The sequence below is a fragment of the Pseudomonas sp. BB438 genome, from assembly GCF_057180225.1.
In genome coordinates this window covers 5947031-6003650 of the sequence record NZ_CM170001.1, presented here as the reverse complement: position 1 = coordinate 6003650, position 56620 = coordinate 5947031, and the positions used below count along the sequence as shown (strand labels likewise).

The window sequence follows — 56620 nt, the reverse complement described above, 5'->3', positions numbered from 1 at the left end:
CTTGCGGCGCAGGCCCATCAGTGCCGGCATTTCGGACTCGGCGATGATCAGCTCGCGGCGGCCCCAGGCGGCCAGGGAAATGTCGGCGACCTTGTAGTCGGTGAAACCGGCAGGCGTCAAGACAGCGCTCATGCTGTAACTCTCCATTCGTTGTCTGCGAATGGGCGCCGTTGATGCGTTTGGCGATCGGCGATGCCGACCGTGACGCGCCCCATCCGAGCCTGACAAGCCGAAGCGAATCGACCTGCTGCAGCGCCCCTCGGACGGGTGGCGGGAACGACCGGACAACGCCGGCCGTTAGTGAAGCCTGCGGATTATAGCCATGGCGCATGACAAGCCAAAGGCTTTTGGTCGCGTTCGCGCACTAGATTGCGACCGGGATCCCCGTCGCGCCCGCGCCAGGGGCCGTGAAAACCCTGGCGCGGGCGTCGTTGCGGGGATCGTTGGGCACCCGCAGGGCGCGGGTGCCGGTTGTCAGGAGGCTTAGATGACGCCGTCGTCGCGCAGTTTGCCGATCGCGGCCTGGTCCAGGCCGAGCACGCCTTCGAGGATTTCCTGGGTGTGCTGGCCGAGGGTAGGCGGGGCGTTGCGGTATTCCACGGGCGTCTCGGACAGGCGGATCGGGCTGGCCACCTGCGGCACGCTGCCGCCCAGCGGATGCGGCAGGTCCACGCGCAGGCCGCGGGCGATCACCTGCGGATCGGCGAAGACCTGCGCCAGGTCGTTGATCGGGCCGCAGGGCACGCTGGCCTGCTCCAGCACGGCGATCCACTCGGCGGTGGTGCGCATCACGGTGGACTGGCGGATCAGCGGTATCAGCACGTCGCGGTGCGCCACGCGCGCCTTGTTGGTGGCGAAGCGTTCGTCGGTGGCCCATTCCGGGTGGCCCGCCAGTTCGGCGAACTTGCGGAACTGGCCGTCGTTGCCGACGGTGAGAATGAAGTCGCCATCGGCAGTCGGGAAGTCCTGGTACGGCACGATGTTCGGGTGCGCGTTGCCCAGGCGACGCGGCGGGTTGCCGGTGGTCAGGTAGTTCAGGGTCTGGTTGGCGAGGCAGGCGACCTGCACGTCCAGCAGCGCCATGTCGATGTGCTGGCCGATGCCGCTGACGTCACGGTGGGCGAGTGCGGCAAGGATCGCGGTAGACGAATACAGGCCGGTGAGGATGTCGGTCAGTGCTACGCCGACCTTCACGGGGCCTGCGCCTTCCTCGGCGTCGGAACGCCCGGTCAGGCTCATCAGGCCGCCCAGGCCCTGGATCATGAAGTCGTAGCCGGCGCGCTTGGCGTAGGGACCGAACTGGCCGAAGCCGGTGATCGAGCAATAGATCAGCTTCGGATTCAGCGCTTTCAGCGACTCGTAGTCCAGGCCGTAGGCCTTGAGCCCGCCGACCTTGAAATTCTCCAGCACGATGTCGGCCTTGGCGGCGAGTTCGCGTACCAGGCGCTGGCCCTCGGGCTGGGTGAAGTCGATGGTCAGGGATTTCTTGTTGCGGTTCGCCGACAGGTAATACGCCGCTTCGCTGGTGTCGCGGCCGTCTGCATCCTTCAGGAACGGCGGGCCCCAGGCGCGGGTGTCGTCGCCGCTGCCGGGACGCTCGATCTTGATCACTTCCGCGCCGAGGTCGGCGAGGATCTGCCCGGCCCAGGGGCCGGCGAGAACGCGGGAGAGGTCGAGGACACGGATGTGCGAAAGGGCGCCGGACATGCAATCACCTGCAGCTTGAATAGGGGCGGGGAGGGCGCAGTGCGGGGACTCCACGGTCCTCCCCGGGGCCTCTCGGGCGAGAGGTAAATCGGGCGCCAGTCCGGCTCCAGGCAGGAGCCGGTTGGCGCGAGGCGCTTAGAAGAACGCCTGGATGCCGGTCTGGGCGCGGCCGAGGATCAGCGCGTGGACGTCGTGGGTACCTTCGTAGGTGTTCACCACTTCCAGGTTGACCAGATGGCGGGCAACGCCGAACTCGTCGGAGATGCCGTTGCCGCCGAGCATGTCGCGGGCCAGGCGGGCGATGTCCAGGGCCTTGCCGCAGCTGTTGCGCTTCATGATCGAGGTGATTTCGACGGCGGCGGTGCCTTCGTCCTTCATCCGGCCCAGGCGCAGGCAGCCTTGCAGGGCGAGGGTGATGTCGGTCTGCATGTCGGCCAGTTTCTTCTGGATCAGCTGGTTGGCGGCCAGCGGGCGGCCGAACTGCTTGCGGTCCAGGGTGTACTGGCGAGCGGTGTGCCAGCAGGCTTCGGCGGCACCCAGGGCGCCCCAGGAGATGCCGTAGCGGGCGGAGTTCAGGCACGTGAACGGGCCGCGCAGGCCGCGCACGTCCGGGAAGGCGTTCTCTTCCGGGCAGAACACGTTGTTCATCACGATCTCGCCGGTGATCGAGGCGCGCAGGCCGACCTTGCCGTGGATCGCCGGGGCGGACAGGCCTTCCCAGCCTTTTTCCAGGACGAAGCCGCGGATCTGGCCTTCGTCATCCTTGGCCCAGACCACGAAGACGTCGGCGATCGGGCTGTTGGTGATCCACATCTTGGCGCCGGTCAGGCGGTAGCCACCGTCGACTTTCTTGGCGCGGGTGATCATCGAGCCCGGGTCGGAGCCGTGGTCCGGCTCGGTCAGGCCGAAGCAGCCGATGTATTCGCCGCTGGCCAGTTTCGGCAGGTACTTCTGCTTGGTGGCTTCATTGCCGAATTCGTTGATCGGCACCATCACCAGGGAGGACTGCACGCTCATCATCGAGCGGTAGCCGGAGTCGATGCGCTCGACTTCACGGGCAATCAGGCCGTAGCACACGTAGTTCAGGCCGCTGCCGCCGTACTGTTCGGGGATGGTCGCGCCGAGCAGGCCGGTTTCGCCCATCTCGCGGAAGATCGCCGGGTCGGTCTGCTCATGGCGGAAGGCTTCCAGCACGCGCGGGGCCAGCTTGTCCTGGGCGAACTGCTGGGCGCTGTCGCGCACCATGCGCTCTTCTTCGGTGAGTTGCTGATCCAGCAGCAGCGGATCTTCCCAGTTGAAGCTTGCTTTGGTCGCCATGGAGAAACCTCTAACGCAGACAGTGAAAGACCCGCTCAAGTCTAGGCGGGCTCGGTGTCGGTCATCCTAGTCAGCCGTCGGGAAGCCGGGCAACCGACTAATTCGCACGCTGTTGTGCTATTTTGTCACTCCGTAATCGCATGGTTGATGCGGAATCTTGCTGGTACTGCCTCTATCTCGGGCGTTCCTGGCGAGTTCTGCGCATCACGATATTCCGAAGAGGCATTCGATGCGACGCAAGATCCCGACCACCGCGGCGTTGGTTGCGTTCGAGTCCGCCGCCCGTCACGAGAGTTTCACCAAGGCCGCCGACGAACTGTCGCTGACCCAGAGCGCGATCTGCCGACAGATCGCCACGCTGGAAGACTTCCTTGGCGTCGAGCTGTTTCGCCGCTCTCGGCGCGGTGTGAAACTGACCGAGGCGGGGCTCAACTACAGTCGCCGTGTGGCCCAGCGCCTGGACGCGGTGGAGCGCGACACGCTGGCGGTGATGGGCCAGCAGGGCGGCGGCACGCTGGAGCTGGCAGTAGTACCGACCTTCGCCACCCAGTGGCTGCTGCCGCGGCTGAAAGACTTCAAGCGCCTGCATCCGGAAGTGACGGTCAACCTGACCAACCGCACACGGCCTTTCCTCTTCGCCGACACCGAGTTCGACGCCGCGCTGTATTTCGGCGATGGCGTGTGGTCCGGTACGGTCGCCAACTTCCTCATGCACGAGAACCCGGTGCCGGTGTGCAACCCCGAGCTGTTGGGTGGGCGGAGGGAGCTCTCCGCGGCGCAGATCGCCGAGTTGCCGCTGATGCAGCAGACCACCCGGCCCTACGCCTGGCGCCAGTGGTTCGGCTCGCTGGGCATGAGCGTGGCGCACGACATGAGCGGCACGCGCTACGAGCTGTTTTCCATGCTCGCCCAGGCGGCGATGCACGGCATGGGCGTGGCGCTGATTCCGCCGATGCTGATCCAGCAGGAGCTGGCCGACGGCAGGCTGATCGTGCCGATGCAACATGCCTATTTGAGCGAAAATGCCTATTACCTGATGATTCCCGAACGCAAGGTGGAATCGGCGACGCTGGGTGCCTTCCGCGACTGGCTGGTGGATGAGGCTGCCAAGTATCGCGCCGAAGCCGGGCTCGGCTGAGTCATGGCAAGGTGCCTGGTGCCGGCCGAGTCCAGACTTGCATAGCCGGCGGGGCTTTCCCCGTCATCGCGCTCACGAGGCGCAACCTCCCAAGAAGGAGCTTCCATGAATTTCCATACCCGCAAATGGGTCAAGCCTGAAGACCTCAACCCGAACGGCACCCTGTTCGGCGGCAGTCTTCTGAAGTGGATCGACGAAGAGGCGGCGATCTACGCCATCGTCCAGCTGGGCAACCAGCGCGTGGTCACCAAGTTCATCTCCGAGATCAACTTCGTCAGTTCCGCGCGCCAGGGCGACATCATCGAGCTGGGCATCACCGCCACCGAGTTCGGCCGCACCTCGATCACCCTGACCTGCGAAGTGCGTAACAAGATCACCCGCAAGAGCATCCTCACGGTCGACAAGATGGTCTTCGTCAACATCGGCCCGGACGGCCAGCCGGCGCCGCACGGCCGCACCGAGATCCTCTACATCAAGGACCAGTTCAAGGACGACGCCATTCCCCAGCCCTGATGGCTGATTTGTGCAGGTGATTGCCAGCGTGCCCGGAGCCAAGCCGAACCGCGGCGAAAACCTTTGCATTTGCGTCGATTGAGTGTGAGCCTGTGCCCGCCCACGGCGGGCATGGGCCGACGCCAGCTCCCCGCCGATCCAGCTGCACGCATTCACTGGAGTGCGTCTGCAAAACAATGACCGGGGAGAGACCATGCACACCACCTTCGCATCCGCGCTGCGCCAACTGGCCGTGGCTACCTGCGCCAGCCTGCTGCTGGCCGGCGCCGCGCACGCCGCGCCGCTCAAGGCCGACGCCAAGCCAGAGGCCGGCACCTTCAAGATGGGCATGCAGCCCTGGCTGGGCTACGGCCAGTGGTACGTCGCCGAACAGGCCGGCGCCTTCAAGGCCAACGGCCTGGAGCAGGTCGAACTGGTCAACTTCACCGAAGACAAGGACATGAACGCCGCCCTGGCCAGCGGCCAGATCGATGGCGGCAACCTCGCCACCCACACCGCCATGGCCATGGTCGCCGCCGGCCTGCCGGTGAAGATCGTCCTGCTGCTGGACCAGAGCACCAGCGCCGATGCGCTGATCGTCGATCCGTCGATCAAGACCCTGGCCGACCTCAAGGGCAAGCAGGTCGCCTACGAAGAAGGCACCACCAGCGACATCCTCCTGCACAGCGCCCTGCGCAAGGCCGGCCTGACCATCGCCGACGTGCAGCCGGTGCCGATGCCAGCGGCCAACGCCGGCAGCGCGCTGATCGCCGGGCAAGTCCCGGCTGCCGTGACCTACGAACCCTACCTGTCCGCCGCCAAGCAGCAGAACCCCAAGGTCAACCTGCTGTACAAGGGCTCGGATGACCCGGGCATCATCAGCGACGTGTTCGTGGTGCGCGACGAGGTCCTGAAGGAGCGTCCCGGCCAGGTACTGGCGCTGATCAAAAGCTGGGAAGCCGGTCTCAAGCACTACAACGAGAAGAATGCCGAAGGCCGCGCCGCCATCGCCAAGGGCGTGGGCGCCGACGAGTCCGAGCTGGCCAGCGCGTTCGATGGCGTGCACTTCTACTCGGTGAAGGAAAACCAGGCGGAGCTGAAAGGCGCCTTCCAGAAAGGCTCCTTCGAGCACATCCAGAAGGCCGCCAGCGAAGCCGGCATCCTGCAGCAGCCGGTCACCCCGGCGCAGGCCATCGACGCGCGCTTCGTCGAGGCGCTCTGACTCTCTGATGTGATCTTTTGCGACACGGCGTGCGCCGGCCCTGAGCCGGCGCGCGTCGTTCTCCGTTCGACGAGCCCGACATGAAAGCCCGACAATCCAACCCGCTGTTCACCATCGGCAAGCCGATCGCACAGCGCCATTTCCTGCTCATCGGCGGCGCCGTGTTCGTCCTGCTGGCGCTGCTCTGGTGGCTGGCCGGCGCTAGCGGAGCGGTACCGAAGATATTCCTGCCGGCACCCGGCGACGTCTGGGCGCGCATGCTCAAGCTGGCCGCCGACGGCACCCTGTGGTCGGACCTGAAGGTCAGCGTGTACCGCATCGCCGTGGCCTTCCTGGTGTCCTCGGCGATGTCCATCGTGATCGGCGTGTTCGCCGGCTGCTACGGCTTCTGGAAAGCCGCCACCGAGCCGCTGGTGGACTTCGTGCGCTACATGCCTGTGGTGGCCTTCGTGCCGTTGACCATCCTCTGGGCCGGTACCAGCGACTTCCAGAAATTCCTCATCATCTGGATCGGCACCTTCTTCCAGCAGGTGCTGATGGTGATGGACGCCATCAAGCGCGTGCCGGCGGACTTCGTCGGCCTCGGTCGAACGCTCGGCATGCCGGACCGCCGCATTCTCCTGAAGATCGTCCTGCCCAGCGCGCTGCCGGGCATCTGGGACGCTCTGCGGATCAGCCTCGGCTGGGCCTGGACCTGGCTGGTGCTGGCCGAACTGGTGGCGGCGACCTCGGGCCTGGGCTACCGCATCACCGTATCCCAGCGCTTCTTCCAGACCGACACCATCATCGGCTACATCCTCCTGCTCGGCTTCCTCGGTCTGGTCACCGACCAGGCCATGCGCGCTGGCGAGAAGGTCCTGTTTCGCTACAACCGGAGACGCAGCTGATGGCGACCCTGGAAATCTCCGGCCTGCACAAGAGCTTTGCAGTCGGCAAGGAGCGCCGCGAGGTGCTGCGCAATATCGACCTGACACTGGCGGACAACGAGTTCGTTTCCATCGTCGGCACCTCGGGCTGCGGCAAGAGCACGCTGCTGTCGATCGCCGCCGGCCTGGAAGAGTTCGACAGCGGCAGCGTGAAGGTGGACGGCGTGCCGGTCACCGGGCCGGGCCTGGACCGTGGCGTGGTGTTCCAGTCCTACACCCTGCTGCCCTGGCTCACCGCGCGGCAGAATGTCGAGTTCGCCCTCAAGGCGGCCGGCCTGTCCCGTGCGCAATGCCGCGAGATCGCCGACGAGCACCTGGAACTGGTGAAGCTGGCGACGTTCGCCGAGGCCTATCCGAACGAGCTGTCCGGCGGCATGAAGCAGCGCGTGGCGATCGCCCGGGCGCTGTCCTACCGTCCGAAGATCCTGCTGATGGACGAGCCCTTCGGTGCGCTGGATGCGATGACCCGCCACCAGATGCAGGAGTTGCTCACGCGCATCTGGGAAACCCACCGGCTGACGGTGATGTTCGTCACCCACGATGTGGAGGAGGCGGTCTACCTGTCTGACCGCATCGTAGTGATGGGCCTGGGTCCGGGGCGGATCAAGACCACCTTCGACGTGAAACTCGGCCGCCCGCGCCACGAGGACATGGCCGCCAGCGCCGAGTTCATCGACCTGCAGCGCCAGGTGCTGCGCTCGATCCGCGAAGAAGAGCAGGGCATCGCTGCCCTCTGATCCTCAGCGCCATACCGGGTTACCAGCGGCCGGAGGCACCGCCGCCGCCGCTGGAGCCGCCGCCACCACGGAAGCCTCCGCCGCCACCGCCACCACGACCGCCGCCACCGCGGCCGATCGAGCTGATGATCATCAGCAGCAGCTGCAGCACGCCGGAGGTCAGCCACATCGGCGGCAGGAAGAAGATGTACAGCACCAGCGGGATCGAAAAGGAACCGATCACCTGCTGCTGCAGGGCGTCGGGATTGGCTTCGCTGAACAGCAGGACGAGCGACGCCACGCCGCCGACCAGGGCGCTGCACAGCAGGTAGCGGCCCATGCTGCGCTGGCGCAGCCATTGCACCGGGAATAGCAGGCACAGCAGCGGTACGCCGACCAGCAGGACGAGCAGGCCGAGCAGGCGTGCGGGCGGGATTTCCCCGGTGGTGCTGGCGTTGCGGTTGGAATAGGCGTCGCTGTAGCGCGTCACTGGCCCCGTTTGCGGCAGGAGGTCTGGTTCGCTGTCCTGCTGTGCGGCTGTGGCCGGTGGTTCGATCAGGGCGATCAGGCTGTCCACGCCAGCCTGGATGCCCGTAGCGAAATCCCCGGTCTTGAAGTGCGGGACTATGGTGTCGCGGATGATGCGCCCGGCCTGCACGTCGGTGATGGTGCCTTCCAGGCCGTAGCCGACCTCGATGCGCAGCGCGCGATCATTCTTGGCGACCACCAGCAGCACACCATCGTCCACCCCCTTGCGGCCGAGCTTCCATTGCTCGAAGGCGCGCACGGCGTAGTCCTCGATGCTGTCCTCGCCCGTAGTGGCGATCATCAGTACGGCGATTTGCGCGCCCTTGCGCTGTTCGAGGCCGGCGAGCTGGCTTTCCAGCTGCGCGCGCTGGCCGCCGTCGAGGGTCTGGGTGAGGTCGGTGACGCGGGCGCTGAGCGGCGGGATGGCGACCGGCGCCGCCTGCAGCAGAGCCGCCCAGCACAGCAGCAGGGCGGCCAGCAGCCAGCGCGGCAGGGTCATTGCGCGGGCTGCGCCGGCGCGTTGCCGAAGTCCACTTTAGGCGCGGTGGAGATAGCGGCTTCGTTCTCGACGCTGAAGTTGGCCTTGGGTTGGTAGCCGAATATCTTCGCGGTGATCACCTGCGGGAACTGACGAATCATCACGTTGTACTCCTGCACGGCCTTCACGTAGCGGCCACGGGCAACGGTGATGCGGTTTTCGGTGCCTTCGAGCTGGGTCAGAAGATCCTTGAACAGGCCATCAGCCTTGAGCTGCGGGTAGTTCTCGGTGACCACCAGCAGGCGCGAGAGCGCCGAGCTGAGCTCGCCCTGGGCTTGCTGGAAGCGCTTCACGGCAGCCTCGTCGCCGAGCTGGTCGGCATTGAGCGTGGTGCTGCCGACCTTGGCGCGGGCCTCGGTCACCTGGGTGAGCACACTGGCCTCATGGGAGGCGTAGCCCTTCACGGTGCTGACCAGGTTGGGAATCAGATCGGCGCGGCGCTGGTATTGGTTCAGCACTTCGGACCAGGCGGCCTTCACCTGTTCGTCGCCGGCCTGCATGGCGTTGTAGCCGCAGCCGGAGAGGAGAGAGACGAGGATGTAAGCGGTCAGGAATTTGAACAGGCGTTGCATGGCAGGCGCTCGTGCTGGCGAAAAGGCCCAGTCTAGGCCACTTCCCCCCTGAAGGGCGCGCGAAAATTATCCGAATCAGCCGGTGCTTGTCGGTCATGGGGTGGCTCGGGGTAGAATTGCGCTGGTCTATACCAGGAGTTCGTTTTCGTGCTCGCCACTACCCTGGTGCTGCTGGCCGCCCTGCTGCACGCCACCTGGAATACCCTCGTCAAGTTCAGCAACGACCGCCTGCTGGTGGTCGCCTGCATGGACATGGTCGGCCTGACGGCCGGACTGGCCCTGTTGCCCTGGATCGAGATCCCTCCCGCCGAGGTCTGGCCCTGGCTGCTGGCCGCCGTTTCGCTGCAGCTGGTCTACCGGGTGCTGCTGATCCAGGCCTACAAGGTCGGTGACCTGGGGCTGGTCTATCCGCTGATGCGCGGGCTGTCGCCGCTGGTGGTGCTGGCGCTGACCCTGACCTTCGGTGGCGAGCACCTGACCGACAAGCAGATCCTCGGCATCCTGCTGATCCCGGTCGGCATGCTGTTCCTGCTCAAGGGCGGCGGTGGGTCGAAGCTGCCGTGGATCGCCTATCCCACTGTGCTGCTGATGGGCGTGTGCATCGGCAGCTACACCTGGACCGACGGCAATGCGCTGAAGCTCTGGCCCAGGCCGCTGGACTACCTGGTCTGGCTGTCACTGCTGTCCGGCCTGCCGTTCCCATTGGTGGCGCTGGTGGGGCGGACTCGCGCCTTCGCCAAATTCTGGATCAACGACTGGAAGCTCGGCCTCAGCGTCGGTTTCTGCGTACTGCTCAGCTATGGGCTGGTGCTCTGGGCCATGCAACTGGGCTCTATCGCCGAGGCTGCTGCCCTGCGCGAGACCAGCGTGCTGCTGGTGGTGCTGTTCGGCATGCGCTTCCTCAAGGAGCCCTTCGGCTTGCCGCGCCTGGCCGCGTGCAGCCTGGTGCTGGCCGGTATGCTGGTGATGAAGCTCTGAGGATTGGCTCGCGCTACGAAGCGCTTCGCCAAGCCGGTCAAGGACGCGGCGCGCTGCGATCACCTAAGCTGCGCGCTTTCCCCTCGACGAGACATCTGCCATGCCCATTGCCTTCTGGTGCGTCCTGATCGCGATCTTCCTGCCCTACGTCGGCACCAGCATCGCCAAGTTCACCGGTGGCGGCTTCGGCCCCCGGCAGAACCACGACCCGCGAACCTTCCTCGCCACCCTGGAGGGCTATCGCAAGCGCGCCAACGCCTTCCAGATGAACAGCTTCGAGGTGACCCCGGCCTTTGCCGCGGCGGTGATCATCGCCTACGTCGTGAACAACGCTGAGCCCGCCACCATCGACCGCCTGGCCATTGCCTGGGTCACCAGCCGCCTGCTCTACCTGATCTTCTACATCGCTGATCTCGCGCTCCTGCGTTCGCTGGCGTGGTTCCTCGGCATGGGCCTGATCATCGCGATCTTCGTCGTTTCGGCCTGACCTGTGGGCGCCTGAACGGCCGCTGAACGAAAGGTACACGGCTGCGGCGGATGGCCGCAGCTGCTTGGGCGTGGTCTGGAACATTCGGAAATCGGGGCGGATAATCCGGCGCTTCCGTGTCTGGCCGTCCTACAAGAGTCCCCCATGAAGTTGAAGACCCTGCTCGTTCTGCTGCTCGCTGGCGCGGCGCTCGCCGGTTGCCATCGCCTGGACCCCAATTCGCCGGAGTACAAGCGCCAGGCGGTGTTCAAGGAGATGCTCAAGACCAGCGAAGACATGGGCGGCATGCTGCGCGGACGGATACCCTTCGACGCAGACAAGTTCCGCGCGAACTCGACCAAGCTCGGCGAACTGGCCGACAAGCCCTGGCAGTATTTCCCCACCACCCAGCCGCCGGCGGACAAGGTGGAAAGCGACGAAACCCGCGCCAAGGCGGATATCTGGCAGCGCCAGCTGGAGTTCCAGGCCGACGCCAAGACCTTCGAGCAGGCCGTTCGTACCCTGGGTGAGAACACCCGCAACGCCGCGCCGACGCCTGAGGGTGTGCGCAAGGACTTTGCTGCGGTAGAAGACGCCTGCGAAGCCTGCCACAAGAAATTCCGCGCGCTCTAATCACAGAGCGAAGGCGGACGCTGTCCGTGGTCCCGCCGCAGGGCGGCCCGCGGTACTATTCCTCCAGCTCGCGCTTGGCCTGCTCCAGTTCGGCGCGGGCTTCAGCCAGCTTGTCCTTGCGCTTCTCGATCTTCTGCGCGTCACCCTTGTTCATCGCCTTGCGCAGGTCCTTCTCGCGCTGGGCGACTTCCTTCTCCGCGTCCAGCACGTTCTGCTTGCGCTCCTGGCTGAGGCTGGCGTCGGTGCAGTAGGTTTTCACCTTCTCCAGCGCGGTCTGCAGGCCGGCGATGCGGTGGACGTTGCCCTGGGCCTTGGCTTGTTCGAGCTGGGTTTCGATGGCAGCGCGCTTGGCAGCGCAGCCGGTCAGCGGTTGCTGGGTCGCCTCGGCGGCAAGCAGTGGGCTGGCGCAGCCGAGAGCGAGAACGGCGGCCATCAGGGCAGAGCTTCGGAACATTTTCGGAATCCTTGGTTACCAAACACTATGACGTTGCAGTCAACGGTCGGAGTTTGCCATGGACGAAGAGGGCAGGGGCTGTCTCAGGACAAGACCGGGGCTGCCAGGGCCCGTCGCGCGGGCAAGGAGGTGCGGTATGCGGGTGGCGATGCGGATCGTTCAGGTGCTCATCGCGCTGCTGGTGCTGGTGCTGCTGGTAGGTGGCTGGTGGTACGTGCCCGGTGAGCTGCTTCAGCAGCCGGTACTCACTGGCAGCAGCGAGGACGCATCGCTGCGCCAGGGCGAGCGGCGGCGCAGCTATGTGCTCTATGTGCCACGGAAACTGGCCGAGCGCCCCGCGCTCCTGGTGGTGTTGCACAGCTCGCAGAGCAATGGCGAGCGCATGCGCCGCGACACGGGCTACCGCTTCGATGCCCTGGCGGATCGCGAGGGCTTCCTGGTGCTCTACCCCGACGGTTTCGAAGGGCACTGGAATGACTGTCGGCGCGCCGCGTCCTACAGCGCTCGGCGTCTCGACATCGACGACGTCGGCTTCCTCTCCCGGATGATCGACGGCCTGCTGCGCGAACGCGGCGTCGATCCTGCACGGGTGTTCGTCACCGGCTACTCCAATGGGGGACAGATGGCCCTGCGGCTGGCTGCCGAAGCGCCGGACAAGGTCGAGGGCGTCGCTGCCGTGGCTGCGAGCCTGCCCAGCGCCGACAACGATGCCTGTCGTCCAGCCGAACAACCCAGGGCCGCGCTGCTGATGAACGGTACGCGAGATCCTGTCAATCCCTATGCGGGCGGTCGGGTCACGCTGTTCGGCTTCGGTGATCGCGGCAACGTGCTCTCCGCCGAGGATTCGGCCCTCGCGCTGGCGCGACGCAATGGCCAGGGCGGCGAGCCGGATGTGGACAGGCTGACCCAGCCGGGCCCTGTATGGACGCAGCGGCAGCGCTGGGACAATGGTGGTGGCCCGCCTGTGGAGCTGGTGACGGTATTCGGCGGCGGGCACCTCGTTTCGCAGCCGCTCTATCGGCCGCCGCGACTGCTTGGCCAGGCCGATCCGGAGCTGGACGGGCCCGGCGAGATCTGGCGGTTCTTCAGCGAGTTGGCGCGCAACGAGCCGGCACGTTAGAGGTCGATCACCCGGCGAGGATCGAAACCGCTGTCCTCGCCCGGATAAGCGCCGGGGTTGGCGATGATGCGGGCGTTGCCGATGCGGTAGTCCAGGCACTCGTGGACATGTCCGTGGATCCACAGGTCGCAGCGCTCGGCGAGGTCTTCCAGGTTCGAGGCGAAGGCGGGCGACAGCGCATCGCCGACGTATTCGGCCGGGATGGAGCGCGCGCTGGGGGCGTGATGGGTGACGATCACCGTCCGGCCAGCGAAGGGTTGTCCCAGTTCCGCGTCCAGCCACTCGCAGGTGGCACGGCAGAATGCCTGGCTCATCTCCGGGGTGAAGGGCTGGGTGAAATGGTCGATGGTGCTGAAGTCCGGCATCAGCAGTCGGGCCTGCTCCTTCGCCAGCGCCTCAGCGCGCGTGCCGTAGAGCTGGAAGTCGGTCCAGAGGGTAGCGCCGAGGAAACGCACGCCGCCGAGGACAACCGCGTCCTTTTCGAGGAAGTGGATATCCAGCGCACGGGCCAGGTTGCGCATGGCCTGGGTCAGGTCCGGCAGGTCGGAGTGGTAGAACTCGTGATTGCCGGCGACATAGATGACCTCGCTGTCAGGAAATTCTTCGCGGGCCCAGTGCAGACCCTGCAGATGCTCGTGAATGTCCCCGGCCAGCACGACGACGTCCGCAGGGGCCGGCGGCAGTTCGCGGCGGCCAGTGGGGAAGTGCTCGTGGTGAAGGTCGGAGAGGACTCGCAGGCGCATGGGATTTAACGGAGCTGTAGGAAGGTGCCGAGCATAACGAAGGACGTTGCGTTTGACATGGGTCATGGCATTGCCGATGCCTACCTAAAGACCTTTCATTATTAAGGGATAATTCAGAAGAATCCTTCAGCTTCCGCTTGGGCTTGCTGCTTTGGCGCCCCAAGGAGGACTCATGAAACTCATCTGGATCGTACTTCTGGCCGTCGCGGCCACCTTTGGCCTGGCACTGTTCGTCGACCCGCCGGCAACGCTGGACATCTGGGTCGTGCGCAAGCAGGCCATTCTCTTTACCGGTGTCGCGTCCTTTGCGCTGATGTCGCTGATCATGCTGCTGGCAGTGCGTCCGGTATGGCTGGAAAAGCCGCTGGACGGCCTCGACCGCATGTACCGGGCGCACAAGTGGGCGGGCATCCTGGCCATCGTGCTGGGCCTGCTGCACTACCTGATGGAGCTGGGCGGCCCGTTGCTCGCCGAGTTCATCGCCAAGCCGGCCAAGGGGCCCCGAGTGGAAACCTTCCTCGACGTGTTCCGCGGCTCGGCCAAGGACCTGGGCGAGTGGTCAGCCTGGCTGCTGGCGGCAATGCTGGTCATCACGCTCTGGCAACGCTTCCCGTATCACGTGTGGCGCTACGTCCACAAAACCCTCGCAGTGGTCTATCTGGTGCTGGCATTCCACGCTGTGGTGCTGGCCCCGGCGGGTTACTGGTTGCAGCCAATCGGCTGGCTGGTGGCGCTGTGCGCTGCAGTGGGCAGCCTCTGTGCGCTCTGGTCGCTGGCCGGGCAGATCGGTCGCCGGCGTACCCACGATGGCGTCGTGGTGGCGATCGAGCGTCCCGGCGAACGCATGCTGGAAGTGACCTGCAAGCTGCAGGGGCGCTGGCAGCATCGTGCTGGCCAGTTCGCCTTCCTGACCTGTGATCGCCTGGAGGGGCAGCATCCCTTCACCCTCTCCAGCGGTGACCTGGGCAATGGCGAGGTGCGTTTCAGCATCAAGGCGCTGGGCGATTACACGCAACGCCTGCAGGACAGTCTGAGCGTCGGCGACCCGGTGAAGGTGGAGGGCCCCTACGGGCGCTTCGACTTCCGCCGCGACAAGGGCGAGCGGCAGGTGTGGATCGCCGGTGGTATCGGCATTACGCCGTTCCTGGCCTGGCTCGAGTCGCTCCAGGCGCGGCCGGATGACTGCCCGGACGTGACGCTGCTGTATTGCGTGCGTTCGCCCTCCGATGCCATCTACGCGGGCCGCCTGCGCGAGTTGTGCGCACAACTGCCGCGCATCGACTTGCGTGTGCACTACAGCGAAAGCGAAGGCTACCTGCAGGCGAGCGACCTGGGGCTGCAGCCCGGTGCGCAGGGGCGCTGGCCGAGTGTCTGGTTCTGCGGGCCGCAAGCGCTGGCCGAGTTGCTGCGTCGCGACCTGCGCCGCCAGGGGATGCCGAGCGGCCGCTTCCACCAGGAAGCCTTCCAGATGCGCTGACGCGCTTAGAAACCGGCGACGCCGATGTCGTGCAGTTGATCGCGCAACTGCACGACCTCCGGTGCCTTGAAGAAGTCTTCCAACTGCTTCGCGCGAACCTTGCCGATGCCCGGTTGCTCCAGCCATTGAGCCGCGCTGCGAGCGGCCAGGGCTGGCCATTCTTCACCGGCTGGGTGGTGGTTCGGAGAGGGGGCACCGAGTGCGCGCAACCAGGTCGCGAATGAGCGCTGGCGAGCGAGCTGGAACTGTTGGTACAGACTGCTCGCGCTGCGCTCGGCGAGGCCGGGCACCTTCCCCAGTTGCTCCGGCGTCAGTCTCATCCAGTCGAGCATGCCCGGCAGCAATCCGGCCTCATGCAGGCGCCTCCAGGTTCCTGGCCCGACGCCGGAAAGTCCCAGTCCATTCTTGCCGCCCAGCCACTCCAGGCGGGCGAGGAACTGCTCCGTGCAGCCTTCCGCCGGTTGCCAGCAGGACAGGGCGTCGTACTGTCCGTCTACGGGAGCGCTCACCTCGGGGCGAGTCGGTGAGCGCCAGACCACGCCATCCAGTCGTGGGATCGTCAGGCCGGCGAGGGCGATGGCGACCTGATCACCCGGGCGGACATCGAGGCTTCGCCAGCGTTTGAGCGAGCCGGCGCCAACGCGCTGGATGGTCCGCCCGTCCAGTTCCACTGGCGCGAGATGCAGCACGGGCGTCACTCGCCCGCTGCGCCCTACCTTGAATTCCACGCGCCGGACGTCGGCCAGCGCCTGCTGATGCGGGTACTTCCAGGCCACTGCCCAGCCCGGTGTCTGTGCGCTCCACGCTCCGCCCGGTGGGCGGCGGCCCTGGCGAATGACGATGCCGTCGCTGGCAAAAGGCAGTGGCTGGCGGTACCAGCGTGTGCGCCAGGCCTCGATCTCGGATTGGCTCGCCACCGCTTCGGTCAGGTCGGCGCTGTCACCGAATCCCAACTGGCGCAGGCGCGCCAGGCGCAGCGGCATCTCCAGCGGACCCTCGGGCAGTTCCCAGACGAACAGCCCTATCTGCGCCCCGTCCTCGCCCAGTGTCTTGCGCGCCATCAGCCCGGCGACCTTGCCGCGGGCACCGGCACCACCCTGGGTGGCCTGCACGTGGTGCGGCAGGCGCCAGTACAGCTCGCCCTGCAGCACCAGTTGGCCGCGCTCGCCGGGCAGTTGTCCGGGGATGGCCGCAATCTGCCGCGCGTTGGCGGTCCAGTCCTGACCGGCGCTGCCGTCACCGCGACTGATCGCCTGCACGAAGCGGCCGTTGTGGTAGATCAGCGTGACCGCCACGCCGTCGACCTTGGGCTGCACCCAGAGGTCGTCGCGGTGGCTCAGCCAGTGGCTTACGGCCGCGGCATCGGGAAGCTTGTCGAGACCGGTGTGGGCGAACGGATGGCGGATCTCCCCGGTGCTGCTGGCCAGTGGTGCCTCGGGTTCGGTGCGGACGTGCGGGAAGCAGGCCTGCCACTGCCGGAGGCGTTCGCGGGCCTGGTCGTAGAGCTCGTCGGCGACGGGGGACTGGCCGTCCCGGTGGTAGGCGTCGTCCCAGCGCGCGAGCTGCGTGCGCAGCGCCTCGATCTGCCGGGGCGCCTGCTCGGGCGGCCAGTCAGGGCAGGCCTGGACGAGGAGGGGAAGGCACAACAGAAACGCGAGGACTGGGCGAGGCATGGCGAGTGTCCGTGCAGCGGAAACCTGCAAGGCTAGGGACGCAAAGCGGTGGTCGATGCCCGGATGGGAGTGGATTCTTCGGATCGGGCTGTGGGAGACCGGAAACAAAAAAGCCCCGCCGAGGCGGGGCTTTTCCTGCTACCGGATCTTACAGGCCGGCGGCGTCACGCAGGGCGGCGGCCTTGTCGGTGCGCTCCCAGGTGAAGGCGGTGAAGGTGTCGTCACCGTAGGTCATTTCGAACGGGTTGCGACCGAAGTGGCCGTAGGCCGCGGTCGGCTGGTACATGGGGTGCAGCAGGTCGAGCATCTTGGTGATCGCGTACGGACGCAGGTCGAAGTGCTCGCGGACCAGCTGGATGATCTTGTCATCGCTGATCTTGCCGGTGCCGAAGGTGTTGATCGAGATGGAGGTCGGCTGGGCCACGCCGATGGCGTAGGACACCTGGATCTCGCAACGCTCGGCCAGGCCGGCGGCAACGATGTTCTTGGCCACGTAGCGGCCGGCGTAGGCAGCGGAGCGGTCGACCTTGGACGGGTCCTTGCCGGAGAACGCGCCACCACCGTGACGGGCCATGCCGCCATAGGAGTCGACGATGATCTTGCGGCCGGTCAGGCCGCAGTCGCCCACCGGGCCGCCGATCACGAAGTTGCCGGTCGGGTTGATGTGGAACTGGGTGTCCTTGTGAAGCAGTTCGGCCGGCAGCACCTGCTTGATGATCAGCTCCATCACGCCTTCACGCAGGTCCTTGTAGCTGACTTCCGGGTTGTGCTGGGTGGACAGCACGATGGCGTCGATGCCGACGACCTTGCCGTTCTCGTAGCGGCAGGTGACCTGGGACTTGGCGTCCGGGCGCAGCCACGGCAGCAGGCCGGACTTGCGAGCCTCGGCCTGGCGCTCCACCAGACGGTGGGAGAAGCAGATCGGTGCGGGCATCAGTACATCGGTTTCGTTGCTGGCGTAGCCGAACATCAGGCCCTGGTCGCCAGCGCCCTGGTCTTCCGGCTTGGCGCGGTCGACGCCCTGGTTGATGTCCACCGACTGCTTGCCGATGATGTTCAGCACGCCGCAGGTGGCGCCGTCGAAGCCGACGTCGGAGCTGTTGTAGCCGATGTCGATGATGACCTTGCGCACCAGCTCTTCCAGGTCGACCCAGGCGGAGGTGGTGACTTCACCGGCGATGATCGCGACACCGGTCTTCACCAGGGTTTCGCAGGCCACGCGGGCGTATTTGTCCTTGGCGATGATGGCGTCGAGCACCGCATCGGAAATCTGGTCCGCGATCTTGTCCGGATGGCCTTCGGAGACGGATTCGGAGGTGAAAACAGAGTATTCGCTCATCTAACGGTTCCTATCATTTACCGGTGGGTGAGGACGCTTCGCGAATCCGGTTTGGCGAAGTGCCGCACCTGGATCTGAAAGCCATTACGTAAACCGATGTACACACTTTCGCCGGACGCGAGCCCGGCGGCGTCGGCCCAGAGGGCCAGGTCTTCCTGTTCGAACCCCAGCCAGAGATCACCACAGGCCTCGCGGGCCCAGCTCTGGTCGTGGCTGCAGAGTTCGGTCACCAGCAGGCTGCCTCCGGGTTTCACCAGGTGCGCCAGCTGCTTCACGGCCTCCGCCGGCGCGGCGAAGTGGTGCAGCACCATGTTCAGCACCACGCAGTCCGCCGCGTCGTTGACGTCCTGCAAGGCGTCGCCCAGCCGCAGCCGGACATTGGTCAAACCTTCGCTGGCGCAGCGTTGCCGCGCCATCTCGAGCATGGTCTCGCTGTTGTCCAGCGCCGTGACCTGATCGAAACGCCGGGCCAGTTCGGGAAGGAATCCACCGTCGCCGGGCCCGACTTCCAGCGCCGTGGCGCTGGGGGCGAAGCTCAGTGCATCGAGCAGCGCCAGTACGCTTTCGCGGTATTGCGGCAGTCCTGCGATCAGGTCCTGGGTCGCCTGGAACTTCTCCGCGCTGCGCGCGAAGTAGTCACGGCTGACGGCGGCGCGCTGGGCGTGGACGCCGTCGATACGGGCGCTGACGTCATCGGCCAGTGCCAGTTCGTCGACCTCTTCGAGCAGTGCTCCGTGCAGCGTGCCACCCAGGCTTTCGCCCTGCGGCAGGGCGCGGCGATAGAAGATCGCGTTGCCTTCGCGGCGGGTGGCGACCAGGCCGGCCTGGGCCAGCACCTTCAGGTGGTGGCTCATGCCCGACTGGCGGACACCGAAGATATGCGCCAGCTCCAGCACGCCGAAGGAGTCGTTGGCCAGCACCCGCAGGACGTTCAGCCGTAGCGGATCGCCGCCGGCCTTGCACAGGGCAGCCAGCTGGTCGCAATCGTCGTGGCGGATTTCGGGCAGGCGCAGACTCATAGGTCGCGCAGTCTAGTCGTGGCTTTCGGGGTGGGCAAGAGCTGTATCAAAAAGTTTTGATATTGGCGGATGAGTGGTTTTTGACCAGCCGGGCTACGTCCGGGCGTGCCTTGCATCAGGCATCTGCCGATCTGTCATTGCCCCGCAGGGCCCGGCTGGGCGAAAATACCGGCCTTTTTTCATTCCCTTCGATCTTTCGAAGCAGCCCCCGCAGGAGATTAGCGATGCCCAGCCGTCGTGAGCGAGCCAACGCCATCCGCGCACTGAGCATGGATGCCGTGCAGAAAGCCAACAGCGGCCATCCCGGCGCCCCCATGGGCATGGCGGATATCGCCGAAGTCCTCTGGCGCGACTTCCTCAAGCACAATCCGAGCAACCCGCAGTGGGCTGACCGTGACCGCTTCGTGCTGTCCAACGGTCACGGTTCGATGCTGATCTACTCGCTGCTGCACCTCACCGGCTACGACGTCACCGTCGATGACCTGAAGAATTTCCGCCAGATGCATTCGCGCACCCCGGGCCACCCGGAGTACGGCTACACCGCTGGTGTCGAGACCACCACCGGCCCGCTGGGCCAGGGTATCGCCAATGCCGTGGGCATGGCGCTGGCCGAGAAGGTGCTGGCTGCACAGTTCAACCGCGACGGCCACAGCATCGTCGATCACTACACCTACGCCTTCCTGGGCGACGGCTGCATGATGGAGGGCATCTCCCATGAAGTCGCCTCGCTGGCCGGCACCCTGCGCCTGAACAAGCTGGTCGCCTTCTACGACGACAACGGCATCTCCATCGATGGCGAAGTCCACGGCTGGTTCACCGACGACACCCCAAAGCGTTTCGAAGCCTACGGCTGGCAGGTGATCCGCAACGTTGACGGCCATGACGCCGACGAAATCAGGACTGCCATCGAGACTGCCCGCAAGAGCGACGCGCCGACCCTGATCTGCTGCAAGACCATCATCGGCTTCGGCTCGCCGAACAAGCAGGGCAAGGAAGAAAGCCACGGCGCCGCCCTGGGCGTCGACGAAGTGGCCGCCACCCGCGCCGCGCTCGGCTGGAACCACGCGCCGTTCGAGGTTCCTGCCGACATCTACGCCGAGTGGAGCGCCAAGGACACCGGCGCCACCCGTGAGGCCGAGTGGAACAAGCGCTTCGCCGCCTACCAGGCCGCGCACCCGGAACTGGCCGCCGAGTTCGAGCGCCGCGTTGCCGGTGAGCTGCCAGCCGACTTCGCCGAAAAGGCCGCTGCCTATGTCGCCGACGTCGCCCTGAAAGGCGAAACCATCGCCAGCCGCAAGGCCAGTCAGAATGCCCTGAACGCCTTCGGCCCGCTGCTGCCGGAACTGCTGGGCGGCTCCGCCGACCTCGCCGGTTCCAACCTGACCCTGTGGAAGGGCTGCAAGGGTGTGAGCGCCGACGACGCCAACGGCAACTATCTGTTCTACGGTGTGCGCGAGTTCGGCATGAGCGCCATCATGAATGGCGTGGCCCTGCACGGCGGCTTCATTCCCTATGGCGCGACCTTCCTGATCTTCATGGAATACGCCCGCAACGCAGTGCGCATGTCCGCCCTGATGAAGCAGCGCGTGCTGTACGTGTTCACCCACGACTCCATCGGTCTGGGCGAAGACGGTCCGACCCACCAGCCGATCGAGCAACTCGCCAGCCTGCGTCTGACCCCGAACCTGGACACCTGGCGCCCGGCGGATGCCGTGGAGTCCGCGGTGGCCTGGAAGTACGCCATCGAGCGTGCCGACGGACCGTCCGCGCTGATCTTCAGCCGCCAGAACCTGCCGCACCAGCCGCGCGACGCCGCCCAGCTGGCCGACGTGGCCCGTGGTGCCTACGTGCTGAAGGACTGCGATGGCGAGCCGGAACTGATCCTGATCGCCACCGGCTCCGAAGTCGGCCTGGCCGTGCAGGCGTTCGACAAGCTCAGCGCCGAAGGCCGCAAGGTGCGCGTCGTGTCCATGCCGTCCACCAGTGTCTTCGACCAGCAGGACGCTGGCTACAAGCAGGCCGTACTGCCGGTTCAAGTCGGCGCGCGCATCGCCATCGAAGCTGCCCACGCTGACTACTGGTACAAATACGTCGGCCTCGAGGGGCGCGTCATTGGCATGACTACCTTCGGTGAGTCGGCCCCGGCCCCGGCGCTGTTCGAGCACTTCGGCTTCACCGTCGAGAACGTGCTGGAAGTCGCCGCCGAGCTGCTCGAAGCCTGACGAGCGCCTGAGCCTGCCGGGGCGTCTCGCGCCCCGGCAGCGATCACCAAGGGATAACAATGTCCAAGCGCCCTTACCGAGTTGCCCTCAACGGCTACGGCCGTATCGGCCGCTGCGTGTTCCGTGCCCTGCACGAACGCGGCGCCAAGGCTGATTTCTCCATCGTCGCGCTGAACGACCTGGCGGACCTGGCCAGCCTGGAATACCTGACCCGCTTCGACTCCACCCACGGCCGCTTCCCCGGCGAGGTGAGCGTGGACGACGGTTGCCTGCATGTAGGCGGCGACTGCGTGAGGGTGTTCCGTGAAGCCGAACCCGAGGCGATCGACTGGCGCGCCCTGGACATCGACCTGGTGCTGGAATGCTCCGGTGTCTACAACACCCGCGCCGACGGTCAGCGCTTCCTCGGTGCAGGTGCGCCGCGGGTGCTGTTCTCCCAGCCGATGGCCAGCGAGGCGGACATCGACGCCACCGTGGTCTTCGGCATCAACCAGCAGGGCCTCTCCGGCGCCGAGACGCTGGTGTCCAACGCCTCCTGCACCACCAACTGCAGCGTGCCGCTGCTCAAGCTGCTGAACGAGGCGGTGGGTATCGAGTACGTCTCGATCACCACCATCCACTCGGCGATGAACGACCAGCCGGTGATCGACGCGTACCACCATGAAGACCTGCGCCGCACGCGTTCGGCCTTCCAGTCGGTGATCCCGGTGTCCACGGGGCTGGCGCGCGGCATCGAGCGCCTGCTGCCGGAACTCGCTGGGCGAATCCAGGCCAAAGCCATTCGGGTGCCGACGGTGAACGTCTCGGCTCTGGACATCACCTTGCAGGTCTCTCGCGACACGTCTGCCGAAGAGATCAACCGCGTGCTGCGCCAGGCCGCCACCGAAGGCCCGCTGAAAGGCCTGCTGGCGTACACCGAGCTGCCCCACGCCAGTTGCGATTTCAACCACGACCCGCACTCGGCCATCGTCGATGGCAGCCAGACCCGCGTTTCCGGCCCCCGCCTGGTAAACGTGCTGGCCTGGTTCGACAACGAGTGGGGGTTCGCCAACCGCATGCTCGACACTGCAGGGCACTTCCTGCGTGTCGCCGCTACCGAACGTTAATCAAACAGCCCCAACAGGACTGACTGTCATGACCGTGTTGAAGATGACCGACCTCGACCTCCAAGGTAAGCGCGTACTGATCCGCGAAGACCTCAACGTTCCGGTGAAGGACGGTGTGGTCAAGAGCGACGCGCGCATCCTGGCCTCGCTGCCGACCATCAAGCTGGCCCTGGAGAAGGGCGCGGCGGTGATGGTCTGCTCGCACCTGGGCCGTCCGACCGAAGGCGAGTTCTCCGCGGAGAACAGCCTGCAGCCGGTCGCCGACTACCTGTCCAAGGCCCTGGGGCGTGCCGTGCCGCTGGTCAAGGACTACCTGGACGGTGTCGAGGTGAAGCCGGGTGAGGTCGTGCTGTTCGAGAACGTGCGCTTCAACAAGGGCGAGAAGAAGAACGCCGACGAGTTGGCTCGGCAATACGCCGCCCTGTGCGACGTGTTCGTCATGGACGCATTCGGCACCGCCCACCGCGCCGAGGGTTCGACCCACGGCGTGGCCAAGTTCGCCAAGGTCGCTGCGGCCGGCCCGCTGCTGGCCGCCGAACTGGAAGCGCTGGGCAAGGCCCTGGGCAATCCGGCCCGCCCGATGGCTGCCATCGTCGCCGGCTCCAAGGTCTCCACCAAGCTTGACGTGCTGAACAGCCTGGCGCAGATCTGCGACCAGTTGATCGTCGGCGGCGGCATCGCCAACACCTTCCTCGCCGCGGCGGGCCACAAGGTCGGCAAGTCGCTGTACGAGGCCGATCTGGTCGATACCGCCAAGGCCATTGCGGCCAAAGTCAGCGTGCCGCTGCCGGTGGACGTGGTCGTCGCCAAGGAGTTCGCCGAGACCGCCGTCGCCACCGTCAAGGACATCGCTGACGTGGCCGATGACGACATGATCCTGGACATTGGCCCGAAGACCGCTGCCCAGTTCGCCGAACTGCTGAAGACCTCCAAGACCATCCTGTGGAACGGCCCGGTCGGCGTGTTCGAGTTCGACCAGTTCGGCGAAGGCACCAGGACCCTGGCCAAGGCCATCGCCGAAGGCACCGCCTTCAGCATCGCCGGGGGTGGCGACACCCTGGCGGCCATCGACAAGTACGGCATCGGCGAGCAGATCTCCTACATTTCCACCGGTGGTGGCGCCTTCCTCGAGTTCGTTGAGGGCAAGGTCCTGCCGGCCGTGGAAGTACTGGAACAGCGCGCCAAGGCCTGATCCTGGCGGCGCGGGCGGGCGACAGTAAAGCAAACCTCTCCGGCATACTCGGGTCACAAGCCTTGTACGGATGCCAAGGAGAACGGTTATGCGAGCTGTCACCCCTCTGCTGTCGTTTTGCCTCGTGCTGGTGGGTTGTGCCGGAAGTGGCGGAACGCCCAGCACCTGTGAAGTGATGAGCCCGCCCGCGGTCATGGTGCCCTCTGACCAGAATCGCGAGCGGGTGGAGAGCCAGAGCAGCGGCGATCCAACCCCCGGCCAGAAACCGGTGAACTGCCCCTGAGGCGGCGCCCCGAGGTCGGGATCACGACCTGACAGCACCGCCTGGGCCCGAGTGCAGGCGGTGCTGGCGTTCCTGCGGCAGGACGGGCAATCTGGCGCATTGGATATCCGGCGGCGCGTCCGCCCGAAGGAGAGTCGCCCGATGCTGCGTTATATCGTCCCGGTCCTGGCGCTTTTGCTGGTGGCGGGTTGTTCCAGTCACTCGACAGGCGGCAAGTCTGCTGGGGACGGCGGCTGGAACCACTGGGTCTGCGACAGCGAGGCCGAGGTACGGTGGCGCTATGTCGATCCCAGCAAAACGGTGGTCGACCTGAAGCTGGGTGCGGACGACGTGGTCCATCATCTGGAAGAGGAACCTGGCGGCTCCGGCGCTTTCTATAGCGACGGGCTGATCGGCTTGAGCATCAAAGGCGACCAGGGCCTGGTTTACTGGGTCGAGAGCAACGACCTGATCGGCCGTGGTTGCAAGGCGCGCTGAGCGCCGATTGTCCGGCGCGCGCCGGAAGACTTGAACACGGCCTGCCCCTGCGGCAGGCTTCCAAACATGTAGTTAAGAGGCTCGTGTAACCGAGCCTGACTTCTGGAGAAGCGAAGACCATGGCACTCATCAGCATGCGCCAACTGCTGGACCACGCCGCCGAGTTCGGCTACGGCGTTCCGGCTTTCAACGTCAACAACCTCGAGCAGATGCGCGCCATCATGGAAGCGGCCGACAAGACCGACTCCCCGGTGATCGTGCAGGCCTCCGCCGGTGCCCGCAAATACGCCGGTGCGCCCTTTCTGCGCCACCTGATCCTCGCGGCCATCGAAGAATTCCCGCATATCCCGGTGTGCATGCACCAGGACCACGGCACCAGCCCTGACGTCTGCCAGCGCTCCATCCAGCTGGGCTTCTCCTCCGTCATGATGGACGGCTCGCTGAAGGAAGACGGCAAGACCCCGGCCGACTACGAGTACAACGTCCGCGTTACCCAGCAGACCGTTGCCTTCGCTCACGCTTGCGGCGTGTCCGTGGAAGGTGAGCTGGGTTGCCTGGGTTCCCTGGAAACCGGCATGGCCGGCGAAGAAGACGGCGTGGGCGCCGAAGGCGTGCTGGACCACAGCCAGCTGCTGACCGACCCGGAAGAGGCCGCCGACTTCGTCAAGAAGACACAGGTCGACGCCCTGGCCATCGCCATTGGCACCAGCCACGGCGCCTACAAGTTCACCAAGCCGCCGACCGGTGACGTGCTTTCCATCGAGCGCATCAAGGAAATCCACAAGCGCATCCCCAACACCCACCTGGTGATGCACGGTTCCTCCTCGGTGCCGCAAGAGTGGCTGAAGGTGATCAACGAGTTTGGCGGCGACATCAAGGAAACCTACGGCGTGCCGGTTGAGGAAATCGTCGAAGGCATCAAGCACGGGGTGCGCAAGGTCAACATCGACACCGACCTGCGCCTGGCGTCCACCGGTGCCATCCGCCGCATGATGGCCGAGCAGCCGAGCGAGTTCGACCCGCGCAAGTTCTTCGCCAAGACCATCGTCGCCATGCGTGATATCTGCATCGCTCGCTACGAAGCCTTCGGCACCGCCGGTCATGCCTCGAAGATCAAGCCGATCTCCCTGGAAGGCATGTTCCAGCGTTACGCCAAGGGTGAGCTGGTGTCGAAGGTCAACTGATCCCGCTCCGGCCTGCTCTGATTCAGAAGAGCTGAAGAGCCCCGCCCTGCGGGGCTCTTTCGTATCCGCCCAAAGGAAGTCGCCGATGCTGCGTGCCTTGCTTTCCATCCTGCTGCTGGCGCTGCTCGCTGGCTGCTCGCAACGCCCGGCCCAGCCAGTCGCGCCGTCGCCCCAGCCGCCGATGGACCTGCCGGTGGAGGCGCAGAACTGCCTGACCCACCAGGAGTGCACGCTGAAGACGTCACGCACCCTGCTGTTCGTCTTCGACTATGCAGAGGCGGGTGCCGCCCTGGTGGTGCACGAGAACCGCGTGCTCAGTACGCCGGAGAAGGCACCGAAAAAGGGCTGGCCGGCGATCCGCATCCAGCTCGCCGACCCGGATGGCGGCCGCTTCGAATTCGCCAGCGAATGCCGGCAGAAGCGCTGCCGTATCAAGGAATCGAGTCTGCTCAGCTGCTACCGTAGTTACCTGGATGGCAAGAGCAAACTCGACAGCAAGGCCTGCCGGTTCCTCTGAGCACTGGTGCTCGGGCTGGGCGGGCTCTGGAGGCACGATGACGGATGTACATGGCAGTGCGCAGGAAGGTTTTTCCCGTGAGGCGAAGGCCTATGCCCACGGGCGTCCGGATTATCCGGACGAGCTGCTGGGGTGGCTGGGTGAAGCGCTGGAGATCGGTGCTGGCAAGGATGTCGTCGATCTCGGTGCGGGCACCGGGAAGTTCACCTCGTTGCTGCTGCGCACCGGGGCGCAGGTCACTGCGATCGAGCCGGTCGCGGCGATGCGCGAGCAGCTCAGTGCCTCGCTTTCAGCCGTGAAAGTGCTGAGCGGCACGGCCCAGGCAATCCCGCTGGCAGCGGAAAGCGTCGACGCGCTGACCTGCGCCCAGGCGTTTCACTGGTTCGCTGACGAGCGGGCGCTGGAGGACATCCATCGCGTGCTACGACCTGGCGGCCACCTGGGGCTGGTCTGGAACGTGCGTGACGAGCGGGTCGACTGGGTTGCCCAGGTGACGCGTATCCTTGAGCGCTACGAGGGAAGCACGCCGCGCTTCCATACCGGCCTGTGGCGTCGCGCCTTTGCCGGGTCGCGTTTCGAGGACCTGCGCCTGCGCGAGTTCAGTTACCAGCACGTCGGCCCGCCGGAGCAGGTCATCGTCGCGCGTACACTCTCGGTGAGCTTCATCGCGGCACTGCCCGACGAGAAGAAGCAACGTGTCGCCGAACAATTGCATGAGCTGATTGCCACGCATCCGGCGCTGAAGGGGCGCAGCGAAGTCGCCTTCCCCTACCGTACCGAGGCCTACAGCACCCGTGCGCTGGCCTGAGCGGGGAATGCGGTAGACTGGCGGCTGTTTCCTCCACCAGTCGCTCCCTCATGCAGCCCCTTCGCTATCTCCAGGCCTATCCGCTCCAGCTCCAGGACCAGGTGCGCCAGCTTATCGAGCAGGACCGCCTTGGTCAGTACCTGGAGCGCCGCTACCCCGGTCGCCACGACGTGCAGAGCGACAAGGCGCTGTACGGCTATGCGATGGACCTCAAGCAGCAGTACATGCGCACCGCGCCGGCGGTGGACAAGGTGCTCTATGACAACAAGCTGGACGTCGTGCAGCGTGCACTGGGCCTGAACACGGCGATCTCGCGCGTGCAGGGCGGCAAGCTCAAGGCGAAGAAGGAAATTCGCGTCGCCTCACTGTTCAAGGAGGCGGCCCCCGAGTTCCTGCAGATGATCGTCGTGCACGAGCTGGCGCACCTGAAGGAGCGCGACCATAGCAAGGCCTTCTACCAGCTCTGCGAGCACATGCTGCCCGGCTATCACCAACTGGAGTTCGACCTGCGTGTCTACCTGACCTGGCGCGACCTGCCTCAGTAGTAAAGCCGTCCGAGGTAGAACAGCCCTGCAAACCAGGGGAGCAGCAGCGCCAGTCCCAGGTAGCGGAGTGACGCGTAGGGGCCGTTCTCCCGCCGATTGAACCAATTGATTCCCGTCAGCAGCAGTGCATAGATTGCCAGGCCTGCCAGCAGCCATTCGTATTGTTCGGGCGTGGGCGAAACCGGACCGAGGTGCGTGTGGGTGAGGTGCCATGCACACAACGCGATGGCGGGCGTGAGCAGCGCGAGCGCGACCAGCACCCGTCCCGCGAGATGCAGCAGGAAGGCGATCAGCAGCCCCGCCAGGCCAGCGCTGGCGATCAGCACGGCGAGCAGTTGGTCGAGATAGACGAGATCGGGAGTGAGTTCGAGCGAGCGGGGGCGTGCGAGCAGGCGCAGCAGCGGGGTGCCAAGCAGAAGGGCGATCAGGCAGAACAGCCAGCCAAGCAGGGTGCGCGGCATCGGGAGCTCCTGAGGACGTTGCTGCGGGAAGCCCCTGACGCGCCGGATGGGGTCGGTCGCCTGGGGTTGTTCACCGCTGCAAACGTCAGATTAATCAATGCTTTAGCTAATTTCCATGTTTTTGTCGGGAATCATTCCCGAAAATGAGAAGGCCCCTCCGGGGAGGGGCCTTTCTGTCAGAACAGGTCGATTGGTGCTTCTTCGTCCGCTGGCATGCCGCTGCCAGGCGCGCTGCCGGGGGCCAGTTCGTTCATCGACGGCGGCGTGTCCTCGTTCTTGAACAGTTCGAAGTACGCGCCCGGAGTGCCTGGAGGCGCTGCGCGGCCGGTGACCGGGTCGATACGCAGGCTGACCAGACCGGGTGGCTCGGGCAGCACATGCGATGGCTTGTCCTTGAGTGCCGCACCCATGTAGCGCATCCAGATCGGCAGGGCGACGTTGCCGCCGTATTCGGCGCGGCCCAGGCTTTCCGGCTGGTCGAAGCCGACCCAGACGGTGGTCATGAAGTCGGCGTTGAAGCCCGAGAACCAGGCGTCCTTCGAGTCGTTGGTGGTGCCGGTCTTGCCCGCCAGGTCATCGCGCTTGAGCGCCAGGGCGCGTCGGCCGGTCCCGCGCTTGATCACGTCCTGCAGCATGCTGGTCATGATGTACGCGGTGCGGGCGTCGATCACGCGCTCGGCGGCCGCCGGCTCGATGGTGGTCTTGGCCTTGCTTGGGTCGTCGTTGCCGAAGGCGTCAGTCGCGGTCGGTTGCGGCTGGGGCTGGGCTTGCTCCTCGTCGTGCGGAATGCTCGGCGGGTTGGCCTGGTACAGCAGTTGCCCGTCGCGGCTTTCGATGCGCTGGACGACGTAGGGCGCGACCTTGAAGCCGCCGTTGGCGAAGACGGTCCAGGCGCCGGCGATTTCCATCGGCGTCAGGGTTGCGGTGCCCAAGGCCATGGACAGGTTTGGCGGCAAGTCGTCCTTGTTCAGGCCGAACTTGCTGATGCAGTTGCGTGCGCGGTCCACGCCCAGAGCCTGCAGGATGCGGATCGACACCATGTTGCGCGACTTGTAGAGCGCTTCGCGCATGGGGATCGGGCCGAGGAAGGTGTTGGTGTCATTCTTCGGACGCCAGACCTTGTCCAGGTACTCGTCGTAGAACACCACCGGGGCGTCGTTGATCAGCGAGGCGGCGGTGAAACCGTTGTCCAGGGCGCAGCTGTAGATGAACGGCTTGAAGCTGGAGCCGGGTTGGCGGCGCGCCTGGGTGGCGCGGTTGTAGTTGCTCTGCTCGAAGGAGAACCCGCCGACCAGAGCCATGATTGCGCCATCCTGCGGGTTCAGCGACACCAGCGCGCTCTGTGCGGCCGGCACCTGGGTCAGGCGCAGCGATCCGTCATCCTTGCGCTGCACGCGGATCACATCGCCAGCCTGCACCACATCACTGGGTTGGCTGGGCATGCGGCCCATGCTGTTGTTGCTCAGGTAGGGGCGGGCCCATTTCATGCCGTCCCAGCCGAGGGCTTCTTCCTTGCCGTCGCGGGTCATGACCATGGCACCGCTCTTTTCGACCTGGGTGACGATGGCTGGCTCGAGGCCTCCCAGTGGGCGCTGCTGGGCAATTGCCTGGCGCCAGGCATCGCGGGTCTTGCCGGGCAGGCGGGTTTCGGGGCCGCGGTAGCCATGGCGCTGGTCGTATTCCTGCAGGCCTTCGCGCAGGGCGGTGTTGGCGTCTTCCTGGAGGTCGCTGCGGACCGTGGTGTAGACGCGGTAGCCCTCGGTGTAGGCATCGCCACCGAAGCGGCCGACCAGTTCGGCGCGGGCCATCTCGGCGATGTACGGGGCAGCCAGTTCCGGCGTCTGGACGTGGTAGGACGCGCCGACCGGCTCCTGGATGGCGGCCTGGTAGCGCGGCTGGTCGATGAAGCCCAGCTTGAGCATGCGCTCCAGAATCCAGTTGCGTCGCTCCAGGCTCCGCGCAGCATTGGCCAGCGGGTTGTAGCGTGACGGGGCCTTGGGCAGGCCGGCGATCATCGCCATCTGCGCCAGGCTCAGGTCCTTGATGGACTTCCCGTAATAGACCTGCGCGGCAGCTTCGACCCCATAGGCACGGTTGCCCAGGTAGATCTTGTTGACGTAAAGCTCGAGGATCTCGTCTTTGGTGAGCGAGCGCTCGATCTGCAGGGCGAGCAGTATCTCGTTGATCTTGCGGGAGAAACTGCGCTCGTTGGTGAGGAAGTAGTTCTTCGCCACCTGCATGGTGATAGTGCTGCCGCCAGTCTGGATGTGCCCGGTCTTCAATAATTGCGCGGCAGCACGCATCAGACTTTTGACGTCCACGCCATAATGGTTGGCGAAATTGTCATCTTCAGCCGATAACAGTGCGTGGGTGAAATCCGGGGGGATTTCGGCAAATCGAATCGGCGTTCGGCGCATCTCGCCAAACTCTGCTATCAATTTGTTATCAGCACTGTACACGCGCAACGGCATCTGCAACCGCACGTTGCGCAAGGCTTCCACGGACGGAAGGTTGGGGCTGAGGTACAGATAGGCGCCGCTGAAACTGAGCAGCAATCCACAAATAATGGTGACGCAAGTCCACCACAGAAACTTCAGCAGGCGCATCGGAAGGTCTTGGATTTCCAGAGAAAAGAAAGAGTTAAGCGGATGGCGCGGTAAAAAGGGAAAAGCTGATCACATTATAAGCAGTTTTTTTGCTGGCGAGCCATTTGCGAAGCTGTCAAGTCTGGTATCTAATGTGGAAAAACATAAATCGTCCGTAAGTCTCGGATGCTGATAGGAAATCAGTCGTGCTAGGGCTCTTCAATAAGAAAGCGAACACGCTGCTGGGGATAGACATCAGTTCGACTTCGGTCAAACTTCTCGAATTGAGCCGCTCTGGAGGCCGCTACAAGGTAGAGGCCTACGCTGTCGAGCCGCTCCCGCCCAATGCAGTGGTAGAAAAGAACATCGCTGAGCTGGAGGGTGTCGGCCAGGCGTTGTCACGTGTGGTCGCCAAGGCGCGGACCGCTGTGAAGACGTCTGCGGTCGCGGTTGCCGGCTCGGCGGTCATCACCAAAACCATCGAGATGGACGGCGGCCTCTCGGACGACGAGCTGGAGAATCAGCTCAAGATCGAAGCCGACCAGTACATCCCCTATCCCCTCGAAGAGGTTGCGATCGACTTCGAGGTGCAGGGCACGTCCGCGCGTAATGCGGATCGCGTCGATGTTCTTCTCGCCGCCTGTCGGAAGGAGAACGTCGAGGTGCGCGAAGCCGCGCTGGCGCTTGCGGGCCTGACGGCCAAGGTCGTCGACGTCGAAGCCTACGCGCTGGAGCGGGCGTTCAGTCTGCTCGGTGACCAGTTGGGCGGCAATGCCGACGAGCTCACAGTTGCGGTCGTCGATATCGGCGCCACCATGACGACGCTGAGCGTCCTGCACCACGGTCGCACCATCTATACGCGCGAGCAGCTCTTCGGCGGGCGTCAACTTACCGAGGAAATCCAGCGTCGTTATGGTCTGTCGGTCGAGGAAGCGGGTCTTGCCAAGAAGCAGGGCGGCCTTCCGGATGACTATGACAGCGAGGTGCTGCAGCCGTTCAAGGATGCCGTGGTTCAGCAGGTATCCCGGTCGCTGCAGTTCTTCTTCGCAGCCGGACAGTTCAACGATGTGGACTACATCCTGCTGGCGGGTGGCACTGCGTCCATCCCGGACCTGGATCGCCTGATCCAGCAGAAGATCGGTACTCCGACCCTGGTGGCCAACCCGTTCGCCGACATGGTGCTGAGCGGCAAGGTCAACGCCGGTGCGCTGGCCAGCGATGCGCCCGCGCTGATGATTGCCTGCGGTCTGGCGATGAGGAGTTTCGACTGATGGCACGCATCAACCTATTGCCGTGGCGGGAGCAGCTGCGCGAGGAGCGCAAGCAGCGCTTCCTGGTGATCCTGGGTGCTGTCCTGGTGGCCTCCGGGGCGATCGTTTTCCTGGGTGACCAGTACTTCAACTCGGCCATCGAGAACCAGACTGCGCGCAACGATTTCCTGCGCAAGGAAATCTCCGTGCTGGATGCGCGCATCAAGGAGATCAGCGAGCTGAAGACCCGTCGCCAGCAATTGCTGGAACGGATGAAGATCATTCAGGACCTGCAGGGTAACCGTCCGATCATCGGTCGAGTGTTCGACCAGTTGGTCCGCACCTTGCCTGATGGGGTGTTCTTCACCGAGTTGAAGATGACTGGTAAATCCATCGCCATCTCTGGCGCGGCCGAGTCCAACAACCGCGTCTCCAACCTCATGCGCAACCTGGATTCTTCGGATTGGCTGACCGCCCCGAACCTGACCGAGGTGAAGGCTATCACCCAGGGTGCTCTGGATCAGGCGAACGTCTTCCAGTTGACGGTGCAGCAGACCCAGCCCGGCAGTGAGGAGCAGGACAAGACGAGTACCCTGCAAGGAGCCAAGAAATGAGTCTGGCCAGTTCTCTGGAGAGCTTGCGCAAGATCGATATCAACGATCTTGATGTGAATAACCTTGGTTCCTGGCCGGCAGCCGTCAAGGTCATCGCCTGCATTCTGCTGATGGCAGTGGTTCTGGCGCTTGGTTACAACTTCCACCTGAAGGACCTGCAGGAGCAGCTCGACCGTAACCGCGAAGAAGAGCAGACCCTCAAGCAGCAGTTCGCGACCAAGGCCTTCCAGGCGGCGAACCTCGAAGCCTACAAGGTGCAGATGAAGGAGATGGAAGACTCCTTCGGCGCGCTGCTGCGTCAGTTGCCAAGCGATACTGAAGTGCCTGGTCTGCTGGAAGATATTACCCGTACCGGTCTGGGTAGCGGCCTCGAGTTCGAAGAGATCAAGCTGCTCCCGGAAGTCACTCAGCAGTTCTACATCGAGTTGCCGATCCAGATCAGTGTCGTCGGTGGTTACCACGACCTGGCGACCTTCGTCAGCGGTGTGTCCAGTCTGCCGCGGATCGTGACGCTGCATGACTTCGACATCAAGCCGGCAAGCTCTGACAGCACTTCCAAGCTGCGTATGAGCATCCTGGCGAAGACCTACCGGTACAACGACAAGGGCGTGAAGGTTACTGCCCCGGCTGCGGGAGCGAAGAAATGAGGGGGCGCCTGATCATTTGCAGTTTCCTGCTCCTGACCCTGAACGGTTGTGGTTCGGGAAGTGATTTCGCTGACTTGCAGAGCTACATGGACGAGGTCCGTGCTCGCCCGAAAGGAACGATCGAGCCGCTGCCCAAGTTCCAGGCATATGAGGCGTTCACCTACAGTGCGGCATCCTTGCGCAGCCCGTTCCAGCCGCCGGTCAAGATCGACCTGGCGGTCAAGCAGAAGGGCAACAAGGTCATCAAGCCCGACGAGACGCGGGTCAAGCAGTTCCTCGAGGGCTTCAACATCGAAACCTTCGAAATGGTCGGCACGCTGGCAAAAGACAGCCAGGTATTCGCGCTCGTCAAAGGTGCAGGAGGGGTGCACCGGGTGCGAGTGGGTGACTATCTCGGCCGCAACGACGGCAAGATTGTTGCGATCAGCGAAGCCAAGATCGACGTGATTGAAATCGTTCCTGATGGTGAGGGTGGCTGGCTGGAGCGTCCGCGCAGCCTGACTCTCAAGGAACGCTCCTAAGGGCGGGGATGAACATGGATAACAAACAGCAGTCTGCACGACGGATTCAGACGATGAATAGAAAGCTTTCCCGCCTGGGCATTTCCGTGCTCGCGGCCGTATTCGCGCCGGCCCTGCTGGCGGCGAACCTGCAGAGCGTCGACGTGGCGGCACTGCCGGGTGATCGTGTGGAGCTCAAGTTGGGCTTCGACGAGCCGGTGGCCGCGCCGCGTGGCTATACCATCGAGCAGCCGGCGCGCATCGCGCTGGACCTGCCGGGCGTGCAGAACAAGCTGGGCAGCAAGAATCGCGAGCTGGGTGTGGGTAATGCCCGTAGCCTGACCGTGGTCGAGGCGAAGGACCGTACGCGCCTGATCGTCAACCTGGCCACCCTGGTGCCCTACACCACCCGCGCGGACGGCACGAACCTGTACGTCGTGGTCGGTGGCAACGGAGCGACTTCCAGTTCCTATGCCTCCGCCTCGCCGGCTTCTGCTCCGGCTGCCAGGCCTGCGCAGCCCAAGCCTTACATTCCTGCCGGCAAGGCGATTCGCAACATCGACTTCCAGCGCGGCGAGCAGGGCGAAGGCAATGTCGTGATCGACCTGTCCGATCCGACCGTCAGCCCTGACATTCAGGAACAGGGCGGCAAGATTCGCCTGGACTTCCCGCGCACCCAACTGCCGGACAACCTGCGTGTCCGTCTGGACGTGAAGGACTTCGCCACCCCCGTACAGCTCGTCAATGCGTCCGCGGTAGGTGACAAGGCCAGTATCACCATCGAGCCGACCGGGTTGTACGACTACCTCGTCTACCAGACCGACAACCGCATGACGGTCAGCATCAAGCCGCTGAGTCAGGATGATGCCGAGAAGCGCAAGAAGGACAGCTTCGCCTACACCGGTGAAAAACTGTCGCTGAACTTCCAGGATATCGATGTGCGCTCGGTGCTGCAGTTGATCGCCGACTTCACCGACCTGAACCTCGTGGCATCGGACACCGTGCAGGGCAACATTACCCTGCGCCTGCAGAACGTGCCGTGGGATCAGGCGCTGGATCTGGTACTCAAGACCAAGGGGCTCGACAAGCGCAAGGTCGGCAACGTGTTGCTGGTCGCGCCGGCTGACGAGATCGCGGCTCGCGAGCGACAGGAGCTGGAAGCACAGAAGCAGATCTCCGAGCTGGCTCCACTGCGTCGTGAGCTGATCCAGGTGAACTACGCCAAGGCGTCGGACATCGCCAAGCTGTTCAGTTCTGTTACCAGCAGTGCTGGCGCTCCGGGGGCTGCTGCCGGTGCCCAGGGCGAGAACCGCGGTTCGATCACCGTGGATGACCGCACCAACAGCATCATTGCCTACCAGACCCAGGATCGCCTGGACGAGCTGCGCCGCATCGTCGCCCAGCTGGATATCCCGGTTCGCCAGGTGATGATCGAGGCGCGCATCGTCGAAGCCAACGTTGATTACACCAAGGAGCTGGGCGTGAACTGGAGCGGTTCGCTCTCCGGGCACGGCAACTTCGACGTTTCCGGCGGCACCAACAGCACCGGCAACACCTTCGTCGACCTGGGAACCTCGAATGCGACCCCGACCTCGGGTATCAGCATCGGCTTCACCACCAACAACACCATCCTGGATCTCCAGCTCAATGCCATGGAGAAGACCGGTAACGGTGAAGTGGTCTCCCAGCCGAAGGTCGTCACCTCGGACAAGGAAACCGCGAAGATCCTGAAGGGTTCGGAGATTCCTTACCAGGAAGCCAGCTCCAGCGGCGCGACCTCGGTGTCCTTCAAGGAGGCAGCACTGTCTCTGGAAGTGACCCCGCAGATCACTCCTGACAATCGCATCATCATGGAAGTGAAGGTCAACAAGGACGAGCCGGACTACGCCAACGCCCTGAACGGCGTACCGCCGATCAAGAAGAACGAGGTGAATGCGAAAGTGCTGGTCAACGATGGCGAAACCATCGTGATCGGTGGCGTGTTCTCCAACACCCAGACCAAGTCCACGGCCAAGGTGCCGTTCCTGGGCGACGTGCCGATGATCGGCCGCCTGTTCAAGAACGACTATGTGACCGACAGTAAGAATGAGCTGCTGGTTTTCCTTACCCCGCGGATCATGAATAATCAGGCCATTGCAGTCGGCCGTTGATCAATGTCGTGTCCAATTTGATTCTGGTTGGCCCGATGGGCGCTGGTAAAAGCACCATCGGGCGTCTTCTCGCCAAAGAACTTCACCTCGTCTTCAAAGATTCGGATAAAGAAATCGAGCAACGCTGCGGAGCCAACATCCCCTGGATATTCGATGTCGAGGGCGAGGCTGGCTTCCGTGAGCGTGAGCAAGCGATGCTGGCCGAGCTGTGCGATGAAGGGGGCATGGTCATTGCCACGGGTGGCGGCGCGGTCATGCGCGACGCCAATCGCCTGATTCTCAAAAGCGGCGGCAAGGTGATCTACCTGCACGCATCAGTCGAGCAGCAGATATCTCGCACCGCCCGTGACAAGAATCGCCCGTTGCTGCAGAAGCCCAATCCGGACCAGATCCTTCGTGATCTCATGCAGATGCGCGATCCGCTCTATCGCGAAATTGCCGACGTGATCATCGAAACCGACGAGCGGCCTCCGCGCCTGGTCGTCCTGGAGATCATGGAGCGTCTGCGTGAGTTGGAGCGCCATTAACGGCGCTGCAATCTGCGGTATCCTAGTCCCCTTTATTGCCTGGGGGTTTCATGCGCACACTCAACGTCGATCTGGCCGATCGCAGCTACCCGATCTATATCGGTGATGGGCTGCTGGATGATCCGCGCTACTTCGAGCCGCATATTCGCGGCCGTCAGGTAGCCATCGTCACCAATGAAACCATCGCGCCGCTGTACCTGGATCGACTGCAGAAGACCCTGGCAGGCTACAAGGTCACCACGGTCGTGCTCCCCGACGGCGAAGCCTACAAGCAGTGGGAAACCCTGCAACTGATCTTCGATGGCCTGCTGACTGCACGCCATGATCGCAAGACTACCCTGATCGCTCTGGGCGGCGGCGTTATCGGCGACATGACCGGTTTCGCGGCGGCCTGCTACCAGCGCGGTGTCGACTTCATCCAAGTGCCGACCACCCTGCTGTCCCAGGTGGACTCCTCGGTCGGCGGTAAGACCGGCATCAACCACCCGCTGGGCAAGAACATGATCGGGGCGTTCTACCAGCCCCAAGCCGTGGTCATCGATACCGCAACCCTGAAGACCCTGCCGCCGCGCGAGCTGTCGGCGGGCCTGGCCGAAGTGATCAAGTACGGTTTCATCTGCGACGAGCCTTTCCTCACCTGGCTGGAAGCGCACATGGACGACCTGCTGGCGCTGGAGCCGGTGGCACTGACCGAGGCCATCGAGCGCTCCTGCGCGGCCAAGGCGCGTGTAGTGGGTGCTGACGAGAAGGAAACCGGTGTCCGCGCGACCCTCAACCTGGGGCACACCTTCGGCCACGCCATCGAGACTCACATGGGGTATGGCGTCTGGCTGCACGGCGAAGCCGTGGGTGCGGGAACCGTGATGGCACTTGAGATGTCGCATCGGCTGGGATGGCTGACAAGCGCCGAGCTCGACCGCGGCATCCGACTGCTGGCCGCGGCCAAGCTGCCGGTGGTCCCGCCGCAGGAAATGAATGCCGAGCATTTTCTCGAGCACATGGCTGTCGACAAGAAAGTGCTTGATGGCCGTCTGCGTCTGGTATTGCTCCAAGGGCTGGGGGGCGCGGTCGTCACCGCCGAATTCCCCCGTGAGATTCTGGAAGAAACACTGCGCGCTGACTACCAGGCACTGGTCGGTCAGGCAGGAGAACACTGAGGTCCCATGTCCAGCTTGCATGCCGATGAGGCCTTCCTGGCCCACTACCAGTTCAGCCACGATCCGTTCGCACCGCGGGTTCCGGGCTTCAAGTTCTTCCCGGCGCAGCGCAAGCCCGTACTGGGCCAGCTGCACCACCTGGCGCGCTACAGCCACCTGCTGCTGGCCGTCACCGGGCCGCTGGGCAGCGGCAAGACCCTGCTGCGCCAGGCCCTGGTGGCGAGCACCAACAAGGACGCCGTCTCCAGTGTGGTGATTTCCGGTCGCTCGGTGACCGACGAAGCCACCCTGCTGCGCCAGCTCGCGCAAGGCCTGGGCATCACCCAGACCAGCATCGAGGCAATCCTTGCCAAGGTTGCCCAGTTGGCGATTACCGGCCAGGACGTCTACCTGCTGGTGGACGACGCCGAACAACTGCGCGATGACGCTCTTGAGGTTCTCCTGCTGCTGGCGGCTGGCAATTCCGAAGCGCGCCTGCATGTCTTCCTGTTTGGCGAGCCCGAGCTGCTGTCGCGTCTCGAAGTGCTGTCCGAAGGTGAGGAGCGCTTCCACGCCATCGAGCTGCAGCCCTACAGCGAGGAAGAGACGCGCGAGTACCTGGCACAGCGTCTTGAAGGCGCAGGGCAGGGTATCGAGCTGATCTCCGCCGACCTGCTGGCCGATATCCACGAGCAATCCGGTGGCTGGCCGGGCACGATCAACCAGACCGCCCGCGACGCGATGATCGAAGCGATGCTGGCTGATCGCAGCGGCGAGCGCAAAGCGGCCGGTACCGGCTTCAAGCTGCCGAAGAAGCACATGGCGATCCTCGGTGTGGTCGCCATTGGTGTCATCGCTGCCTGGTTCATGCAGGGCAAGACCACCAAGCCGGAGACTGCGAGCAACACCGCTGCGCAGACGTCGTCGCAACTGCCGCTGGGTGGTGCTGCCGCTCCGCAGCCGAACGCCCAGCCGCAGCCGGATGCCCAGGGCAGTGGTCCGTCGGTGGAGTTTGCCGGCTCCAATCAGCCGCTGCCGTTGCCGCTGGTTGGCGAAAGCCAGCCGGTCATCCGTGAGCCCATGGCCCAGGCCGGCGGCCAGGAAGGTGCTGACGAAGGTGCCATGCCGTCGGCGGCCATTCCACCGACTGTGACCACCACCGCGCCGCCGGTAACCCCGCTGGCGAACAATGGCCCGAAACCGCTGAACCCTGTGCCGCCGGCTCCGGCCCAGCAACAGGCTGCCATCCAGCCGGCCCCGACTCCAGCGGCCGCACCGCGTCCGGAGCCGGTCAAGCCTGCCGCCACCGCACCGGCCAAGCCCGCACAGGCTGCCAAGCCGGCTGCGACCAAGCCCGCGACCACCGTCGCCAGTGCCAAGCCCGCGACCGCCGCCAGCAAGCCCGTCGCAGCAACCGGTAGTGCCGGTGGCAGCAGCTGGTACCAGTCCCAGGCCGGTTCGCGCTACTCCGTTCAAGTGCTCGGCACCGGCTCCGAAGCCAGCGCCAAGGCCTTCATCAGCCAGCAGGGCGGCGGCGAGTACCGTTACTTCCGCAAGAACCTGCAGGGCAAGCCGTTCTATGTCGTGACCTACGGCAGTTTCGCCGACCGCGCCTCCGCGCAGGCGGCGATCAAGAAGCTGCCGGCGAAGATCCAGGCCTCCAAGCCCTGGGCTCGTCCGTTCTCCAGCATCCAGCAGGATATCGCCGGGGCGCGCTGAACGGTCGCACTGTCGCAATAATGAAAAAGCCGAGCCCCATACCCTGGGGCTCGGCTTTTTATTGGCTTGTGTCTTTTGCTGAGTTCTTATAAAAATGCGACATCGGGTGTCAGTAGTGCGTCAAAAAAAACAGTGACGTCGCTTTCCCCATGTGTACAATGACCTCCCTTTGCCTATCGGAAACTTGCCGCTTGAGCGAGTAGAGAGGCGAAGTGCTTGAAGAGGGTCTGCTGACGTTTCGTCATGGCCAGGATCGGAACCGCCGCTACGTTGGGTAAGACGTGGCACCTCGCGCGGAACGGTCATTCCAGGTGAACCAGGGGCTAGAGCGGCGCTGCACGATAGATGCGGCCCGTGCCTTTGGGGTGCGCGGGAAACGAGCCTGCACGGCGAAACAGGGCGATGGCGAAACGTCAGCAGACCCTGGAATTTATAAAAGTTTTGCCGGTGAGAGTTCCCTATGAAAGCAGGTCTGTACCATCCTGAGACGTTCAAGGATAACTGCGGATTCGGTCTGATCGCCCATATGACGGGCGAGGCAAGCCACGAACTTCTGCAAACCGCCATCGAAGCACTGACCTGCATGACCCACCGAGGTGGGATCAACGCGGACGGGAAAACCGGGGACGGCTGTGGGCTGCTGATCCAGAAGCCTGACCAGTTCCTGCGCGCCGTGGCCAAGGAGTCCTTCGCGACCGAACTGCCCGCCCAGTACGCCGTGGGCATGGTCTTCTTCAACCAGGATCCGGTGAAAGCCGAAGCCGCTCGCGCGAACATGAATCGCGAAATCGAGCGCGCCGGACTGAAGCTGGTCGGCTGGCGCAAGGTGCCGATCGACACCAGCGTCCTGGGTCGCCTGGCGCTGGAGCGCCTGCCGCAGATCGAGCAGGTGTTCATCGGCGGTGAAGGCCTGTCCGACCAGGAATTCGCGGTCAAGCTGTTCAGCTCCCGTCGCCGCTCCTCCGTGGCCAATGCCGAGGACGCCGACCATTACATCTGCAGCTTCTCGCACAAGACCATCATCTATAAGGGCCTGATGATGCCGGCGGACCTCGCCGCCTTCTATCCGGACCTCTCCGACGAGCGCCTGAAGACCGCCATCTGCGTCTTCCACCAGCGCTTCTCGACCAACACCCTGCCGAAATGGCCGCTGGCCCAGCCGTTCCGCCTGCTGGCGCACAACGGTGAGATCAACACCATCACCGGCAACCGCAACTGGGCCCAGGCCCGTCGCGCCAAGTTCGCCAACGAGTGGATGCCGGACCTGGACGAGCTCGGCCCGCTGGTCAACCGCGTGGGGTCCGACTCCTCCAGCATGGACAACATGCTCGAGCTGATGGTCACCGGTGGCATGGACATGTTCCGCGGCCTGCGCATGATCATTCCGCCGGCCTGGCAGAACGTCGAGACCATGGACGCCGACCTGCGCGCGTTCTATGAATTCAACTCGCTGCACATGGAGCCGTGGGACGGCCCCGCCGGCGTCGTGCTGACCGACGGCCGCTACGCTGTCTGCCTGCTCGACCGCAACGGCCTGCGCCCTTCGCGCTGGGTCACCACCAAGAACGGCTACATCACCCTCGCTTCGGAAATCGGCGTGTGGGACTACAAGCCGGAGGACGTCATCGCCAAGGGCCGTGTCGGCCCGGGCCAGATCCTCGCGGTGGACACCGAGACCGGCCAGCTGTTGCAGACCGAGGACATCGACAACCGTCTGAAGTCGCGCCACCCGTACAAGCAGTGGCTGCGCCAGAGCGCGCTGCGCATCCAGGCAACCCTGGACGACGACCAGGGCGTGGCCAGCTACGACGGCGACCAGCTCAAGCAGTACATGAAGATGTTCCAGGTCACCTTCGAGGAGCGTGACCAGGTCCTGCGCCCGCTCGCCGAGCAGGGCCAGGAAGCGGTCGGCTCGATGGGCGACGACACCCCGATGGCGGTGCTCTCCAAGCGTATCCGCTCGCCCTATGACTACTTCCGCCAGGTCTTCGCGCAGGTTACCAACCCGCCGATCGACCCGCTGCGCGAAGCGATCGTGATGTCCCTGGAAACCTGTCTGGGCATCGAGCAGAACATTTTCGAAGAGTCCCCGCACCACGCCAACCAGGCGATCCTGACCACCCCGGTGATTTCCCCGGCCAAGTGGCGGACTCTGATGAACCTGGAGCGTCCGGGCTTCGACCTGCACCACATCGACCTGAACTACGATGAGTCCGTCGGCCTCGAAACGGCCGTGCGCAACATCGCCGACCAGGCCGAGGAAGCCGTGCGTGCCGGCAAGGTGCTGCTGGTGCTCTCCGATCGGCACATCGCTCCCGGCAAGCTGCCGGTGCATGCGGCCCTGGCCGTCGGCGCCGTGCACCACCGCCTGGTGCAGACGGGGCTGCGCTGTGATTCCAACATCCTGGTGGAAACCGCCACTGCTCGCGACCCGCACCACTTCGCCGTGCTGGTGGGCTTCGGTGCGTCCGCGGTCTACCCGTTCCTCGCGTACGAGGTGCTGGCCGACCTGATCCGCACCGGCGAAGTGCTGGGCGACCTCTACGAGGTCTTCAAGTACTACCGCAAGGGCATCTCCAAGGGGATGTTGAAGATCCTCTCGAAGATGGGCATCTCCACCATCGCCTCCTACCGTGGCGCCCAGCTGTTCGAAGCCATCGGCCTGTCCGACGAAGTGACTGGCCTGTGCTTCCCGGGCACTCCGAGCCGCATCCAGGGCGCGCGCTTCATCGACATCGAGAACGAGCAGAAGCTGCTGGCCAACGAAGCCTGGAACAACCGCAAGGCGATCCAGCAGGGTGGCCTGCTGAAGTTCGTCTACGGCGGCGAGTACCACGCCTACAACCCGGACGTGGTGAACACCCTGCAGGCTGCCGTGCAGCAGGGCGACTACGCCAGGTTCAAGGAATACACCGCGCTGGTCGACCAGCGTCCGGTGTCCATGCTGCGCGACCTGCTCAAGGTGAAGACTGCCGAGCAGCCGTTGAGCCTGGACGAGATCGAGCCGCTGGAGTCGATCTTCAAACGCTTCGACGCCGCCGGCATTTCCCTCGGTGCGCTGTCGCCGGAGGCCCACGAGGCCCTGGCCGAAGCCATGAACCGCCTGGGCGGCCGCTCCAACTCCGGTGAGGGTGGCGAAGACCCCGCGCGCTACGGCACGCTGCGCAGCTCGAAGATCAAGCAGGTGGCGACCGGCCGCTTTGGCGTGACCCCGGAATACCTGGTCAATGCCGAAGTCCTGCAGATCAAGGTGGCCCAGGGCGCCAAGCCCGGCGAGGGCGGCCAGCTGCCCGGCGGCAAGGTCAACGGCCTGATCGCACGCCTGCGCTATGCCGTGCCCGGTGTGACCCTGATCTCGCCGCCACCGCACCACGACATCTACTCCATCGAAGACCTCGCCCAGCTGATCTTCGACCTCAAGCAGGTCAACCCGCAGGCGCTGGTATCGGTGAAGCTGGTTTCCGAGCCGGGTGTCGGCACCATCGCTGCCGGCGTGGCCAAGGCCTACGCTGACCTGATCACCATCTCCGGCTATGACGGCGGTACCGGCGCTTCGCCGATCACTTCCATCAAGTACGCCGGTTCCCCGTGGGAACTGGGCCTCGCCGAGGCGCACCAGACCCTGCGCGGCAACGACCTGCGCGGCAAGGTCCGCGTGCAGACCGACGGCGGCCTGAAGACCGGCCTGGACGTCATCAAGGCGGCTATCCTCGGCGCCGAGAGCTTCGGCTTCGGCACTGCGCCGATGATCGCCCTGGGCTGCAAGTACCTGCGCATCTGCCACCTGAACAACTGCGCCACCGGCGTCGCTACCCAGAACGACAAGCTGCGCAAGGACCACTTCATCGGCACCGTGGACATGGTGGTGAATTTCTTCACCTTCATCGCCAGCGAGACCCGCGAGTGGCTGGCCAAGCTCGGCGTGCGCAGCCTGGAAGAACTGATCGGCCGCACCGACCTGCTGGAAATCCTGCCGGGCGAAACGCCCAAGCAGGGCAACCTCGATCTCACGCCGCTGCTGGGCAGCGACCTGATTCCGGCCGAGAAGCCGCAATTCTGCGAAGTCGAGAAGAACCCGCCGTTCGACCAGGGCCTGCTGGCCGAGAAAATGGTTGACCTCGCCCGCGCTGCCATCGAAGGCGCCAGGGGCGGCGAGTACGAGCTGGACATCTGCAACTGCGACCGTTCGATCGGCGCACGGATTTCCGGCGAGATTGCCAAGGTCCACGGCAACCAGGGCATGGCCAAGGCGCCGATCACCTTCCGCTTCAAGGGCACCGCGGGCCAGAGTTTCGGCGTGTGGAACGCCGGCGGCCTGCACCTGTACCTGGAAGGCGACGCCAACGACTACGTCGGCAAGGGCATGACCGGCGGCAAGCTGGTCATCACCCCGCCCAAGGGCAGCCCGTTCAAGTCGCAGGAGTCGGCCATCGTCGGTAACACCTGCCTCTACGGCGCCACCGGCGGCAAGCTGTTCGCCGCCGGCACCGCGGGCGAGCGCTTCGGCGTGCGCAACTCCGGCGCCCATGCTGTCGTAGAAGGTACCGGTGACCACTGCTGCGAATACATGACCGGTGGCTTCATCTGCGTTCTGGGCAAGACCGGCTACAACTTCGGCTCCGGCATGACCGGTGGCTTCGCTTATGTCCTCGACCTGGACAACACCTTCGTTGACCGCGTGAACCATGAGCTGGTGGAAATCCAGCGGATCAGCGGTGAAGCGATGGAGGCCCAGCGCAGCCACCTGCGCAAGGTGCTGGTCGAGTACGTGGCGGAAACGGCGAGTGAGTGGGGCGCACATCTGCTGGAGAACCTCGACGACTACCTGCGTCGGTTCTGGCTGGTGAAACCGAAGGCCGCAAGCCTCGGCTCCCTGCTGACCAGCACTCGTGCCAACCCGCAATAAGCGCCTGAAGTTTGATGAGGTCTGAAAATGTCTGAACGTCTTAACAATGACTTCCAGTTCATCGAAGTCGGGCGCAAGGATCCGAAGAAGAAGCTTCTTCGCCAGCGCAAGCGCGAGTTCGTGGAAATCTACGACCTGTTCAAGCCGCAACAGGCGGCTGACCAGGCCCACCGCTGCCTGGGCTGCGGCAACCCGTACTGCGAGTGGAAGTGTCCGGTCCACAACTTCATCCCCAACTGGTTGAAGCTGGTCTCCGAAGGCAACATCCTCGCTGCCGCCGAACTGTCCCACCAGACCAACACTTTGCCGGAAGTCTGCGGCCGGGTGTGCCCGCAGGACCGCCTGTGCGAAGGCGCCTGCACCCTGAACGACGGCTTCGGCGCAGTGACCATCGGTTCGGTGGAGAAGTACATCACCGACACTGCCTTCGCCATGGGCTGGCGCCCGGACATGTCCAAGGTCAAACCCACCGGCAAGCGCGTCGCCGTGATCGGCGCGGGCCCGGCAGGCCTGGGCTGCGCCGACGTGCTGGTGCGCAACGGCGTGACCCCGGTGGTGTTCGACAAGAATCCCGAAATCGGTGGCCTGCTGACCTTCGGCATCCCCGAGTTCAAGCTGGAGAAGCAGGTGCTTTCGCGCCGTCGCGAAGTCTTCACCGGCATGGGTATCGAGTTCCGCCTGAACACCGAGATCGGCAAGGATGTGACCCTGCAGCAACTGCTCGATGAGTACGATGCCGTGTTCATGGGCATGGGCACCTACACCTACATGAAAGGCGGCTTCCCCGGCGAGGACCTGCCCGGCGTGCACGATGCGCTGGACTTCCTGATCGCCAACGTGAACCGCAACCTGGGCTTCGAGAAGTCGCCGGAAGACTTCGTCGACATGAAGGGCAAGCGCGTCGTGGTACTGGGCGGTGGCGACACCGCGATGGACTGCAATCGCACCTCTATCCGCCAGGGCGCCAAGAGCGTGACCTGCGCCTACCGCCGTGACGAAGAGAACATGCCCGGCTCGCGCAAAGAGGTGAAGAACGCCAAGGAAGAAGGCGTGAAGTTCCTCTTCAACCGCCAGCCCATCGCCATTGTCGGCGAGGACAAGGTGGAAGGCGTGAAGGTGGTCGAGACCCGTCTCGGCGAGCCGGACGCCCGTGGCCGTCGCAGCCCCGAGCCGATTCCGGGCTCCGAGGAGATCATTCCGGCGGAAGCCGTGCTGATCGCCTTCGGCTTCCGTCCGAGCCCGGCGCCGTGGTTCGACCAGCACCAGGTGGAAATCGACAGCCAGGGCCGCGTCATCGCTCCGGCTGCTTCGCAGTTCAAGCACCAGACCAGCAACCCGAAGATCTTCGCCGGTGGCGACATGGTCCGTGGTTCCGACCTGGTGGTGACCGCGATCTTCGAAGGACGCACTGCGGCTGAAGGCATCCTCGACTACCTGGGGGTTTAAGTTGGCAAAGACTCTTCCGTCTTGGGTCGCTCCCGTTTTTTTCTGGGGCGGGTTGTTTTGGCTTTCCACTTTTCAGTGGTCAAAGTTAGCAAAATCCCATGGCTATCCATTAATTGCAGAGGCCCTAAACGGGTACACACTTGGCGTTATAACTGCATATTCCGGGTGGTTGATCGGACAGATTTGGCAAGGTAAATCGTACCGATTTATCGACAACAGTCCCTTCTTTCGCGGAATTTCCATTTTTTCCTTGATTGTCGTTTGCGCACTTGGATTGGCTGGATTAGCGGTAGACGTTTTCGGAAATACATCTTGGCCCTTTAACATCATGTTTATCGTGGGTGGGGTGTATGTCGGTAAAGCCCTCGTTCCGTTTATTAGGCACTCGGGTTACGAAGAAGCTGCTGATTAAACGCGACAAACTGTCGCGATGGACAAAAGGCACGGCACCCGCCGTGCCTTTTCTTTTGGGCTTTGCGAAAATGCCCGCACTTTTTTTCCGGATGCCGTTATGACTGCCCTGAAGAACGATCGCTTCCTCCGCGCCCTGCTCAAGCAGCCCGTCGATGTCACCCCGGTCTGGATGATGCGCCAGGCCGGCCGCTACCTGCCGGAGTACCGCGCCACCCGCGCCAAGGCCGGTGACTTCATGAGCCTGTGCATGAACCCGCAGATGGCCTGCGAAGTGACCCTGCAGCCGCTGGACCGCTACCCGCAGCTGGACGCGGCGATCCTCTTCTCCGACATCCTCACCATCCCCGACGCCATGGGCCAGGGCCTGTACTTCGAGACCGGCGAAGGCCCGCGTTTCAAGAAGGTGGTGAGCACCCAGGCTGACATCGACGCCTTGCCGATCCCTGATCCGGAGAAGGACCTGGGCTACGTGATGGACGCCGTGCGTACCATCCGCCGCGAGCTGAACGGCCGTGTGCCGCTGATCGGCTTCTCCGGCAGCCCCTGGACCCTGGCCACCTACATGGTGGAAGGCGGTTCCAGCCGCGACTTCCGCAAGACCAAGGCGATGCTCTACGACAACCCGCAGGCCCTGCACGCGCTGCTGGACAAGCTGGCGCAGTCGGTCACCAGCTACCTCAACGGCCAGATCCTCGCCGGCGCCCAGGCGGTGCAGATCTTCGATTCCTGGGGCGGCGCACTGTCGGCGGCGGCGTACCAGGAGTTCTCCCTGGCCTACATGCAGAAGATCGTCGACGGCCTGATCCGCGAGCACGACGGTCGCCGCGTGCCGGTGATCCTCTTCACCAAGGGCGGTGGCCTGTGGCTGGAATCCATGGCCAATACCGGCGCTGAAGCGCTGGGCCTGGACTGGACCTGCGACATCGGCAGCGCCCGCGCCCGCGTCGGCGACAAGGTTGCCCTGCAGGGCAACATGGATCCGGCGGTGCTCTACGCCAAGCCCGAAGCCATCCGCGCCGAAGTGGCGCGCATCCTCGGTGCCTTCGGTAACGGCAATGGCCATGTGTTCAACCTGGGTCATGGCATCACCCCGGAAGTCGACCCGACCCATGCCGGCGCCTTCTTCGAGGCGGTGCACGAGTTGTCGGCGCAGTATCACTGAGCCTGATGCTTCACTGAAAAGCCCCGCATCCGCGGGGCTTTTTTGTGGCTGCCTGTAGGAACGGGCCCTGCCCGCGATCCGCCGGCAGGGCCGGCGCCTGCCCTGGTCCCTTTGTTTGGGGATTGTTGCTTAGGCTTGGGTGTTTCTGCGCCGCATCGGCGTGCGCACGGACTTTGTGTTTCGCCCCCTCGGGCGACCTCCTTTGGCAAACGACGGATGGCCGCCCCCCAAAGGAGGCAAAGGTCTTGCCCCGGATACCCGGTTTTTCGCTTGGGGCGAAAAATACCCTCATTGAACCGCAGTTTCAGGGGCACGCGTTGACGGGCCATCCTTGGCCCGACAACGCTCTCGCGACATCCATGTCGCTCAACCCCTGAAACTCCGCTTCAACGAGGCCTCCTGAACGGGGCAGTCGGCGTGTGCGGATGTTTCTCTCGAAGTCCTCAAGAGCCAAAGCCCAAGCCAGGGGCGGGCGAGGCATTGGCTCTTCGTAGACGCTTGCTCGCGAACTGCTTGGTGCCGACCGTCCTCTGCAGAAGCAGGTCATGCCCCGTATGAATGCAGATATGGGCGTAGGAGCGGACTCTGTCCGCGATCGGCCTGAACGGCACGACGTTCCACGACGCAATGAAAAAAGCCCCGCTCTGCAGCGGGGCTTTTCGTTCCCTCATGGAGCATCAAGCCCCATCAGAGCATTACGCCGCGTCGCCCACCAGGCCGGCGGCGCGCTGGGATTTGCGGCGGTTGGATACCAGCAGGCCCGAGCAGACCACCACGACGGTCAGCAGGGTGGTGGCGACCACTTCCATGCGGTGATCCGGGCGGATCAGCATGATCACCAGGGCGCCGACGATGAAGAGGATCACCGCCCAGGTCAGCCAGGGGAACAGCCACATCTTCAGCTTCAGCTCATGGCCCTGGGCGAGCAGCTTCTTGCGCATGCGCAGTTGCGACATGGCGATCACCAGATACACCAGCAGGGCGATGGCGCCGGAGCTGGCCAGCAGGAAGTTGAACACCTCGGCCGGGGCCAGGTAGTTGGCGAAGGTGCAGAGGAAGGCCATGGCGGTGGACAGCAGCACGGCGTAGACCGGGGTGCGGCTGGCGCTGGTCACCTGGGCGATCTTCGGTGCGTCACCGCGCTTGCTCAGGGAGTACATCATGCGCGAAGCGGTGTAGAGCGCCGAATTCAGGCAACTGGTCACCGAGACCAGCACGATGATATCGACGATCAGCTTGGCGTACGGGATGTGCAGGTGTTCCAGCACGGTCTGGTAGGAGCCCATGCTCACCAGGCGCGGGTCGTTCCACGGCACCAGGCAGACCACGATCAGGATCGACAGCAGGTAGAACAGCGCGATACGCCAGATCACCGAGTTGGTGGCGCGGGTGATCTGCTGCTCCGGGTCCTTGGACTCGGTGGCGGCGATGGTGACGATTTCCGAACCCATGAAGGAGAACATGGTGGTCAGCAGCGCGGCGAGCACGGCGCCCCAGCCCTTGGGCAGGAAGCCTTCGCTGGTCAGGTGGCCGATGCCGGAGACTTCGCTGTTGGGCGAGAAGCCGAAGATGGCCGCGCAACCCAGTACCAGGAAGGCGATGATCGAGACGACCTTGATCAGTGCCAGCCAGAACTCGAACTCACCGTAGTTCTTCACGCTGAACAGGTTGGTCGCGGTCAGTGCGGAAGTGATCAGGAAGGCCAGGATCCAGATTGGCGCGCCGGGGAACCAGGCGTGGATGATCGCGGCGGCGGCGTTGGCCTCCAGCGGGATCACCAGGACCCAGAACCACCAGTACAGCCAGCCGATGGTGAAACCGGCCCAGTGACCGATCGAGCGGTCGGCGTAGGTGGAGAAGGAGCCGCTGTCCGGCTGCGCGACGGCCATTTCGGCCAGCATGCGCATCACCAGGACCACCAGCAGGCCGGCGACCAGATAGGAAATCATGACGGCCGGGCCGGCTTCGGCAATGGCGTGGCCGGAGCCTACGAACAGGCCTGCGCCAATGGCACCAGCGATCGAAAGCATCGTGACGTGACGATTTTGCAGGCCCTGGGAGAGCCCGGAGGTTGGGGTGCTGCTCATGCTTTACCTACAACTACGGAGGGAATTGCGTACTGCGGGAGTCGAGGTCCGTTTCAGGATTCCAACAAGTCGTTCAAGAAAGTGAACGCAAGGATCGCGCCACATTCTGTTACGACTTAAGTCGTAGATTGAGGTGATTCGCTACAAGGCCCGCCGGAAAGGCATTCCTGAAAACGACATCAATGTCTTTGTACGACCGTTCCATGTCGTTTATAGATAAGTAAAGTGTCGTTTGTGTAGAAACTACCCAGCCTTGTTGAGGGTGGGAAGGTCGCGCGGTAACACTGGCAGGCGAGCCAGGTGCAGCGCCACCAGCACGGCGATCCCCAGCAGGCTGGCAATGAACAGGCCGACGCCATTCCAGCCGTAGTGGTGCCAGAACACCCCGCCGGCGGTACCGGCGACGCTGGAGCCGACGTAGTAGCTGAACAGGTACAGCGACGACGCCTGGCCCTTGGCTTTCAGGGCGCGGCGTCCAATCCAGCTGCTGGCCACCGAGTGCGCGCCAAAGAAGCCGAAGGTGAACACCAGCAGACCGACCAGCACCAGGGCCAGCGGTTGTAGCAGGGTGATCAGTACGCCACCGAGCATCAGCGCGATCATCGCCCAGAGCACCTTGCGCCGGCCCAGGCGGTCGGCCAGGGAGCCGACCCAGGCGGAGCTGTAGATGCCCGACAGGTAGACCACCGAGAGCACGCCGACGATGGCCTGGCTCAGGTGGTAGGGCTCGGCCAGCAGGCGATAGCCGATGTAATTGAACAGGGTGACGAAGGCGCCCATCAGCAGGAACGCCTCGAGGAACAGCCACGGCAGGCCGGCGTCGCGGAAGTGCCCGGTAAACCCTTCGATGAGCCGGCGCGGCTTGAGCGGTGCCGGACGGAAGTTCTTCGACTCGGGCAGGATGCGCCAGAACAGCAGCGCAGCGGCCAGGGCGAGCACGCCCAGGGTGGCCAGCGCCACGTGCCAATTGACGTAGTCCACCAGCACGCCGCTGATCAACCGGCCGCTCATGCCGCCGATGGCATTGCCGCCGATGTACAGCCCCATGGACAGCCCGATGTGCTGCGGGTGGATCTCTTCGGAGAGGTAGGTCATTCCCACTGCCGCCAGGCCGCTGAGCGACAGGCCGAGCAGTGCGCGCATGGCCAGGACGCCGTGCCACGTCGGCATGAGCGAGCTGCCAAGGGTGAACAGCGCGGCGAGGACCAGCGAGGCGACCATGATCGACTTGCGCCCGATGGCGTCGGAGATCGGACCGGTGACCAGCAGGCCGAAGGCCATGGTGATGGTGGAGATCGACAGCACCAGGCTGCTCTGCGCGGCAGTCAGGCTGAAGGCCTTGGACAGCACCGGCATCATCGGTTGCACGCAGTAGAGCAGGGCGAAGGTGGCGAAGCCGCCGGAGAACAGCGCCAGCGAGGTACGCATGAATTCCGGGGTGCCTTTCTCGATGTAGGTTTCGATGTCTTCGACGACGTGCACCACGTCGCCGTTGGCTTCGCGCGCCGCGTCCAGCAGATCGGCCGGGTCGTTAGCAGCTACCGGTTCTTGTACGACAGACGGCGCGGCCGCCATGGGATGTTCTTCCCGCAAAGCCCGCAGGGCAGGTTGACTCACGACACACCTCAGGTAGATGACAGCAGAGGGCCTGGAATGGCGGCAAGAGCCCGCGCGGCCAGGCAAGGAGCAGGTTGGTAGTCGTTATTGGGCTTGTGTGGAAAGGATAAGGAGCGAGCTTTATTATTTCCAATATATTAATCGACACGTTTGAGTTGTTTTTCGAATCATTGTTTGGGGAGGCGGAATGGAGCTGCGTCACCTGCGTTATTTCATCGCTGTGGCGGAGGAACTGCACTTCGGGCGTGCCGCCGAACAGCTGGGTATTTCCCAACCACCGCTGAGCCAGCAGATCCAGGCGCTTGAAGAGGAGATCGGTGCGCGCCTCCTGGAACGTACCAACCGCCGCGTGGCGCTCACCGAGGCCGGCAAGCTGCTTCTCGACGAGGCCCGGCAGGTGCTCCAGCAGGTGGATCGCGCGGTGCTGCTGGCACGGCGGGCGCACCAGGGCGAAATTGGCGAGCTGAAGGTGGGCTTCACCGCGTCGGCGCCTTTCACCTCCAGTATCCCGCGGGCCATCCTGGCGTTTCGCCAGGCCTACCCGGATGTGCACCTGGATCTGCAGGAGCTGAGCAGCGGCCAGGCGGTACAGGCACTGCTGGAAGAGCGCGTGCAGGTCGGTCTGATCCGCCCGATTCCATTGCCGGAAACCCTGGAGGCCGTGGAGCTGTTCAGCGAACCACTGGTGGCGGTGCTGCGCGCCGATCACCCGTTGGCGCAGGCCAGCCAGGAGGGCCTGGAGTTCGCCCAACTGGCGGACGAGCCTTTCGTATTCTTCCCGCGCAGTTATGGCACGGGGCTCTACAGCCAACTGATGGCGCTGTCGCGACAGGCCGGCTTCAGCCCGCGCATCGCCCAGGAAGCGGGCGAGGCGATGACCATCATCGGCCTGGTCGCCGCGGGGTTGGGCGTATCGATGTTGCCGGCCTCGTTCCGCCGTACGCGGGTGGACGGCGTGGTCTACCGCACCCTGAGCGATCCGGGCGCTACCAGCTCGGTGTGGCTGGTGCGGCGGCGCAACGAGACGTCACGCCTGGCGCAGTCGTTCTTCGACCTGGTGACCGAGGAAGTGAAGGCCCAACACGGCGCGCGCTGAGCCGGGGCAAATATACCGGGCTGCCGCGCTCGCCCTTGTCATGGGCTTTGCATAGAATCCATCGGCACTCGATTGGTTCCTGGAGGGACGGCTCATGCGGCGTGTGGTGTTCAATCAGAAGGGCGGGGTCGGCAAGTCCAGCATCGCCTGCAACCTGGCGGCAGTGAGCGCAGCGGAGGGCTACCGCACCTTGTTGGTGGACCTCGATGCCCAGGCCAACTCCACCCACTACCTCACCGGCCTGACCGGCGAGGATCTCCCGGTGGGCATCGCCGACTTCTTCAAGCAGACGCTCTCGTCCGGACCATTCAGCCGCAAGGGCAAGGTCGACATCTACGAGACGCCGTTTGACAACCTGCATATCGTCACCGCCAGTCCCGAACTGGCCGACCTGCAGCCCAAGCTCGAGCAGAAGCACAAGATCAACAAGCTGCGCAAACTGCTCGACGAACTGGCCGACGACTACGATCGCATCTACCTGGATACGCCGCCAGCACTGAACTTCTATACGGTTTCCGCGCTGATCGCTGCTGATCGCTGCCTGATTCCCTTCGACTGCGATAGTTTTTCCCGCCAGGCACTCTACGGCCTGCTGCAGGAGATCGAGGAACTGAAGGAGGACCACAACGAGGATCTGGAAGTCGAAGGCATCGTGGTCAACCAGTTCCAGCCGCGCGCGACCCTGCCGCAGCAGCTGCTGGATGAACTGGTGGAAGAGGAACTGCCGGTGCTGCCGGTGTACCTGATGAGCTCGGTGAAGATGCGCGAGTCGCACCAGGCCTGCACCCCGCTGATTTTCTTCGAACCCCGGCACAAGCTGACCCAGCAGTTCGTCGAACTGCACAACCTGCTGGAAGCCTGAGCGGTTACTGGCTGATCAGCACATCGCAGGGCGGCCGACGCAGGAAGTAGCGCGTCGAGCTGCCCAGCATGGCCTGCTCGATGGCACCGCGGCTGCGGCTGCCAAGCACCAGCAGGTCCGGTGTCCATTCCCGCAATGCCGTCTCCAGCGCCTGCTGGGGCGTCCCCTGCTGCACCGCACACAGCAACTGTGGTCCCGCCGCAGGCACCTGCGCGCGCTCATCCTGCAGCGCCTGCCGCAGCAGTTCGCGCTGGGTGTCCAAGTGGCTGTCGGCGCGGCCGGCCTTCTTGCCAGGCTGGTAGGCGTTGAGCGCCAGCAGCTCGGCTTCGGGCGTGAGCAGCCGGTAGCCGGCACGCCAGGCCTGGCAGGAGCAATGTGACAGGTCCAGCCCGGAAAGCGCCTTCGCGTACGGCGTGGCGGACTCGTCCACGGCCAGCAGGATCGGTGCGCGGCAATGGCGGGCGATGCGCTCCAGGGTGGTGCCGTCGAAGCGCTCCAGCACCTGCTGGTGGTGCGCCCCGATCACCAGGAGGTCGGCATTCAGTTCCTGTACCGCCTGGGTGACGGTATTCGCCGCGCGGCCCTGGCGAATCACCAGGTGGTAGTCGGTGATGCCACTGGCGCGCGCCGCGTCGCGCAGCGCGACTTCAGCGGCTTCGCGGACCGTGGCCATCATGCGGTCGGGGAAGAATTCCTCGATGACGTGCAGCAGCGTGACGCTGGCGCCGTGCTGGCGGGCAAGCTGGGCGGCGCGACGCACCGCGATGTCCGCCTCGACACTGAGGTCGTGGGCGACGAGCAGGTTCCGGTACATGGTGGGTTCCCTCTGTGGCGCTTCCACTGTCGCGCCACGTAGGAAATTTCACCTTGATGCAGGGCAATGGCCCGGATTCAGCGGCTGCGCAGCTGATAGATGGCGTGGCTTTCGGCGACGACGTTGCCTTCGGCGTCCTTCAATTGCAGATCGAGGACGAATTCCGCCTTGCCCTGGTGCGTGGCTTCCTCGCCGATGCGCTGGATTTCTTCCTCACTGAGCCGCGCATCGACCGTGACGTCACTGGCGGCCGGGCGCAGGAAGCGCAGGCCGGCTTCCTTGACGATGGGGTAGAAGCGCCGGGCGTCGAAGCTGGTCAGCATCAGCACGCCGCCGGGCAGCTCGGCCACGGTGAACAGCGCCCCGGCGTACATGTTGTGGATGTGGTTCTCGTTGCCCTTGAGCGGCATGCGCAGGCGCACGTGGCCCGGCTCCAGCACCTCGGCCTTGAGGCCGGTGCGCTTGACGAACGCAATGTGCTCTTCGGTGAGCTGACGGATGAACTCTTCGGGGTAGGGCATGGGCGCGCTCCGCGTTTTTTTGCCCAAGCCTAGCCCGCGTGTGCGGTCTGGCAATGACCGCACCGATTGACCGAAACGCTCGCCCTCAGATGCCCTGGCGGGACAGCCAGTCCAGCAGTTGCGGCAGCGGCATCGCACCGCTCTGGCGCGCCACTTCCTGGCCATTGCGCAGCAGGATCAGGCTGGGAATCGAGCGAATCCCCAGGCGGGCGGACAGGTTCGGGTTGGCGTCACTGTCCAGCTTGGCCAGGCGCACCTTGCCCGACAGACGCGCGGCGGCCTGTTCGAACACCGGTGCAAAGCCCTTGCACGGCCCGCACCAGTCGGCCCAGACGTCGACCAGCAACGGCAGGTCGCCCTTGGCCTGGGCGGCAAAACCGGCCTCGTCGAGGTCGAAGGGCGTATCCAGCACGATTGGCGACTGACAGCGCCCGCAACTGGGCGAGTCGCCCAGACGCGTGGCAGGAACGCGGTTCAGGCCGTTGCAACTGGGGCAGGGGATGATCAGGGAGTCGGACATGGTGGGGCTCCAAAGGCGATACAGCAAAGATGGAGCCGCGGCGGGCGAATCTCAACGGTGCGTTGCGTGCTTTTCCGAAGATGGGCCGACGTGGGGCGTCGGCCCATGAGCATTACACGCGGAAGTGACTCACCAGCGTCTGCAACTGCCCGCCCAGGCGCGCCAGTTCGACGCTGGAGGCCGCGACTTCCTCGTTGGCCGAAGCGGTCTGTTCGGAGACGTCGCGGACGTTGACGACGCTGCGGCTGATTTCCTCGGCCACGGCGCTCTGTTCCTCGGCGGCGGTGGCGATCTGCTGGTTCATCGCCTGGATGTTGGAGACGGTGCGGGTGATCTCGCCGAGGGATTCGCCGGCCTGGCGGCTCAGGGCGACGCTGCTGGCGGTGAGTTCGCGGCTGCCGAGCATGACGCTGGAGACCTGGCGGGTGCCGCTCTGCAGGCCGGCGACCAGGGCTTCGATCTCTTCGGTGGACTGCTGGGTGCGCTGGGCCAGGCCGCGTACTTCGTCGGCGACCACGGCGAAACCACGACCCGCCTCGCCGGCGCGGGCGGCTTCGATGGCGGCGTTGAGGGCCAGCAGGTTGGTCTGCTCGGCCACCGACTTGATCACGTCCATGACCTTGCCGATCTTCTCGCTTTCCTGCTCCAGGCGCTGCATGGCGTCGGCGGAGCGTTCGACTTCCTCGGCCAGGCGCTCGATCTGCTCGACGGCCTTGTTCACCACGCGGTCGCCGTCCTGGGCCTGGTGGTCGGCGGCGGAAGCGGCCTGGGAGGCCTGCTCGGCGTTGCGCGCGACTTCCTGCACGGTGGCGGACATCTCGTGCATGGCGGTGGCGACCTGGTCGGTCTCGACCTTCTGGGTGTTGGCGCCGGCGCTGGTCTGCTCGGTGACGGCGGAGAGCTCCTCGGCGGCGCTGGCGATCTGGGTGACGCCGTCGCGGATGCCGCCGATCAGTTCGCGCAGGCTCTGGCTCATGCGCTGCATGCTCTGCTGCAGGCGGCCCAGTTCGTCGCGGCGGCTGACCTGGATGGTCTGCGACAGGTCGCCGGCGGCGATGCGGTCGACCACGGCCATGGTGTCGTGCAGCGGGCGGGTGATCTGGCGGGTGATGATCAGCGCGGCGATGCTGCCCAGCACCAGTGCGAGCAGGGTCACGAGGGTTTGCAGGCTGCGGGCTTTGGCGCTTTCGATATCGCGGCGATCCAGCTGCAGTTGGTACAGATTTTCGCTGATCTTGACGATATCCTGGCCCTGCGCGGTCATTTCCTTGCGCGCCTGGACGATGGCGGCCATGTTCTGGCGCAGCGTGACGACGGCGTCGCGGTAGGTACGCAGGGCGGTGCCAAGCTGCTGGACGTACGGCGCTTCGGCGACGCCGAGTACGCTTTCCAGGGCCGGCAGGCCGGCGATGCTTTCGTCGAGGCCGCGCGTCACGCCGTCACCGTTGCTGGTGAGGGCGGTGGCGAGGTAGTCGCGTACGTCGTAGCGGGCCTGCAGCAGGTCCTCGCGGGTGCCGGTGATGGCCTGGAAGCGGGTGGCGCGCTCTTCGTCGGCCGGGGCCTTGAGGATGTCCTGCTGGATCTGTGCGGTCAGTTCGGTGGCGCGGGCGGCGTTGTCCTGCAGCAGGCGGCGGGTGTTGCCGGCACTCTGGTAGCCGGCGCGCATGGCGGCCAGGGACTTTTCGTAGTCACCGATGATGCCCCCGAGCTGGTCCAGCATGCGCACGTTGTCCGGGCTGACGAAGGAGGCTCGCAGCTTCTGCTGTTGCGCCTTGAAGTCGGCCAGGGTGCTCATGACAGTGGCGGCTTCCTGCTCGGCGCCGTCGGCAATCATGTATTGCAGGCGGGTGATGCGCAGCTTGGTGAGGCGCGAGTTCAGCTCGGTGATGTCGCTCATCCAGTTGCTGCGGTCGATCAGCGAGCCAAGGCCGACCCAGCTGACAACGGCGAGGATGGCGGTGAAGGCGAGCACGAGGCCGAAGCCCAGGGCCAACTTGAGGTTCACACTCAGGTTGGATATCCAGCTATTCATTGACGATCTCCATGAAGGGTGGTGTGAAGTCAGGCCGTTCGGAGATTGTTCTTATTGGGGGCCAGGGTGGCGAACCACGTCCCTGCACTATCGGCAGGCTTGGACAGAACCCGATGGTGGCGTGCGAAAAAAGTTACCCACCCGCCAGCGCCGGAAGGCGGG

At 64.6% G+C, this 56620-nt stretch carries 49 protein-coding genes and 1 riboswitch (1 of these 50 only partly in view); of the genes, 31 read left to right on the top strand and 18 right to left on the bottom strand.

What is annotated here, in order from left to right:
• From ahcY to AC1ZV1_RS27635, 3 genes are all read right to left on the bottom strand, one after another.
• On the bottom strand, nt 1-132 hold the start of the coding sequence (gene ahcY, locus AC1ZV1_RS27645) for an adenosylhomocysteinase (protein ID WP_484294545.1). The gene continues 1278 nt to the left of window position 1, outside the view; only the first 132 of its 1410 coding nucleotides appear in the window; the start codon lies at nt 130-132; its stop codon lies beyond the left edge, outside the window.
• Nucleotides 133-155: 23 nt separating this feature from the next.
• Nucleotides 156-267, bottom strand: a riboswitch (S-adenosyl-L-homocysteine riboswitch).
• A 216-nt stretch (nt 268-483) separates the two neighbouring features.
• Entirely contained in the window at nt 484-1707 is a 1224-nt protein-coding gene (locus AC1ZV1_RS27640; protein ID WP_484294544.1) for a CaiB/BaiF CoA transferase family protein, read from the bottom strand.
• Between the two features lie 135 nt (nt 1708-1842).
• Entirely contained in the window at nt 1843-3024 is a 1182-nt protein-coding gene (locus AC1ZV1_RS27635) for an acyl-CoA dehydrogenase (RefSeq protein ID WP_038803335.1), read from the bottom strand.
• A 229-nt stretch (nt 3025-3253) separates the two neighbouring features.
• Here AC1ZV1_RS27635 and gcvA point away from each other — a divergent pair, with 229 nt between their 5' ends.
• From gcvA to AC1ZV1_RS27610, 5 genes are all read left to right on the top strand, one after another.
• Nucleotides 3254-4162 (top strand): transcriptional regulator GcvA, encoded by a 909-nt coding sequence (gene gcvA / locus AC1ZV1_RS27630; RefSeq protein WP_484294543.1) that lies wholly within the window; start codon nt 3254-3256, stop codon nt 4160-4162.
• Between the two features lie 105 nt (nt 4163-4267).
• Complete coding sequence (locus tag AC1ZV1_RS27625; protein ID WP_311197209.1) at nt 4268-4675, top strand: acyl-CoA thioesterase; 408 nt, start codon at nt 4268-4270, stop codon at nt 4673-4675.
• Nucleotides 4676-4868: 193 nt separating this feature from the next.
• On the top strand, nt 4869-5876 hold the full coding sequence (locus tag AC1ZV1_RS27620; RefSeq protein ID WP_484294542.1) for an ABC transporter substrate-binding protein: 1008 nt from the start codon (nt 4869-4871) through the stop codon (nt 5874-5876).
• A gap of 80 nt (nt 5877-5956) precedes the next feature.
• The gene (locus tag AC1ZV1_RS27615; RefSeq protein WP_484294541.1) at nt 5957-6763 is read left to right on the top strand and encodes an ABC transporter permease; all 807 of its coding nucleotides are present in this window, start codon (nt 5957-5959) and stop codon (nt 6761-6763) included.
• Nucleotides 6763-7539: an ABC transporter ATP-binding protein gene (locus AC1ZV1_RS27610; RefSeq protein ID WP_484294540.1), complete on the top strand. Its 777-nt coding sequence runs from the start codon at nt 6763-6765 to the stop codon at nt 7537-7539. The genes AC1ZV1_RS27615 and AC1ZV1_RS27610 overlap by 1 nt, the downstream gene beginning before the upstream one ends.
• A 19-nt stretch (nt 7540-7558) precedes the next feature.
• Here AC1ZV1_RS27610 and AC1ZV1_RS27605 read toward each other — a convergent pair whose 3' ends face one another.
• Nucleotides 7559-8545, bottom strand: coding sequence for a TPM domain-containing protein (locus AC1ZV1_RS27605; RefSeq protein WP_484294539.1), 987 nt, complete (start codon nt 8543-8545; stop codon nt 7559-7561).
• Nucleotides 8542-9156, bottom strand: coding sequence for a LemA family protein (locus AC1ZV1_RS27600; RefSeq protein ID WP_484294538.1), 615 nt, complete (start codon nt 9154-9156; stop codon nt 8542-8544). Before AC1ZV1_RS27600 ends, AC1ZV1_RS27605 begins: the two co-directional genes overlap by 4 nt.
• A 147-nt stretch (nt 9157-9303) precedes the next feature.
• Between AC1ZV1_RS27600 and AC1ZV1_RS27595 the strand changes: the two genes are divergently transcribed.
• The 3 genes from AC1ZV1_RS27595 to AC1ZV1_RS27585 all read left to right on the top strand — a co-directional run bounded on the left by AC1ZV1_RS27595 (nt 9304) and on the right by AC1ZV1_RS27585 (nt 11233).
• A complete protein-coding gene (locus AC1ZV1_RS27595; protein WP_484294537.1) occupies nt 9304-10134 on the top strand; it encodes an EamA family transporter in 831 nt (276 codons plus the stop codon).
• A 100-nt stretch (nt 10135-10234) separates the two neighbouring features.
• Complete coding sequence (locus AC1ZV1_RS27590; protein ID WP_484294536.1) at nt 10235-10621, top strand: MAPEG family protein; 387 nt, start codon at nt 10235-10237, stop codon at nt 10619-10621.
• Between the two features lie 144 nt (nt 10622-10765).
• Nucleotides 10766-11233 (top strand): c-type cytochrome, encoded by a 468-nt coding sequence (locus AC1ZV1_RS27585; protein ID WP_484294535.1) that lies wholly within the window; start codon nt 10766-10768, stop codon nt 11231-11233.
• A gap of 55 nt (nt 11234-11288) precedes the next feature.
• Here AC1ZV1_RS27585 and AC1ZV1_RS27580 read toward each other — a convergent pair whose 3' ends face one another.
• Complete coding sequence (locus AC1ZV1_RS27580; RefSeq protein ID WP_484294534.1) at nt 11289-11687, bottom strand: DUF1090 domain-containing protein; 399 nt, start codon at nt 11685-11687, stop codon at nt 11289-11291.
• 136 nt (nt 11688-11823) lie between these two features.
• Here AC1ZV1_RS27580 and AC1ZV1_RS27575 point away from each other — a divergent pair, with 136 nt between their 5' ends.
• Entirely contained in the window at nt 11824-12807 is a 984-nt protein-coding gene (locus AC1ZV1_RS27575; protein ID WP_484294533.1) for a CE1 family esterase, read from the top strand.
• Here the strand turns inward: AC1ZV1_RS27575 and AC1ZV1_RS27570 are convergent.
• Complete coding sequence (locus AC1ZV1_RS27570; RefSeq protein WP_484294532.1) at nt 12804-13550, bottom strand: metallophosphoesterase family protein; 747 nt, start codon at nt 13548-13550, stop codon at nt 12804-12806. The two genes, AC1ZV1_RS27575 and AC1ZV1_RS27570, sit on opposite strands and share 4 nt — an antisense overlap.
• 172 nt (nt 13551-13722) lie before the next feature.
• Between AC1ZV1_RS27570 and AC1ZV1_RS27565 the strand changes: the two genes are divergently transcribed.
• Complete coding sequence (locus tag AC1ZV1_RS27565; protein WP_484294531.1) at nt 13723-15027, top strand: ferredoxin reductase family protein; 1305 nt, start codon at nt 13723-13725, stop codon at nt 15025-15027.
• A 5-nt stretch (nt 15028-15032) separates the two neighbouring features.
• On the opposite strand, the gene ligB is transcribed toward AC1ZV1_RS27565, so the two are convergent.
• The 3 genes from ligB to AC1ZV1_RS27550 form a co-directional block, all read right to left on the bottom strand.
• A complete protein-coding gene (gene ligB / locus AC1ZV1_RS27560) occupies nt 15033-16700 on the bottom strand; it encodes an NAD-dependent DNA ligase LigB (RefSeq protein ID WP_484294530.1) in 1668 nt (555 codons plus the stop codon).
• Nucleotides 16701-16848: 148 nt separating this feature from the next.
• Nucleotides 16849-18039, bottom strand: a complete 1191-nt coding sequence (metK, locus tag AC1ZV1_RS27555) for a methionine adenosyltransferase (protein WP_484294529.1) — start codon at nt 18037-18039, stop codon at nt 16849-16851.
• A 17-nt stretch (nt 18040-18056) separates the two neighbouring features.
• Nucleotides 18057-19058 (bottom strand): ArsR/SmtB family transcription factor, encoded by a 1002-nt coding sequence (locus AC1ZV1_RS27550; protein ID WP_484294528.1) that lies wholly within the window; start codon nt 19056-19058, stop codon nt 18057-18059.
• A gap of 224 nt (nt 19059-19282) precedes the next feature.
• On the opposite strand from AC1ZV1_RS27550, the gene tkt reads away from it, so the two are divergent.
• The 8 genes from tkt to AC1ZV1_RS27510 all read left to right on the top strand — a co-directional run bounded on the left by tkt (nt 19283) and on the right by AC1ZV1_RS27510 (nt 27392).
• Nucleotides 19283-21280 carry a transketolase gene (tkt, locus tag AC1ZV1_RS27545; protein WP_484294527.1) on the top strand — a complete coding sequence of 666 codons (1998 nt, stop codon included), beginning with the start codon at nt 19283-19285 and terminating at the stop codon, nt 21278-21280.
• 59 nt (nt 21281-21339) lie between these two features.
• On the top strand, nt 21340-22386 hold the full coding sequence (gene epd / locus AC1ZV1_RS27540) for an erythrose-4-phosphate dehydrogenase (RefSeq protein ID WP_484294526.1): 1047 nt from the start codon (nt 21340-21342) through the stop codon (nt 22384-22386).
• A 28-nt stretch (nt 22387-22414) separates the two neighbouring features.
• Complete coding sequence (locus tag AC1ZV1_RS27535) at nt 22415-23578, top strand: phosphoglycerate kinase (RefSeq protein ID WP_484294525.1); 1164 nt, start codon at nt 22415-22417, stop codon at nt 23576-23578.
• Between the two features lie 424 nt (nt 23579-24002).
• A complete protein-coding gene (locus AC1ZV1_RS27530; protein WP_484294524.1) occupies nt 24003-24338 on the top strand; it encodes an MliC family protein in 336 nt (111 codons plus the stop codon).
• Nucleotides 24339-24457: 119 nt separating this feature from the next.
• Nucleotides 24458-25522 carry a class II fructose-bisphosphate aldolase gene (fba, locus tag AC1ZV1_RS27525; protein WP_484294523.1) on the top strand — a complete coding sequence of 355 codons (1065 nt, stop codon included), beginning with the start codon at nt 24458-24460 and terminating at the stop codon, nt 25520-25522.
• 85 nt (nt 25523-25607) lie between these two features.
• Nucleotides 25608-26039, top strand: a complete 432-nt coding sequence (locus tag AC1ZV1_RS27520) for a hypothetical protein (RefSeq protein WP_484294522.1) — start codon at nt 25608-25610, stop codon at nt 26037-26039.
• A 37-nt stretch (nt 26040-26076) separates the two neighbouring features.
• Nucleotides 26077-26847 (top strand): class I SAM-dependent methyltransferase, encoded by a 771-nt coding sequence (locus tag AC1ZV1_RS27515; protein ID WP_484294521.1) that lies wholly within the window; start codon nt 26077-26079, stop codon nt 26845-26847.
• A gap of 50 nt (nt 26848-26897) precedes the next feature.
• Nucleotides 26898-27392 (top strand): YgjP-like metallopeptidase domain-containing protein, encoded by a 495-nt coding sequence (locus tag AC1ZV1_RS27510; RefSeq protein ID WP_484294520.1) that lies wholly within the window; start codon nt 26898-26900, stop codon nt 27390-27392.
• Here AC1ZV1_RS27510 and AC1ZV1_RS27505 read toward each other — a convergent pair.
• Both AC1ZV1_RS27505 and AC1ZV1_RS27500 read right to left on the bottom strand, forming a co-directional pair.
• Entirely contained in the window at nt 27386-27853 is a 468-nt protein-coding gene (locus AC1ZV1_RS27505) for a hypothetical protein (RefSeq protein WP_484294519.1), read from the bottom strand. The two genes, AC1ZV1_RS27510 and AC1ZV1_RS27505, sit on opposite strands and share 7 nt — an antisense overlap.
• Before the next feature lie 176 nt (nt 27854-28029).
• The gene (locus tag AC1ZV1_RS27500) at nt 28030-30459 is read right to left on the bottom strand and encodes a penicillin-binding protein 1A (RefSeq protein ID WP_484294518.1); all 2430 of its coding nucleotides are present in this window, start codon (nt 30457-30459) and stop codon (nt 28030-28032) included.
• Nucleotides 30460-30644: 185 nt separating this feature from the next.
• Between AC1ZV1_RS27500 and AC1ZV1_RS27495 the strand changes: the two genes are divergently transcribed.
• From AC1ZV1_RS27495 to hemE, 11 genes are all read left to right on the top strand, one after another.
• Nucleotides 30645-31709: a pilus assembly protein PilM gene (locus AC1ZV1_RS27495; RefSeq protein WP_017520515.1), complete on the top strand. Its 1065-nt coding sequence runs from the start codon at nt 30645-30647 to the stop codon at nt 31707-31709.
• Nucleotides 31709-32302: a type 4a pilus biogenesis protein PilN gene (pilN, locus tag AC1ZV1_RS27490; protein WP_484294517.1), complete on the top strand. Its 594-nt coding sequence runs from the start codon at nt 31709-31711 to the stop codon at nt 32300-32302. The genes AC1ZV1_RS27495 and pilN overlap by 1 nt, the downstream gene beginning before the upstream one ends.
• The gene (gene pilO / locus AC1ZV1_RS27485) at nt 32299-32949 is read left to right on the top strand and encodes a type 4a pilus biogenesis protein PilO (protein WP_484294516.1); all 651 of its coding nucleotides are present in this window, start codon (nt 32299-32301) and stop codon (nt 32947-32949) included. Before pilN ends, pilO begins: the two co-directional genes overlap by 4 nt.
• Nucleotides 32946-33470, top strand: a complete 525-nt coding sequence (gene pilP, locus AC1ZV1_RS27480) for a type 4a pilus biogenesis lipoprotein PilP (protein WP_484294515.1) — start codon at nt 32946-32948, stop codon at nt 33468-33470. Before pilO ends, pilP begins: the two co-directional genes overlap by 4 nt.
• Before the next feature lie 53 nt (nt 33471-33523).
• A complete protein-coding gene (locus AC1ZV1_RS27475) occupies nt 33524-35599 on the top strand; it encodes a type IV pilus secretin PilQ (protein ID WP_484294514.1) in 2076 nt (691 codons plus the stop codon).
• 35 nt (nt 35600-35634) lie between these two features.
• Entirely contained in the window at nt 35635-36126 is a 492-nt protein-coding gene (aroK, locus tag AC1ZV1_RS27470) for a shikimate kinase AroK (RefSeq protein ID WP_484297653.1), read from the top strand.
• A gap of 50 nt (nt 36127-36176) precedes the next feature.
• Complete coding sequence (aroB, locus tag AC1ZV1_RS27465; RefSeq protein ID WP_484294513.1) at nt 36177-37283, top strand: 3-dehydroquinate synthase; 1107 nt, start codon at nt 36177-36179, stop codon at nt 37281-37283.
• Between the two features lie 6 nt (nt 37284-37289).
• Nucleotides 37290-38981: an AAA family ATPase gene (locus tag AC1ZV1_RS27460; protein WP_484294512.1), complete on the top strand. Its 1692-nt coding sequence runs from the start codon at nt 37290-37292 to the stop codon at nt 38979-38981.
• A gap of 460 nt (nt 38982-39441) precedes the next feature.
• Complete coding sequence (gene gltB, locus AC1ZV1_RS27455) at nt 39442-43887, top strand: glutamate synthase large subunit (protein WP_484294511.1); 4446 nt, start codon at nt 39442-39444, stop codon at nt 43885-43887.
• A gap of 27 nt (nt 43888-43914) precedes the next feature.
• Complete coding sequence (locus AC1ZV1_RS27450) at nt 43915-45333, top strand: FAD-dependent oxidoreductase (RefSeq protein WP_484294510.1); 1419 nt, start codon at nt 43915-43917, stop codon at nt 45331-45333.
• Between the two features lie 511 nt (nt 45334-45844).
• On the top strand, nt 45845-46909 hold the full coding sequence (hemE, locus tag AC1ZV1_RS27445; protein ID WP_484294509.1) for a uroporphyrinogen decarboxylase: 1065 nt from the start codon (nt 45845-45847) through the stop codon (nt 46907-46909).
• Nucleotides 46910-47604: 695 nt separating this feature from the next.
• Here hemE and gabP read toward each other — a convergent pair.
• Nucleotides 47605-48996: a GABA permease gene (gene gabP / locus AC1ZV1_RS27440; protein ID WP_484294508.1), complete on the bottom strand. Its 1392-nt coding sequence runs from the start codon at nt 48994-48996 to the stop codon at nt 47605-47607.
• Between the two features lie 243 nt (nt 48997-49239).
• Nucleotides 49240-50571 (bottom strand): MFS transporter, encoded by a 1332-nt coding sequence (locus AC1ZV1_RS27435; RefSeq protein WP_484297652.1) that lies wholly within the window; start codon nt 50569-50571, stop codon nt 49240-49242.
• Nucleotides 50572-50800: 229 nt separating this feature from the next.
• On the opposite strand from AC1ZV1_RS27435, the gene AC1ZV1_RS27430 reads away from it, so the two are divergent.
• Nucleotides 50801-51709 carry a LysR family transcriptional regulator gene (locus tag AC1ZV1_RS27430; protein WP_484294507.1) on the top strand — a complete coding sequence of 303 codons (909 nt, stop codon included), beginning with the start codon at nt 50801-50803 and terminating at the stop codon, nt 51707-51709.
• Nucleotides 51710-51803: 94 nt separating this feature from the next.
• Entirely contained in the window at nt 51804-52571 is a 768-nt protein-coding gene (locus AC1ZV1_RS27425; RefSeq protein ID WP_484294506.1) for a ParA family protein, read from the top strand.
• Between the two features lie 4 nt (nt 52572-52575).
• Here the strand turns inward: AC1ZV1_RS27425 and AC1ZV1_RS27420 are convergent, their stop codons facing one another.
• The 4 genes from AC1ZV1_RS27420 to AC1ZV1_RS27405 all read right to left on the bottom strand — a co-directional run bounded on the left by AC1ZV1_RS27420 (nt 52576) and on the right by AC1ZV1_RS27405 (nt 56323).
• The gene (locus AC1ZV1_RS27420; protein ID WP_484294505.1) at nt 52576-53385 is read right to left on the bottom strand and encodes a universal stress protein; all 810 of its coding nucleotides are present in this window, start codon (nt 53383-53385) and stop codon (nt 52576-52578) included.
• Nucleotides 53386-53462: 77 nt separating this feature from the next.
• Nucleotides 53463-53906, bottom strand: coding sequence for a YiiD C-terminal domain-containing protein (locus AC1ZV1_RS27415; RefSeq protein WP_484294504.1), 444 nt, complete (start codon nt 53904-53906; stop codon nt 53463-53465).
• An 85-nt stretch (nt 53907-53991) separates the two neighbouring features.
• The gene (trxC, locus tag AC1ZV1_RS27410; protein ID WP_484294503.1) at nt 53992-54426 is read right to left on the bottom strand and encodes a thioredoxin TrxC; all 435 of its coding nucleotides are present in this window, start codon (nt 54424-54426) and stop codon (nt 53992-53994) included.
• 112 nt (nt 54427-54538) lie between these two features.
• The gene (locus AC1ZV1_RS27405; protein ID WP_484297651.1) at nt 54539-56323 is read right to left on the bottom strand and encodes a methyl-accepting chemotaxis protein; all 1785 of its coding nucleotides are present in this window, start codon (nt 56321-56323) and stop codon (nt 54539-54541) included.
• Nucleotides 56324-56620: the final 297 nt, after the last annotated feature.

Bases quoted from the DNA above. Each gene is read 5' to 3' on its own strand.
- pilN (WP_484294517.1), top strand. From the start codon at position 31,709: ATGGCACGCATCAACCTATTGCCGTGGCGGGAGCAGCTGCGCGAGGAG.
- fba (WP_484294523.1), top strand. From the start codon at position 24,458: ATGGCACTCATCAGCATGCGCCAACTGCTGGACCACGCCGCCGAGTTC.
- epd (WP_484294526.1), top strand. From the start codon at position 21,340: ATGTCCAAGCGCCCTTACCGAGTTGCCCTCAACGGCTACGGCCGTATC.
- metK (WP_484294529.1), bottom strand. From the start codon at position 18,039: ATGAGCGAATACTCTGTTTTCACCTCCGAATCCGTCTCCGAAGGCCAT.
- AC1ZV1_RS27565 (WP_484294531.1), top strand. From the start codon at position 13,723: ATGAAACTCATCTGGATCGTACTTCTGGCCGTCGCGGCCACCTTTGGC.
- AC1ZV1_RS27585 (WP_484294535.1), top strand. From the start codon at position 10,766: ATGAAGTTGAAGACCCTGCTCGTTCTGCTGCTCGCTGGCGCGGCGCTC.
- AC1ZV1_RS27625 (WP_311197209.1), top strand. From the start codon at position 4,268: ATGAATTTCCATACCCGCAAATGGGTCAAGCCTGAAGACCTCAACCCG.
- AC1ZV1_RS27425 (WP_484294506.1), top strand. From the start codon at position 51,804: ATGCGGCGTGTGGTGTTCAATCAGAAGGGCGGGGTCGGCAAGTCCAGC.
- AC1ZV1_RS27505 (WP_484294519.1), bottom strand. From the start codon at position 27,853: ATGCCGCGCACCCTGCTTGGCTGGCTGTTCTGCCTGATCGCCCTTCTG.
- tkt (WP_484294527.1), top strand. From the start codon at position 19,283: ATGCCCAGCCGTCGTGAGCGAGCCAACGCCATCCGCGCACTGAGCATG.
- AC1ZV1_RS27620 (WP_484294542.1), top strand. From the start codon at position 4,869: ATGCACACCACCTTCGCATCCGCGCTGCGCCAACTGGCCGTGGCTACC.
- trxC (WP_484294503.1), bottom strand. From the start codon at position 54,426: ATGTCCGACTCCCTGATCATCCCCTGCCCCAGTTGCAACGGCCTGAAC.
- AC1ZV1_RS27640 (WP_484294544.1), bottom strand. From the start codon at position 1,707: ATGTCCGGCGCCCTTTCGCACATCCGTGTCCTCGACCTCTCCCGCGTT.
- AC1ZV1_RS27520 (WP_484294522.1), top strand. From the start codon at position 25,608: ATGCTGCGTGCCTTGCTTTCCATCCTGCTGCTGGCGCTGCTCGCTGGC.
- AC1ZV1_RS27405 (WP_484297651.1), bottom strand. From the start codon at position 56,323: ATGAGCGACATCACCGAGCTGAACTCGCGCCTCACCAAGCTGCGCATC.
- hemE (WP_484294509.1), top strand. From the start codon at position 45,845: ATGACTGCCCTGAAGAACGATCGCTTCCTCCGCGCCCTGCTCAAGCAG.
- AC1ZV1_RS27530 (WP_484294524.1), top strand. From the start codon at position 24,003: ATGCTGCGTTATATCGTCCCGGTCCTGGCGCTTTTGCTGGTGGCGGGT.
- pilO (WP_484294516.1), top strand. From the start codon at position 32,299: ATGAGTCTGGCCAGTTCTCTGGAGAGCTTGCGCAAGATCGATATCAAC.
- aroK (WP_484297653.1), top strand. From the start codon at position 35,635: ATGGGCGCTGGTAAAAGCACCATCGGGCGTCTTCTCGCCAAAGAACTT.
- AC1ZV1_RS27570 (WP_484294532.1), bottom strand. From the start codon at position 13,550: ATGCGCCTGCGAGTCCTCTCCGACCTTCACCACGAGCACTTCCCCACT.
- AC1ZV1_RS27615 (WP_484294541.1), top strand. From the start codon at position 5,957: ATGAAAGCCCGACAATCCAACCCGCTGTTCACCATCGGCAAGCCGATC.
- AC1ZV1_RS27535 (WP_484294525.1), top strand. From the start codon at position 22,415: ATGACCGTGTTGAAGATGACCGACCTCGACCTCCAAGGTAAGCGCGTA.
- AC1ZV1_RS27430 (WP_484294507.1), top strand. From the start codon at position 50,801: ATGGAGCTGCGTCACCTGCGTTATTTCATCGCTGTGGCGGAGGAACTG.
- AC1ZV1_RS27460 (WP_484294512.1), top strand. From the start codon at position 37,290: ATGTCCAGCTTGCATGCCGATGAGGCCTTCCTGGCCCACTACCAGTTC.
- AC1ZV1_RS27610 (WP_484294540.1), top strand. From the start codon at position 6,763: ATGGCGACCCTGGAAATCTCCGGCCTGCACAAGAGCTTTGCAGTCGGC.
- AC1ZV1_RS27605 (WP_484294539.1), bottom strand. From the start codon at position 8,545: ATGACCCTGCCGCGCTGGCTGCTGGCCGCCCTGCTGCTGTGCTGGGCG.
- AC1ZV1_RS27580 (WP_484294534.1), bottom strand. From the start codon at position 11,687: ATGTTCCGAAGCTCTGCCCTGATGGCCGCCGTTCTCGCTCTCGGCTGC.
- AC1ZV1_RS27510 (WP_484294520.1), top strand. From the start codon at position 26,898: ATGCAGCCCCTTCGCTATCTCCAGGCCTATCCGCTCCAGCTCCAGGAC.
- AC1ZV1_RS27415 (WP_484294504.1), bottom strand. From the start codon at position 53,906: ATGCCCTACCCCGAAGAGTTCATCCGTCAGCTCACCGAAGAGCACATT.
- aroB (WP_484294513.1), top strand. From the start codon at position 36,177: ATGCGCACACTCAACGTCGATCTGGCCGATCGCAGCTACCCGATCTAT.
- AC1ZV1_RS27420 (WP_484294505.1), bottom strand. From the start codon at position 53,385: ATGTACCGGAACCTGCTCGTCGCCCACGACCTCAGTGTCGAGGCGGAC.
- AC1ZV1_RS27450 (WP_484294510.1), top strand. From the start codon at position 43,915: ATGTCTGAACGTCTTAACAATGACTTCCAGTTCATCGAAGTCGGGCGC.
- gcvA (WP_484294543.1), top strand. From the start codon at position 3,254: ATGCGACGCAAGATCCCGACCACCGCGGCGTTGGTTGCGTTCGAGTCC.
- AC1ZV1_RS27575 (WP_484294533.1), top strand. From the start codon at position 11,824: ATGCGGGTGGCGATGCGGATCGTTCAGGTGCTCATCGCGCTGCTGGTG.
- gltB (WP_484294511.1), top strand. From the start codon at position 39,442: ATGAAAGCAGGTCTGTACCATCCTGAGACGTTCAAGGATAACTGCGGA.
- AC1ZV1_RS27500 (WP_484294518.1), bottom strand. From the start codon at position 30,459: ATGCGCCTGCTGAAGTTTCTGTGGTGGACTTGCGTCACCATTATTTGT.
- AC1ZV1_RS27590 (WP_484294536.1), top strand. From the start codon at position 10,235: ATGCCCATTGCCTTCTGGTGCGTCCTGATCGCGATCTTCCTGCCCTAC.
- AC1ZV1_RS27550 (WP_484294528.1), bottom strand. From the start codon at position 19,058: ATGAGTCTGCGCCTGCCCGAAATCCGCCACGACGATTGCGACCAGCTG.
- AC1ZV1_RS27515 (WP_484294521.1), top strand. From the start codon at position 26,077: ATGACGGATGTACATGGCAGTGCGCAGGAAGGTTTTTCCCGTGAGGCG.
- gabP (WP_484294508.1), bottom strand. From the start codon at position 48,996: ATGAGCAGCACCCCAACCTCCGGGCTCTCCCAGGGCCTGCAAAATCGT.
- AC1ZV1_RS27635 (WP_038803335.1), bottom strand. From the start codon at position 3,024: ATGGCGACCAAAGCAAGCTTCAACTGGGAAGATCCGCTGCTGCTGGAT.
- ligB (WP_484294530.1), bottom strand. From the start codon at position 16,700: ATGCCTCGCCCAGTCCTCGCGTTTCTGTTGTGCCTTCCCCTCCTCGTC.
- pilP (WP_484294515.1), top strand. From the start codon at position 32,946: ATGAGGGGGCGCCTGATCATTTGCAGTTTCCTGCTCCTGACCCTGAAC.
- AC1ZV1_RS27600 (WP_484294538.1), bottom strand. From the start codon at position 9,156: ATGCAACGCCTGTTCAAATTCCTGACCGCTTACATCCTCGTCTCTCTC.
- AC1ZV1_RS27435 (WP_484297652.1), bottom strand. From the start codon at position 50,571: ATGGCGGCCGCGCCGTCTGTCGTACAAGAACCGGTAGCTGCTAACGAC.
- AC1ZV1_RS27475 (WP_484294514.1), top strand. From the start codon at position 33,524: ATGAATAGAAAGCTTTCCCGCCTGGGCATTTCCGTGCTCGCGGCCGTA.